General features: G+C 71.3%; 46 protein-coding genes and 5 pseudogenes. 27 read left to right on the top strand and 24 right to left on the bottom strand.

Annotation, left to right across the window (positions count from 1 at the left end; all coding sequences use genetic code 11):
• Nucleotides 1–276 (top strand): ATP-binding protein (locus ABZ261_RS27160; RefSeq protein WP_356863579.1); only part of this gene is annotated, 276 nt, incomplete at its 5' end.
• Nucleotides 277–280: 4 nt separating this feature from the next.
• Nucleotides 281–1,039: pseudogene (locus tag ABZ261_RS27155) on the top strand (hypothetical protein).
• A 487-nt stretch (nt 1,040–1,526) separates the two neighbouring features.
• Here ABZ261_RS27155 and ABZ261_RS27150 read toward each other — a convergent pair.
• The 10 genes and pseudogenes from ABZ261_RS27150 to ABZ261_RS27105 all read right to left on the bottom strand — a co-directional run bounded on the left by ABZ261_RS27150 (nt 1,527) and on the right by ABZ261_RS27105 (nt 12,986).
• Nucleotides 1,527–1,925 carry an SMI1/KNR4 family protein gene (locus ABZ261_RS27150; protein ID WP_356863577.1) on the bottom strand — a complete coding sequence of 133 codons (399 nt, stop codon included), beginning with the start codon at nt 1,923–1,925 and terminating at the stop codon, nt 1,527–1,529.
• A gap of 1,030 nt (nt 1,926–2,955) precedes the next feature.
• Nucleotides 2,956–3,429, bottom strand: coding sequence for a hypothetical protein (locus tag ABZ261_RS27145; RefSeq protein WP_356863575.1), 474 nt, complete (start codon nt 3,427–3,429; stop codon nt 2,956–2,958).
• A 279-nt stretch (nt 3,430–3,708) separates the two neighbouring features.
• Entirely contained in the window at nt 3,709–4,026 is a 318-nt protein-coding gene (locus ABZ261_RS27140) for a hypothetical protein (protein WP_356863573.1), read from the bottom strand.
• 34 nt (nt 4,027–4,060) lie between these two features.
• Complete coding sequence (locus tag ABZ261_RS27135; protein WP_356863571.1) at nt 4,061–4,480, bottom strand: contact-dependent growth inhibition system immunity protein; 420 nt, start codon at nt 4,478–4,480, stop codon at nt 4,061–4,063.
• A 523-nt stretch (nt 4,481–5,003) separates the two neighbouring features.
• A complete protein-coding gene (locus tag ABZ261_RS27130) occupies nt 5,004–5,396 on the bottom strand; it encodes a hypothetical protein (protein ID WP_356863570.1) in 393 nt (130 codons plus the stop codon).
• 106 nt (nt 5,397–5,502) lie between these two features.
• A pseudogene (locus ABZ261_RS27125) lies at nt 5,503–5,646 on the bottom strand (toxin C-terminal domain-containing protein); the annotation flags it as partial.
• Between the two features lie 195 nt (nt 5,647–5,841).
• Nucleotides 5,842–9,997: pseudogene (locus ABZ261_RS27120) on the bottom strand (putative T7SS-secreted protein); the annotation flags it as partial.
• Nucleotides 9,997–10,674, bottom strand: a complete 678-nt coding sequence (locus ABZ261_RS27115; protein ID WP_356863568.1) for a hypothetical protein — start codon at nt 10,672–10,674, stop codon at nt 9,997–9,999. The gene ABZ261_RS27115 and the pseudogene ABZ261_RS27120, both read right to left, overlap by 1 nt.
• Complete coding sequence (locus ABZ261_RS27110) at nt 10,671–11,156, bottom strand: hypothetical protein (RefSeq protein WP_356863566.1); 486 nt, start codon at nt 11,154–11,156, stop codon at nt 10,671–10,673. Before ABZ261_RS27110 ends, ABZ261_RS27115 begins: the two co-directional genes overlap by 4 nt.
• Before the next feature lie 135 nt (nt 11,157–11,291).
• Entirely contained in the window at nt 11,292–12,986 is a 1,695-nt protein-coding gene (locus ABZ261_RS27105; protein ID WP_356863585.1) for a glycoside hydrolase family 18 protein, read from the bottom strand.
• A 355-nt stretch (nt 12,987–13,341) separates the two neighbouring features.
• Between ABZ261_RS27105 and ABZ261_RS27100 the strand changes: the two genes are divergently transcribed.
• From ABZ261_RS27100 to ABZ261_RS27035, 14 genes are all read left to right on the top strand, one after another.
• Nucleotides 13,342–14,163, top strand: coding sequence for a hypothetical protein (locus tag ABZ261_RS27100; protein ID WP_356863583.1), 822 nt, complete (start codon nt 13,342–13,344; stop codon nt 14,161–14,163).
• Between the two features lie 65 nt (nt 14,164–14,228).
• On the top strand, nt 14,229–14,936 hold the full coding sequence (gene cpaB, locus ABZ261_RS27095; protein WP_356863564.1) for a Flp pilus assembly protein CpaB: 708 nt from the start codon (nt 14,229–14,231) through the stop codon (nt 14,934–14,936).
• A gap of 12 nt (nt 14,937–14,948) precedes the next feature.
• On the top strand, nt 14,949–16,184 hold the full coding sequence (locus ABZ261_RS27090; RefSeq protein WP_356863562.1) for an AAA family ATPase: 1,236 nt from the start codon (nt 14,949–14,951) through the stop codon (nt 16,182–16,184).
• An 8-nt stretch (nt 16,185–16,192) separates the two neighbouring features.
• Nucleotides 16,193–16,573: a TadE family protein gene (locus ABZ261_RS27085; protein ID WP_356863560.1), complete on the top strand. Its 381-nt coding sequence runs from the start codon at nt 16,193–16,195 to the stop codon at nt 16,571–16,573.
• A 1-nt stretch (nt 16,574) separates the two neighbouring features.
• A complete protein-coding gene (locus ABZ261_RS27080) occupies nt 16,575–16,922 on the top strand; it encodes a TadE/TadG family type IV pilus assembly protein (RefSeq protein WP_356863558.1) in 348 nt (115 codons plus the stop codon).
• 16 nt (nt 16,923–16,938) lie between these two features.
• Nucleotides 16,939–18,276, top strand: a complete 1,338-nt coding sequence (locus ABZ261_RS27075) for a CpaF family protein (RefSeq protein WP_356863556.1) — start codon at nt 16,939–16,941, stop codon at nt 18,274–18,276.
• 4 nt (nt 18,277–18,280) lie between these two features.
• Complete coding sequence (locus ABZ261_RS27070) at nt 18,281–19,225, top strand: type II secretion system F family protein (protein WP_356863554.1); 945 nt, start codon at nt 18,281–18,283, stop codon at nt 19,223–19,225.
• 13 nt (nt 19,226–19,238) lie between these two features.
• Nucleotides 19,239–20,126 carry a DUF5936 domain-containing protein gene (locus ABZ261_RS27065; RefSeq protein ID WP_356863552.1) on the top strand — a complete coding sequence of 296 codons (888 nt, stop codon included), beginning with the start codon at nt 19,239–19,241 and terminating at the stop codon, nt 20,124–20,126.
• Between the two features lie 254 nt (nt 20,127–20,380).
• Nucleotides 20,381–21,640, top strand: coding sequence for a histidine kinase (locus tag ABZ261_RS27060; protein WP_356863550.1), 1,260 nt, complete (start codon nt 20,381–20,383; stop codon nt 21,638–21,640).
• An 11-nt stretch (nt 21,641–21,651) separates the two neighbouring features.
• Nucleotides 21,652–22,416 (top strand): response regulator transcription factor, encoded by a 765-nt coding sequence (locus tag ABZ261_RS27055; protein WP_356863548.1) that lies wholly within the window; start codon nt 21,652–21,654, stop codon nt 22,414–22,416.
• A gap of 122 nt (nt 22,417–22,538) precedes the next feature.
• The gene (locus ABZ261_RS27050) at nt 22,539–22,724 is read left to right on the top strand and encodes a hypothetical protein (protein WP_356863546.1); all 186 of its coding nucleotides are present in this window, start codon (nt 22,539–22,541) and stop codon (nt 22,722–22,724) included.
• Nucleotides 22,725–22,780: 56 nt separating this feature from the next.
• Nucleotides 22,781–23,317: a pilus assembly protein TadG-related protein gene (locus ABZ261_RS27045; protein ID WP_356863544.1), complete on the top strand. Its 537-nt coding sequence runs from the start codon at nt 22,781–22,783 to the stop codon at nt 23,315–23,317.
• A gap of 32 nt (nt 23,318–23,349) precedes the next feature.
• Nucleotides 23,350–23,931 carry a hypothetical protein gene (locus ABZ261_RS27040; protein ID WP_356863542.1) on the top strand — a complete coding sequence of 194 codons (582 nt, stop codon included), beginning with the start codon at nt 23,350–23,352 and terminating at the stop codon, nt 23,929–23,931.
• 7 nt (nt 23,932–23,938) lie between these two features.
• Nucleotides 23,939–24,562, top strand: a complete 624-nt coding sequence (locus tag ABZ261_RS27035; protein WP_356863540.1) for an OmpA family protein — start codon at nt 23,939–23,941, stop codon at nt 24,560–24,562.
• 221 nt (nt 24,563–24,783) lie between these two features.
• Here the strand turns inward: ABZ261_RS27035 and ABZ261_RS27030 are convergent, their stop codons facing one another.
• Nucleotides 24,784–25,179 carry a DUF192 domain-containing protein gene (locus tag ABZ261_RS27030; protein WP_356863538.1) on the bottom strand — a complete coding sequence of 132 codons (396 nt, stop codon included), beginning with the start codon at nt 25,177–25,179 and terminating at the stop codon, nt 24,784–24,786.
• 96 nt (nt 25,180–25,275) lie between these two features.
• Between ABZ261_RS27030 and ABZ261_RS27025 the strand changes: the two genes are divergently transcribed.
• The 6 genes from ABZ261_RS27025 to ABZ261_RS27000 all read left to right on the top strand — a co-directional run bounded on the left by ABZ261_RS27025 (nt 25,276) and on the right by ABZ261_RS27000 (nt 32,656).
• The gene (locus ABZ261_RS27025; RefSeq protein WP_356863536.1) at nt 25,276–26,145 is read left to right on the top strand and encodes an LLM class flavin-dependent oxidoreductase; all 870 of its coding nucleotides are present in this window, start codon (nt 25,276–25,278) and stop codon (nt 26,143–26,145) included.
• 44 nt (nt 26,146–26,189) lie between these two features.
• Entirely contained in the window at nt 26,190–26,681 is a 492-nt protein-coding gene (locus ABZ261_RS27020) for a GNAT family protein (protein ID WP_356863535.1), read from the top strand.
• 851 nt (nt 26,682–27,532) lie between these two features.
• Complete coding sequence (locus ABZ261_RS27015; RefSeq protein ID WP_356863533.1) at nt 27,533–28,306, top strand: isoprenyl transferase; 774 nt, start codon at nt 27,533–27,535, stop codon at nt 28,304–28,306.
• 388 nt (nt 28,307–28,694) lie between these two features.
• Nucleotides 28,695–30,020 (top strand): PhoH family protein, encoded by a 1,326-nt coding sequence (locus tag ABZ261_RS27010; RefSeq protein WP_356863531.1) that lies wholly within the window; start codon nt 28,695–28,697, stop codon nt 30,018–30,020.
• Between the two features lie 418 nt (nt 30,021–30,438).
• Complete coding sequence (locus ABZ261_RS27005; RefSeq protein WP_356863529.1) at nt 30,439–31,155, top strand: transglycosylase SLT domain-containing protein; 717 nt, start codon at nt 30,439–30,441, stop codon at nt 31,153–31,155.
• 127 nt (nt 31,156–31,282) lie between these two features.
• Nucleotides 31,283–32,656, top strand: coding sequence for an AI-2E family transporter (locus ABZ261_RS27000; RefSeq protein WP_356863527.1), 1,374 nt, complete (start codon nt 31,283–31,285; stop codon nt 32,654–32,656).
• Nucleotides 32,657–32,677: 21 nt separating this feature from the next.
• Here the strand turns inward: ABZ261_RS27000 and ABZ261_RS26995 are convergent, their stop codons facing one another.
• The gene (locus tag ABZ261_RS26995; protein WP_356863525.1) at nt 32,678–33,211 is read right to left on the bottom strand and encodes an alkyl hydroperoxide reductase; all 534 of its coding nucleotides are present in this window, start codon (nt 33,209–33,211) and stop codon (nt 32,678–32,680) included.
• A 3-nt stretch (nt 33,212–33,214) separates the two neighbouring features.
• Entirely contained in the window at nt 33,215–33,769 is a 555-nt protein-coding gene (locus ABZ261_RS26990) for a peroxiredoxin (protein ID WP_356863523.1), read from the bottom strand.
• 138 nt (nt 33,770–33,907) lie between these two features.
• On the opposite strand from ABZ261_RS26990, the gene ABZ261_RS26985 reads away from it, so the two are divergent.
• Nucleotides 33,908–35,023 carry a LysR substrate-binding domain-containing protein gene (locus tag ABZ261_RS26985; RefSeq protein WP_356863581.1) on the top strand — a complete coding sequence of 372 codons (1,116 nt, stop codon included), beginning with the start codon at nt 33,908–33,910 and terminating at the stop codon, nt 35,021–35,023.
• Here ABZ261_RS26985 and ABZ261_RS26980 read toward each other — a convergent pair.
• The 5 genes from ABZ261_RS26980 to ABZ261_RS26960 form a co-directional block, all read right to left on the bottom strand.
• Entirely contained in the window at nt 34,959–37,298 is a 2,340-nt protein-coding gene (locus tag ABZ261_RS26980) for an FtsX-like permease family protein (protein WP_356863521.1), read from the bottom strand. The genes ABZ261_RS26985 and ABZ261_RS26980 overlap by 65 nt on opposite strands.
• Nucleotides 37,295–37,984 (bottom strand): ABC transporter ATP-binding protein, encoded by a 690-nt coding sequence (locus tag ABZ261_RS26975; protein WP_356863519.1) that lies wholly within the window; start codon nt 37,982–37,984, stop codon nt 37,295–37,297. The genes ABZ261_RS26980 and ABZ261_RS26975 overlap by 4 nt, the downstream gene beginning before the upstream one ends.
• Entirely contained in the window at nt 37,981–38,505 is a 525-nt protein-coding gene (locus tag ABZ261_RS26970) for a PadR family transcriptional regulator (RefSeq protein ID WP_356863517.1), read from the bottom strand. The genes ABZ261_RS26975 and ABZ261_RS26970 overlap by 4 nt, the downstream gene beginning before the upstream one ends.
• Before the next feature lie 94 nt (nt 38,506–38,599).
• Nucleotides 38,600–38,833 carry a hypothetical protein gene (locus tag ABZ261_RS26965; RefSeq protein ID WP_356863515.1) on the bottom strand — a complete coding sequence of 78 codons (234 nt, stop codon included), beginning with the start codon at nt 38,831–38,833 and terminating at the stop codon, nt 38,600–38,602.
• Entirely contained in the window at nt 38,830–39,765 is a 936-nt protein-coding gene (locus tag ABZ261_RS26960; RefSeq protein ID WP_356863513.1) for an SPFH domain-containing protein, read from the bottom strand. Before ABZ261_RS26960 ends, ABZ261_RS26965 begins: the two co-directional genes overlap by 4 nt.
• 247 nt (nt 39,766–40,012) lie before the next feature.
• Between ABZ261_RS26960 and ABZ261_RS26955 the strand changes: the two genes are divergently transcribed.
• Nucleotides 40,013–42,364, top strand: coding sequence for a transglycosylase domain-containing protein (locus tag ABZ261_RS26955; RefSeq protein ID WP_356863511.1), 2,352 nt, complete (start codon nt 40,013–40,015; stop codon nt 42,362–42,364).
• A gap of 74 nt (nt 42,365–42,438) precedes the next feature.
• On the opposite strand, the gene ABZ261_RS26950 is transcribed toward ABZ261_RS26955, so the two are convergent.
• From ABZ261_RS26950 to ABZ261_RS26935, 4 genes are all read right to left on the bottom strand, one after another.
• Nucleotides 42,439–44,526: a SpoIIE family protein phosphatase gene (locus ABZ261_RS26950; protein WP_356863509.1), complete on the bottom strand. Its 2,088-nt coding sequence runs from the start codon at nt 44,524–44,526 to the stop codon at nt 42,439–42,441.
• 301 nt (nt 44,527–44,827) lie between these two features.
• A complete protein-coding gene (locus tag ABZ261_RS26945) occupies nt 44,828–45,517 on the bottom strand; it encodes a DUF402 domain-containing protein (RefSeq protein ID WP_356863507.1) in 690 nt (229 codons plus the stop codon).
• Between the two features lie 83 nt (nt 45,518–45,600).
• Complete coding sequence (locus ABZ261_RS26940; RefSeq protein WP_356863505.1) at nt 45,601–46,998, bottom strand: class II fumarate hydratase; 1,398 nt, start codon at nt 46,996–46,998, stop codon at nt 45,601–45,603.
• Nucleotides 46,999–47,192: 194 nt separating this feature from the next.
• Complete coding sequence (locus ABZ261_RS26935) at nt 47,193–48,875, bottom strand: fumarate hydratase (RefSeq protein WP_356863503.1); 1,683 nt, start codon at nt 48,873–48,875, stop codon at nt 47,193–47,195.
• A gap of 172 nt (nt 48,876–49,047) precedes the next feature.
• Between ABZ261_RS26935 and ABZ261_RS26930 the strand changes: the two genes are divergently transcribed.
• Nucleotides 49,048–49,749 (top strand): DUF1707 domain-containing protein, encoded by a 702-nt coding sequence (locus ABZ261_RS26930; RefSeq protein ID WP_356863502.1) that lies wholly within the window; start codon nt 49,048–49,050, stop codon nt 49,747–49,749.
• A 151-nt stretch (nt 49,750–49,900) separates the two neighbouring features.
• Nucleotides 49,901–50,278, top strand: a complete 378-nt coding sequence (locus ABZ261_RS26925; RefSeq protein ID WP_356863500.1) for a WhiB family transcriptional regulator — start codon at nt 49,901–49,903, stop codon at nt 50,276–50,278.
• A gap of 1,190 nt (nt 50,279–51,468) precedes the next feature.
• On the opposite strand, the gene glpX is transcribed toward ABZ261_RS26925, so the two are convergent.
• Entirely contained in the window at nt 51,469–52,503 is a 1,035-nt protein-coding gene (glpX, locus tag ABZ261_RS26920; RefSeq protein WP_356863498.1) for a class II fructose-bisphosphatase, read from the bottom strand.
• A gap of 128 nt (nt 52,504–52,631) precedes the next feature.
• Between glpX and ABZ261_RS26915 the strand changes: the two are divergent.
• Nucleotides 52,632–53,141 (top strand): annotated as a pseudogene (locus ABZ261_RS26915) (DUF4245 domain-containing protein); the annotation flags it as partial.
• A gap of 6 nt (nt 53,142–53,147) precedes the next feature.
• On the opposite strand, the pseudogene ABZ261_RS26910 reads toward ABZ261_RS26915, so the two are convergent.
• Nucleotides 53,148–53,240: pseudogene (locus tag ABZ261_RS26910) on the bottom strand (GntR family transcriptional regulator); the annotation flags it as partial.

The following is a 53,240-nucleotide window of genomic DNA, read 5'->3' as shown; positions in this document are numbered from 1 at the left end:
CTCGCGGCGGAGCTGGTCTCCAACGCCGTACGGCACACCAAGGGGCCGGCCGCGCTGCGGGTGCGCCGGTCGGCGCAGGGGGTGGTGTGGATCGGGGCGTGGGACACCGACCCCGCGCCGCCCCCGCCGCCGACGCCGCTGGACCAGGCGAGCGAGCTGGAGGAGGGCCGGGGGCTGGGGCTGGTGACGGCCTGCGCTCGGCACTGGGGCTGGCAGCCCTCGGCCCGATTCGGGGACCGGGGCAAATACGTGTGGTGCGAACTCGCGGCCGCCTAGCTCGTTGAGGCATGAGGCGCTGCACCGGATCTTCCAGAAGGACCCGGCGTTGCTGACGCGGGCGTTACAGCGGGTGCTGCACGTGCCGTTCCCGGAGCCGCGGGAGATCGCGGCGCTGAACGTGGACCTCACCGAGATCGAACCGGTCGAACGCCGCGTGGACACGTTGTTGCGGGCGCAGACCGACGAGGGCACGTACCTGAGTCATTACGCAGAGCAGCGCCACGGCGAGATGGGCCTCCCGCCCGATCCGGCTCGGTTTCCCCGGCTGGGACTCGCTGACGGTGCGTCCGCTGGTGCTCGCCCGGACAACGTGCCGGTGATCGCGGACGAGCGGCAGGCCGAACGGGACGTACCCCTCGCGGTGCTCTCGGCGATGACACACGGGCGCGGCCCACAGGCCCCGGCCATACTGGAATCCCTGGCATCCGCCCTGCGGACCATCGACCCCGACAGCGCTGCGGTCTTCGTGCAGTTCGTCGACTCCTGCCTGACCGACCCCCAGGCGCAGCAGATGTGGAGGGACCTGATGACGGCAATCCAGTACTTCTGGCGACACCCCCTGGCCGAACAGGTGCGCGAGGAGGGGCGAATCCAGGACCGCCAGGAGATGACCCTCCGCATCCTGGAATGGCGCGGCGTCCCCGTGCCCGACAGTGTCCGCGAGCGGGTGAACGCCTGCACGGACCTCGCCCAACTGGAGCTCTGGGCCCAGCGAGCCGTACACGCAGCTGAGGCGACGGAGTTGTTCACCGGGAAGTGAGCGCTTGACCGTTAGACCGCTCGCTTCTCGGCCAGTGTCGGGCTTCCACGGGCAAGAAGCGAGCGGGCGGCCGGAAGGGCAGTGGCCCAGCTCGGTGCCGGCCCCTTGGGTCGGCCGGGGGCGTTCCGTCGGGGAGGGGGCGGTCGTGTCTCGCATGCACGCCGGGTCGGCTTGGCGGCGGCTGTAGGTGGGTGGGAGGGCACGCGCACTGTTCCATCGAGGTTCGCAGACGCCTGGACTATCTCGCCTGCGCATTCCCCCATGAAGTCCAGGCGGTGTCCGGCCGGGTGGACGTCGAGGACCGCATCACCGACGCCACGGTGGTCCCTCTCAAACCGATCGGTATCCTCGGCCTGGAAGGCCGCGTCCCCCACGACGTCCCCTCACTCTCGACCGCACTCGCCGCGGCAGCCGAACTGGCCTCCTGGCAGTACCGTCCGGGTTGCGATGACAAACCCTCCCACCGCGCCCCAGCCCGGTTTGCAAGTCAGCGATACCAGTCTTCGCCGCCGCTGGCCAGCGCGCTGCGCAGGTAGCTCTCGAGCGATGGCGCGACCCAGGTGCGGCTGTCCGTCTCGTGATCCCATACGAAGACGTCGTCGCGGGGCGGGGTGCGTACGAAGGCGAATTGATCACCTGCTCCGTTGTCACCGAAGAAGAGAAGCGCATCGAACGACATATACAAATCACGGAATTCCGCATTGTGGCGGAAGGACTGGTTCTCTTCCATGATTTTCTCGGCGCTCCAGACGACCTCGGTTCCGTAATCGGCTTCGATGCCGTCTGTCTCCGTCAGCAATTTACGAAGAGACTCGGGAAGTTGCTGCCCGAGTTGCTCCTCGGCGGCGGCGAGGACATCAGGGGCTGCGGGGTCCTGCAGTTCCACGTCAGGGAACTCTGAGGCGAGTTCTCGCCACATGGCGACATTTCTCCATTCCTGTTTGGTTATCTACTGCGAGGGTTGAACCAGCAGGCCCTACAGGCAGGCTCGTGGACGAAGGGGCTGCGCAGGGGCCGCCGAAGCCGAGAGTGTGCAGACGCGGCGACATTTCCTCAGCGGGAGTTTGCGCCCGGGCCGATGGCGAACCCGAAAGATAGGGCTGCCGAAATGCCTCTCCGTGGGGCACAAATCTGCTAATCACTGCTGGCACCGGAAGAGAAGGTGCAGCCGATCAAACGTAGAGGAGGCGGTCCTGTACGGACAGCTTCGGCGACACTTGGATCACTATCTCGCCCGAGCATTCCCTTGTGTGGGATTCGATTGAGATGTGCGTTGCTGACGCGGTTGAGGAAACTGTCAACCGGGTGGCGCCCTCGCGGTAGAGGTCCAGCAAATTATCGCCGTTGTCGCGTGTCCAGCGTGCTCTGATGGATCTGGAGAGCGTGTCATAGGAAAAGGCGAGCGAGTCCCCTTCGCTTCCCTGCCATGTAAGCAAGCGAGCGCCACTCTCGTCCACTTGCGGCCATTCGCCGACCGTGTCGAAAATCTCCTCGTCCTCGGGGACGGCGAAGTCTCTGTAAATCTTTACCTCCAGATCAGGACAGCCAGTGTGGTTCGACGTAGGGGGCCAAGGCACGGACCTCGACCAACTGGAGGTCTGGGCCCAGCAGGCTGTACACGCAACGGACGCGAGGGAGCTGTTCACCGAGAAATGAGGCGAGAGTGGGAGCGGGGGCGTCCTGCGTCAGAAGAGGCCCCCGCTTTCAGCTGCCAGGAAGTATGGGCCGCAGCGTTCCAACACGTCCAGCCACTCCGACCTGTGCCGGCCCTTCTGCATCCGAAACTCCCCACCGGCATCACCCGCCGATGTGGCACCGCGCCCGTGTTCAGTCATGCCCTGAGTCATCACATGGGATCGCGGACCGCATTGGGGGCGGCGGCCGGCCGGGCGCGATGAGATTCGCTGCCTCTCTCCTCAATCTTCGCCGCGCGGCGAGACATGCCCAGATCGTTCAGCGCTGAATTGGCCGAACGTGTTCCAAGCCGCAGTCACCGCCGTCCGGAGGTCCGTGTCCGACAGATCACCGGGCTCGGCAAGTTCCGGGTCCACCGAGTAGTCCTCCAGAAGCATGAATACCCGGCCGAAGAGGTCTGCGAGGGGCCCACGGAGCCGTTCACCGTTCGCCTGAGAGACGCGTCGTGCTTCCCACCAATCGTGTGCGAAATCCGGGGCGCTGTAGGCGCCCTGCGTGAATGCCTCCAGCAGCTCCAACTGCTGTGCTGCCGCGCTGTGGGGCTCGACTTCGGCAGGATGGGACCCCGCGTGGTGTTCTGCTGGGTGGGCGGCTGCCACGGCTGTCAGGGAAGGGTGTCGGGCCGCGAGAGCACCGGCATATCGGCCGAAGCGCGCTCGCGCCGTGCCGATGCCCTCAGCGACGGCTGCGGTCATGAAGGGGACAGTGCCCGCGACAAGCGCGTAACCAGTCTCCGGGAAGACAACGGCTCCCTCCTCGCACGGCAGGCGCACCTGCGTCGGAGAGATGCGCGCAGGCCACCTGTGAGGCTCCGACGGCACGGCAGCCAGCCGTGATGCGGCGCCAGAGGGCGGCGTCCATACGCGAACCCAGGGGGAGGGGAGCCACTGCCTTGTCGCGCAACCAGGCCGGGGCGAAGGCCGGGCCCTCGCCCAAGAGGGCAGCGACGTCTGATCGTTCCTGTCCAGAGTCCGTCACCACAAGAGTCCCTTGTCGATGATCCCCTGGAACTGTGCATCTCCCAGTTTCCAGGCCGACCAGAACCTACCATCAGAGCGGAGCATGACCATCTTCTCAGATGCGGGGTCGATGAACCCGACGGCTGGCTCCTGATTTCCGCAATTGAAGTGGTAGAGCTTGGTTCCGCCCGCGGTCATGTGCTCGCGCAGGGAAGCTTCGAACCGCTGCAGATTTGCTGCGTTGGTGTTCAGCCATGTCTGGTAGGGCGAGGCGGGCGACGGTGGAGCGGCGGCGTGAGGCGCGGCCGGCTTGGACTTTGCTGGTGCGGCCACCGGGATGGGAGGAGGGGTTGGAAAGCGCGTAGCGTCACCGTGTGTCCGGCATAGCGGCTCGGAATGCTTCCACCTCTCGCTGAATGTACGGCGAGAGGTCGGTGAGCATGCGCACCGTGTCATCAAGGTGACGTGCGAGCTGCGGCGCACTCCTCCATACCGATTCCTTTCGCGTCAACACCGCCGAGAGCAAGTCGTCGTCGTACCAGCCGGCCGCCGCTTCCTGCGGCGCTGTTTCGCGTAGGAAGTCCAGAGCGACGGGAAGGAGCCAATGGAGGCCGACATCCTGGGCGATCAGCCGACGCAGATCCTCCACGGTGAGATCTTTGATGGCTCGCCTCCTCAGCTCGTGAACGCTGCGAACCAGGGTCGTGCTTTCTTCTGGGGGGTCAGGCCATTGATCTCCGTCCAGTTCTTCGATAGATCTGTTCCTGTCAACAAACTCCGGTAGCATGAGGTCGTTCCATTCTCGACTAGCTTATCCCCTTCGTCTTCGGCGCCGCATGCTCGATACCTGTAATAGGGAAGGGGTGGGAGAGGGCTGCCGAGCGCTGTACCGAGCGATACGTTAATCCCTGTCTCCACTTATCTCGGTGCGAGGGTTTTCAGTGTTCTCCGCGCTCGCTGGAAACGAGCGCACGGAGCGGCTTGACCTCTGCGACGAGCTGCGGCGGGCAGCATGCCCTCGGTGTACACGGCCCAGATCCGCCCGCCGGCGACGCGCGGGTCGTACCCGAAGATGGCATACGTTGCGCTGGGTACCTGGCATCCGCCTTGTCCTTCTGTATCTCGAAGAACAGCCTGCTCTGCGCGAGCGTTCCGAAGTACGCCGCCCAGTCCTCACTCAGCTTGGCCTCGAACAGCGCCTGCTCGATCTCTGACGGTGGCGTCCATGTGGAGGGCGGTGGAGGAGGGAAACCGCCAGGCGGCGGACCGAATGACATAAGACTCCTTACCCTTCCATATAAATCGAGCTATCACGGGCTATGATGATGGCTCCCTCTTTCAGGCCGCCGATGTCCTTGCCCGGCGGTCGGCATCTCGCCGAACCTCCTAATCGCGCTGATGGTTGTCTGCCATTCGGATATCACGTGCCCCTCTTCGTCGACTGTGGATCGAGGTTCCACAAAACGCCAAGGCTCAGCGGGGTTGAAATCTTCTGCGAGTTCTTCGAGGAAAATGATCGAGTTCTGAATGTGGACAATCTCCCCGGCCCTGTAGAGGGGCCAGCAGAAGATGAAGTTGCTTTTCGCTGGGTCCGTGATGGATGAAATGAGACACGATGTAGCATCGTCTCCACGTTCAAGAACCCTCAGGGATCTGTTCCAGCTTGTCTGATATTGCCCCACGTCCCAATAAGTCAGATCCATCGGGAATCTCTCTTCGAAGTCCCCTACAGTGATACACCCAATGGCGCCCTCGCTCGCTGCGGCTCCGGGCGCAGACGGTACGGACAGCACTCGGATGGAGAAAGCGTCATTTCTTGATGTAGTTGAGGTTTGAGTCATAGGTGCCAATCCTCTGCCCTCTTTTATTGAACATCTTCCAGCCGTCGGAAACGTTATGTCCGTCTGCGTCCGGCGTTATGTAGTTCTTCCTGTTGAAGAATACTTCTTGCCCGTGGGAGTGGAAAGGAGCCTTGTGGGGAGGGATCCTCTTAGTGTATCCGAATTCAGCAGCCCTGTCTGCGGGGGTCGCGGCATAGAGATCCTGGTTCGCGCCACGTCGATCTTTGACCATATCCGGGTGATACGGGTCCCCCTCCAGGGCTGGAGATGACGTGTAGCCCTCAGGAAGAATTTCCTTTCTTTTGCAAGGAGTCAGTCCGAGTGGGTCGGCCCAGGCATGGGGATTGTGAACGTACGTGACGGGGTTCGCGGCAGGGGTGAGACCAAGTGGGTCGGGCGTGGAGTAGCGGGCTGTTTGGGGGTCGTAGTGGCGGAAGTAGTTGTAGTGGAGGCCGGTTTCCGGGTCGTAGTACTGGCCCGGGAAGCGTAGGGGCGTGTAGGTGGTGCTGTTCGCCGACCACGCCGTCGTGCCCCACAGGGTGCTGCGGGTGCGCCAGGCGATGTCGCCCTGTTCGTCCAGCAGTTCGCTCGGTGTGCCGACCAGGTCGGTGACGATGGCGAAGAAGCGGGAGTCGATCTCCTGCTGTGGGGCGTCGGCCGCGGTGATGCGTTCCGTCTGGGCGAGGGGGCGCAGGCCCTGGTGGTCCCAGGTGAGGGTGACCGGGTGGGGGAGGTCGGCCGAGACGGTCGTTTGTTCGCAGAGGGTGGTGCCGTCCCAGGTGAATTCGACCCGCTCCACGACCGTTTCGCCGTCGTCCGCGAGGCGGAGTTTCGCTGTGCGGCGGCCCAGGGGGTCGTAGGTGTAGCGCCAGCGGGTGCCGTCGGGGGTGACCACCGAGGTCAGGCGGTCTTCCGCGTCCCATTCGTAGCGCCAGGTGTCCGGCTTGCGGGACAGGCGGGTCTTCTGGCGGAGGGTGATGCGGCCGAGGGCGTCGTGTTCGTAGCGGACGTTGCCGGCTCGGGTGATGCGGGTGCCCGTGTAGGTGCGGGGCCCGGTCGCCTCCGCGCCCGGGTGGGTCGTGGGCCAGGTTGCCTGGGTTTGGTTGCCTGCCTCGTCGTAGGCGTACTGTTCCGCCCAGCCGGCCGCGTGGACCGCCGTCACCCTGCCTGTCGCGTCCAGGTCGAAGCGGCGGGTGCCGGAGAGGTGGTCGTCTATGCCGACCAGGTTGCCGTCGGCGCGGTAGGTGTAGGTCCGGTGCTGGACCCTGCGTCCTTGTGCGCCGGTCACCGACTGGGTCGTGAGGCGGCCCAGCGCGTCGAAGGTGTGCTCCAGCGTGACCGCTGCGCCGATGGAGCGGGTCAGTTCCCTGCCTGCCGCGTCGTACGTGAAGTCGATCGCCCGGCCCGATGCCGTCATGCCGGTGCGGCGGCCTGCCGCGTCGTAGGACCAGGTGGAGACGGCGCCCGTGGGTGTCGTGCGGCCGGTGCGGCGGCCCAGGGCGTCGTAGGTGTACGTCACCGTGCGGCCGTCGACCGTTTCCGAGTGCAGGCGGCCGTAGCGGTCGCGCAGCAGGGTCAGCGTCGTGCCGTCGGGGCCCGTGGCCCGGGCCAGTTGGTCCGTGAAGTCGTACGCGTACGTCGTGACCTGGCCTGCTGCGTCCTTGCGCAGCACCTGGCCCAGTTCGTTGCGCTGGAAGGACACCGCCTCGCCGAGTGCGTTTCTGCGGGAGATCAGGCGGCCCGCCGCGTCGTACTCGTAGGTCAGTGTGCGGTCGTCGAAGTCCTTCTCCGACAGCAGGCGGCCGGCCGCGTCGTACTCGTACTCCCACGTCAGGCCCTGCGGGTTGGTGACCTTGGTCAGGCGCAGTTCCGTGTCGTGCTCGAACTCGTAGCGGATGCCGTCCGGGCCGGTGCGAGCCGTGAGCAGGTCGAAGTGGGTGTACTCGAAGTGGGAGACCCCTTCGAGGGGGTCGGTGTGGCTCGTGCAGTTGCCCTCGCCGTCGTACGTCCACGATTCCGTGCTGCCGTCGGGGGCCGTGCGGCGGGTCAGATGGCCCTCGATCGACCACTCCAGGCGTGTCGTGGCGCCGGTGGGGTCCGTGATGGTGGTCGGGCGGCCGAGGGCGTCTCGTTCGTAGCGGGTCACCGCACCCAGTGGGTCCGTGACCTCCAGCGGTAGGCCCGCACGGTCCGAGACCACCCTCGTCGTGCGGCCCAGCGGGTCCGCCACCGTCGTCAGGTGGCCGGCTTCGTCGTACCCGTACCGGGTCGTCCGGCCGGCCTGGTCCGTCACCGATGTGCGGTTGCCCCTCTCGTCGTAGGTCTGGCGGATCACCGTTCCGTCCGGGTTCACCACCTTCACCGGCAGGCCCAGGTCGTTGTACTCCGCCCGTGCCTCGCGGCCGTCCGGGCGGACCACCCGCGTGAGGTTGCCCGCATCGTCGTACTCGAACGTCGTCGTGTGGCCCAGGGGGTCCGTCGTGGACAGCAGGCGGTTGTAGCGGTCGCGGACGTAGCGCGTGGTCGCACCCACGGCGTTCGTCTCGGCGATGACCTGGCAGCGGTGGTTGATCAGGTAGTGGGTGGTGTTGCCGTGCGAATCGGTGATCGTCGTGGTGTGCTCGCCGGTCTCGGGATCCGCCGAGCCGTAGGCGAAGGTGGAGGCCAGGTGGCCGGCGGCACCGGACTGGCGGGTGCAGCGGTCCTCGTCGTCGTAGACGTAGGTGAAGTGGCTGTCGTTGCTGTCGGTCCAGGAGGTGATGCGGCCTCGGTCGTCGTAACCGAAGACGGTGGGGCGGCCGCAGGAGTTGACGACCTCGCTCAGGTGGCCGTCGGTGTAGCCGTAGCGGATCAGTTCCTGGTCGGTGCCGTCCACTGCCGCGCCCGCCAGGTGCAGCGCGGTGACCCGGCCGGCTGCGGTCGACACGAGCAGGCGGTAGCCGCCGCTGTGGACGACGGCCGAGGGCACTCCCGCCTCGTCGTACTCGAACGCGATCCAGTCGCCGTTGCGGTCGTCCACCTGTTCCAGCACCGCCAGGTGTTCCGAGCGGTCCGAGAAGTGCCGTACCTGGCCCGACTCCGGGTCGGTGAGGGTGTAGCCGTCGTCCACGCGGTCCAGGGGCCAGCGGGGGCCGCGGGTGGGCAGGGTCGGCACGCCGGGGGCCGGGTGCGGGTAGGCGAGCGTCAGGCCGTCCTCGCCTACGAAGACGACGCCCTGCGCGTCGATCTCCAGGCGTTGGTCGAGCGTGGAGGACCAGGACGGGCCGAACCAACCGCCGAGCCGGTACGACGACTCGAACTGTCGCTTGACGACAAGGGGCAGGGTGCCGGGGAGCGAGACGTCGGTCTGCGGCAGCACCATCCGGCCGGTCGCGACATCGACAGGGTCCTTCTCACAGACCTTGTCGGCCGGCCGTCGGGAGACGTCGTCCGCACTCTCCTCGACCGCGTTCCGGGCGCCCTTGCGTGCTCCCTGCTCCGCGGCCTCCTCCACGCCCTTCTTCAGTCCGAGCCGGAGTCCGCCCCGTGCCAGTCCCGCGCCTTTGGTGCCGAGCGCCTCGGGAGCCATGCGGCCGAAGAACTCGGACGGGTCCTTGCGGAACTCCTTCCACATGGTCTTCGCGGTGCGTTCGGGGTGGGCGGCGGTGGAGACCAGGCCGGAGAGCGTCATGCTGACGTTCTGCAGGTAGGCGGCCGGGTGGGTGAGGTTGTAGGGGTCCAACGGGTCCAGGCCGCGGACGAAGTTGACCAGACCGGCGGTGCCCTTGGCCACGCCGCCCGCGAAGTGCGTCAGTTCGATGCCGGTGGACAGCGCGCCGTCTTTGAGGTCGCCCTTGAGGCGGTCCAGGGGCGGGGGTTCGGCGGGGGCGTGGGCCAGCGCGGCCTTGACCTTGCCCTGAGCCTCGGAGGCGGCGGTGTTGCGCTGCTTGCGGGCCTCGGCGAGCTTGTGGTGGGCGGCCTGGATGGTCTCCTTGCCCGGGTCGTGGAACTCACCCGGATCCGGGCCGGGGTCCTCACCGGCCTTCGCCTTCGCGTTGTAGGTCTCGACCTTGTCCTTGTACGCGGCGTACGCGTCCTCGGACGCCTTCATGCCCTTCTTGTAGAGCTCTACGGCTTCCTTGGCCTGCCCCTGCGCCCACTTCACGGTGTCGGCGTACGACTCCAAAGCCCCGGCCGCGGTCTTGCAGGCCTCGGCCGCCTGGGCCCACTTGGCCGGGTGGACGCCGAACTTCTCGCGGAAGGCGTCACCGCCCTCGCCCTTCCAGCCGGACCCCGAGGTCGGAGGCGATGCCGTCACCCCAGTCCTCGACCACGTCGGCCCACTTGTGCAGGCCGACAGCGTCCAGCTTGTCGCCGACCTTGTCCGTGGCCCAGTCGACGCCCTCACCGAGCTTCTTCTTGCCCTTGTCGTAGAGGTCCTCGGCACCGCCCAGCAGGGTGTTGGTCACATCCCCCATGCCCATCAGCGCTCACCGCCCTGCTGCCCGGCGGCCTGCTGTTCGGCAGCCTGGGCACGGGCCTCGGGGGAGGGGCCGAAGGTGTCGTCCAGCATCCGGTCGTACTCCTTGTCCGACATCCCCAGCGCGCTGTGCAGGTCCTGCGGGGTCATCCCCGGCACCGGCCCGATGGTGTGCGAGGTCATCACATCGCGCCCGGCGTCCTTCCAGCCCTGCTTGCTGTTGGCCGAGGCCTGCTCGAAGGACTCCTTGCTGTAGTCGACATCACCGCCGTACGCACCGGACTCGGCGATCTCGCCCCAGCCCATCTTCTCCACCTCCTCCTCGGAGGCGTACGGGTTGCCGACGGCCGCGTTCTCCACGACCTTGACCGTGCCCGCGACGTACTTGTCGGTCTCGTAGTACGTGCCCGCCGCCAAGCCCGTCTTCTCGGCGAAGCCGTTGCCCTCGTCGATCAGCGCACGCACCCCCCACTCCCAGCGCTCGCAGAACGACGTGAACTCACTCATCAGACCCTCATGACCCAGCTCCAAGCCGGACAGCGCGATCTCGGAGAAGCCGCGCCCGGCCCCGGACGTGCCGAAACCGCCCAGCTCCTTCAACTCCCCCAGCGCGTCCGTCAGCCCCTTGGCGATCAACGCCAGTCCGTGGGCCGCCAGATCCCTACCGCCGCCTCCGGTCACTTCGCATCCCCCGTTCCGCCGTCCACGTCCACCGCCACCTCGTCCGGCACGACCCCGCGCACCGGAGGGAAGACCATCCCGTCCTCCCCGTCAGCGCAGTCCAGCGCCACCCCGCACGGCACCCCCACCGCCGGCACCATCGCGTCCAGCAGGCGCGCCCCCAGCCACCGCTGGTACGCCCACTCCCGGCCGCCCTCACCCCGCGCGACCGCGAAACGCGCAAGGGCCGACTCGTCCGAGAAGGCATAGATCCAGCGGACGCCACCGAAGTCGGCCGTCAGAGGCGCGTCGTCCTCGTCCACCGGCACCAGCACCGGCGTGCGCCGGAACTCGCCCAGCAGGACAGCGAACTCACGCCGCCGGTGGTCGTTGTCGTCCGCGGTCTCCTGTTGGTGCTCCGGTGTCGAGACGTCCGCGTAGGCGTACAGCCGTGACCTGCGGACATCACCCGTCGAGGTGGCGTCGCCCCCGTGTTCAGCCATGTCCGAGATCATCACACCGGTCCGTCGCCAGGGGCAAAAGGGCTGGCGGCGGACCGCTCGGCTTCGGCCGCCGCACACACCGCAGCGCCCGGACCGAAGCGGCCCGGGCGCTGGACGGCAACACGTCAGGTCAGGTCACGGCAGGGCGTGCACGTGCGGTCCCACCGCGTTCGACCAGGCGTTGCCCGACGCCGCGTCCCAGTTCGTGGACCACGTCATCGCGCCCCGCAGGTCCGGGTAGGTGCGGGACGGCTTGAACGTGCCGCAGCCGGTGCCCCTGGCCAGGCAGTCCAGGGCATTGTTCACCACCGTCGGGGAGACGTAGCCGCCGCCGGCCGCGCGGGTGGAGGCCGGGAGGCCGAGGCCCACCTGGGAGGGGGAGAGGCCGCCTTCCAGCTGGATGCAGGCCAGGGCGGTGAGGAAGTCGACCGTGCCCTGGCTGTAGACCTTGCCGTCGCAGCCCAGCATGGAACCGCTGTTGTAGTACTGCATGTTGACGACGGTGAGGATGTCCTTGATGTTCAGCGCGGTCTGGAAGTAGCCGTTCGACGTCGACTGCATGTCGATCGTCTGCGGGGCCATCGTGATGATCAGGGACCGGCCCGCCTTCGCGGACAGCGACCGCAGCGCCTGCGTCATGTACGTCGCGTTCAGGCCGTTCTCCAGGTCGATGTCGACGCCGTCGAAGCCGTACGTCTGCATCAGGCCGTACACGGAGTTCGCGAAGTTCGCGGCCGAGGTGGCGTCGTTGACCGCCACCGTGCCGTTCTGGCCGCCGACCGAGACGATGACCTTCTTGCCGGCCGCCTGCTTGGCCTTGATGTCCGCCTTGAACTGGTCGACCGTGTAGCCGCCGAGGCCGGCCGAGTCCAGGGTGAAGGACACCGCACCCGGTGTCGAGGTCGCGTCCGCGAAGGCCACCGCGATGATGTCGTAGGACGACGGGACATCCGACAGTTTCTGGACCGTGGCGCCGTTGTCGAAGTTCTGCCAGTAGCCGGTGACCGCGTGCCTGGGGAGCGCCCCGCCGCCGTCGCCGCCCGTGCCGGAGGTCTTCGCCGTCACCGCCGCCGACTTGGGCGATTCGCCCGCCGCGTTGGCGGCCGTGACCTGGAAGGTGTAGGAGGTCGACGCCGACAGGCCGGTCACCGTGGCGGAGGTGCCGGTCACCGCGGTGATCCTGGTGCCGTCGCGGTAGACGTGGTAGCCGGTCGCGCCGGACACCGCGGACCAGGACAGGGAGACGGAGGAGGACGTCGTGGCGGTGACCGTCAGGCCGTTCGGGGCGGCCGGGACCGTCGGGGCGGGGTCGCCGCCTCCGCCGCCGTCGGGGCCCTGGACGGAGACGTCGTCGGCGTAGTAGGCCGCCTGGCCGTACCAGCCGTGGGTGTAGACCGTGACGGACGTCGTGGAGGCGCCCGTGGTGAAGGTGGTGGACAGCTGCTTCCACGAGGGGGAGTCGGGGGTCCACGTGGAGACGTCCGTGGTGCCGGTGCCGGTCACGCCCAGGTAGGCGTAGCCGCCCTGCACCCATGCGCTCAGCGTGTACGTCGAGTGGGGCCGGACCGCCACGGACTGGCTGCACCTGGCGTTGTCCTGGCCGGCCGGGACCGCCTTGAGGGCGGAGGAGCCGCCGTGCACCGGGGAGGAGACCGTGGTGCCGCTGCCCGCCGTGCAGGTCCAGTCGGCCAGGCCCGACTCGAATCCGGCGTTGCGGACGTTGTTGACGTCCGCCGCGGAGGCGGGTGCGGCGGTGAGGCCCGCGAGCGAGAGGGCCAGGGCGGTGGCGGCGGACCATGCCGCGAGCCGCCGTCTGCGGGGTCTGGGTATGCCGGGTGCGCGGTCCACTGCAGCCTCCGTGGGGGAGTTGGCGGGGGAAGGGGAGAGGACGGTGGCCACCGCTCGGGCTCCAAGGTGGTCCAGACCAATTGGGGGTGTCAAGAGGTCCGGACCGGATCTCTGTGCGGTCGGCCGGGCAACTCGTCTGGGTTTGGCGGAACTTGCTCCGGGGGACTTCCACACCGGCTTCCCGAACGCTGTTCTCCGGCCATACGGCCGTGGATACAGTGCTCAGGTAGTCACGCAACGAAGTCGCCCCGGCGCGCCGCGGTCACACCGGCGGGACGGCGGGGAGAAGAGCGGGGAGCTGCGCGTGCCAACTGCCATCGCCGTGACCAGTGCCGACATGGCGCTGCCGGCGCAGGACGAACGGACCATGCCCGCCGTCGTGCTCGGCGACATCGACCGCAAGCCGCTGGACCACGCCCTCACCGACCTGAACATCCTGACCGAGCAGTACGGCCATGTGGTCGTCGTCTGCTCACAGGCCACCCCGGAGCCGGTCGTGCGGCGGCTGCACACCCTGCGCTCATTGCTGGAGAGCGACCGCATCGCCCTGTTCCGGCCTGGGCTGCCGCCGCTTGGCATCGCCGTCCTGGCCCGGCAGCTGCGCCAGCTCGCCTCCTGCGAACTGAGCCCCGGCGTGCTCGCCTCGGCCGGACGGCTGCTCACCCACTACATCCACGCCGGGGCCGTCCTGGGCTCCGTCGCCCGGCTGGACCGGGTGCCGGTCGGGCTCAAGGCGCACGCCAGGTCGTGGGTGCCCGGCAGCCAGTTCGCGGTCGTCGCCCACCCCGAGCCCCAGCTCGTCAAGGTCGCCCCCGACGCCACCCTCAAGGGGCCCGAGTTCGGCACGTGGCTGCTGCTCGCCAAGGGCCAGCTGCAGAGCGAGTGGGCCGCCGGACTCGGCACGCGGTGGAAGGCGCACGGGGTGCGCGAGACGGCGCTGCCCGCCGAGTCCCCGCTGTGGTGGGGGACCGGCCGCCTGGTCGAGTTCTGCAGCTACCTCGCCGACCTGTCCGTCCTCTACCAACTGGTCGCCTCCGTGCGGCGGACCTCCTGCCACTGGTGCGGCATGGACGTCATCGGCGACCGCTGCGTCTTCTGCTCCGCCACCGCGCCGCCCCACGAGCCGCCCCGCGCACCGGAGCAGCGCACGCCCGCCTGACCGGCCCCGGCCCGACCCTCGCATCCCGCCCGCTCGACCGATCCCCCGATGAGGTTGCACGGTTCATGAACTCCCGTCAGCGCCGCGGCGTGATACTGCTGATCCTGTCGGTCCTGTGCGCTCTCGGCGCGTTCGCCGGCGTGCTCTCCGTCGTCCACGACGTGCAGACCAAGGTCGGGCCCGAGGTCACCGCCTACCGGGTCAGGTCCGAGGTGAAGCCGTACACCGCGCTGGACACCGGCCAGTTCGAGAAGATCCGGATGCCCGAGCGGTGGCTGTCCGCCAACGCCGTCACCGACCTCGGGCAGATCCGCGGCAAGATCGCCGTGACCACCCTGCGCCCCGGCTCCCTCCTCCAGACCGACATGATCGTGGACCGGCCCGCCCTCCGGCCCGGCCAGCAGGAGGTCGCCATCATGATCGACGCGGCGACCGGCGTCGCCGGCAAGATCACCCCCGGGTCGCGCGTCAACGTCTATGCCACCTTCGAGGGGGAGAAGGAGGGCGACCCCGACCAGTCGAAGATCATCGTCACCGACGCGCGGGTCATCGACGTCGGCCGCATCACCGCCCTGGAGCCGGACCGCGACCGCGACGAGCAGCGGCCCACCGAGGCCGTCCCCATCACCTTCGCGCTGTCCGCCCTCGACGCCCAGCGCATCACCTACGCCGAGTCCTTCGCCCGGCGCGTCCGGCTCGCGCTCGTGGCCCCCGGCGGCGGGACCGGCGTCCCCGACAAGGACCGCACCTACGAACTCGCGACGGACAAGTGAGAGGCGGCCCGCATGCCCACCAGGATCCTCCCGGCCGGTGCGGACCCGGACGCCGTCCGCTCCCTCACCACCCTGCTCAGCCAGCTCCCCGACGCCGAACCCCAGCCCCCGGCAGGCGACTCCACCCAGCTGGTCGACACCCTCGCCCGCCTCGCCGCCGAGTCGGTCGACGAACTGCCGGAAGTGGTCGTCGTCCACGAACGCATCGGACCCGTGCCGGCCCTGGAGCTGATCCGCGAGGTCGCCCTGCGCTTCCCGGCCGTCGGTGTCGTCCTCGTCAGCACCGACGCGAGCCCCGGCCTGTTCGCCGCCGCCATGGACGCCGGCGCCCGCGGCCTGGTCGCGCTGCCGCCGTCCTACGAGGAACTCGCCAACCGCGTGCAGGCCGTCGCCCAGTGGTCGACCGGGGTGCGGCGCCACCTCGGCCACGGGGCCGAATCGTACGGCGGAGCCGGCGGCACGGTCGTCACCGTCAGCGGCGCCAAGGGCGGCACCGGCGCCACCCTGACCGCCGTCCAGCTCGCCCTCGCCGCCCAGGCCTCCGGCCGGGCCACCGCCCTGGTCGACCTCGACCTGCAGACCGGCGACATCGCCTCCTACCTCGACATCCAGTTCCGGCGGTCCGTGGCCGACCTCGCCGCCATCGCCGACATCTCCCCGCGAGTCCTCGCCGACGCCGTCTTCCGCCACGACACCGGCCTCGCCCTGCTCCTCGCGCCCGGCGAGGGCGAGCGCGGCGAGGAGGTCACCGACCGCGCCGCCCGCCAGATCGTCAGCGCCCTGCGCTCCCGCTACGAGGTCGTCGTCATCGACTGCGGCGCCCAGCTCGGCGGGGCCGGCGCGGCGGCCGTCGAGACCGCCGACACGGCACTGCTGGTCACCACCCCGGACGTCATCGCCGTACGCGCCGCCAAACGGACCGTGCGGATGTGGGACCGGCTGCAGATCCGCAAGGCGGAGGAGACCACCGTCGTCGTCAACCGGCACACCCGCGGCACGGAGATCCAGCCCGCGCTCGTGCAGCGCATCACCGGCACGGCGCTGGCGCGCACGACCGTCCCCGCCAACTTCCGGGAGCTGCAGGCGGTCGTGGACGCCGGCCGGGTCCACGAACTGGACGGCAGGAGCACGGTCAGGCAGGCGCTGTGGGGGCTCGCCGCGGAACTGGGCCTGGTGAAGGCGGCGGAGCAGCCCTCCCACCGCGCGGGCGCGCGGGGCGCCGTGGGCTTACGGCGGCGAAAGGAGTGAACCCGGCGATGAGAAGACCGGACGCGGACCGGGGACAGGTCAGCATCGAGTTCCTCGGGATGACGCCGCTGATCGTCCTGACGCTGGTGCTGATGTGGCAGGCCGTCCTCGTGGGGTACGCCTTCACCCTCGCGGGGAATGCTGCGGACGAGGGTGTGCGAGCGGGCACGGCGGCGCCCCCGGGGGAGCGGTTCGGGGCGTGCGAACAGGCGGCACTGCGCCACCTGTCCGGGGCGTGGCGAGGGGGAGCCAGCGTGGACCACTGCGGCGGCAGCGGTTATGTGACGGCCGACGTGGCCGTCAAGGTCCCCGTCCTCTTCCCCGGCTCCATCGGCTTCCCCGTCACCGTGCACGGCCACGCCGGAGCCGTCGAGGAGGTGAAGCGCTGAGATGCCGTACCGACGTCCACGGCGCGACGCGGGCCAGGTCGCCGTCGAGTACCTCGGGTTCATCCCGGTCCTCCTGCTCGCCGGACTGGCCGGCCTCCAGATCGGCGCCGTCGCCTACGCCGCCGAGCAGGCCGGTACGGCGGCCCGCGCGGGAGCACGGGCCGCGTCGCTGCACCACAGCGCCCAGCAGGCCTGCGCGCAGGCGGTCGGCGGCGGGCTGGACGTGCAGTGCGGGCCCACCGGAGGCGGCGCCGGCTCGGTGACCGTCACCGCGACCGTCGACATCCCGGCCATCGTCTGGGACCTCGGCTCCGCCACCAAGTCCGCCACCATGCCGCTGGACCACTGAGAGGAGTCGCCCACCCATGAGTCTGCGGGCACGCATCAGCACTCCCGAGGAGCACGGCAGCCGGGGCGAGGACGGGCACCTGGTCGCCTCCTACCGGGCCAAGCTGCTGGAGGAGATCGACCTCGCGGAGATGAGTTCGCTCGCGGCGGCGGAGCGCCGGGCCCGCCTCGAACGGGTGCTCGGGCACATCATCAGCCGCGAGGGCCCGGTGCTGTCGACCGCCGAGCGCTCCCAGCTGATCCGCCGGGTCGTGGACGAGGCGCTCGGCCTCGGCATCCTGGAGCCGCTGCTGGAGGACGCCTCGATCACGGAGATCATGGTCAACGGACCGGACGCCATCTTCGTGGAACGCGGCGGCCGGGTCGAGCGGTTACCGCTCCGCTTCGTCTCCGGCGACCAGCTGATGCAGACCATCGAACGGATCGTGTCCACGGTCAACCGCCGCGTCGACGAGTCGAACCCGATGGTGGACGCCCGCCTGCCCTCCGGCGAACGCGTCAACGTCATCATCCCGCCGCTGTCCCTGACCGGCCCCATCCTCACCATCCGCCGCTTCCCGCGCTCCTACACCCTCCAGGAGCTGATCGGCTTCGGCTCGCTCGACGAGCACATGGTGTACCTGCTGGCCGGACTGGTGCAGGCGAAGTTCAACGTCATCGTCTCCGGCGCCACCGGCACCGGGAAGACGACCCTCCTCAACGCCCTCTCCGGGCTGATCCCGCCGCACGAGCGCATCATCACCATCGAGGACTCCGCCGAGCTCCAGCTCCAGCAGGCCCACGTGGTCCGCCTGGAGTCCAGACCGCCGAACGTGGAGGGCAAGGGGCAGATCACCATCCGCGACCTGGTCCGCAACTCGCTGCGCATGCGCCCCGACCGGATCGTCGTCGGCGAGGTCCGCGGCGGCGAGTCCCTGGACATGCTCCAGGCCATGTCCACGGGCCACGACGGCTCGCTGGCCACCGTGCACGCCAACAGCGCCGAGGACGCCCTCACCCGGCTGCAGACCCTGGCCTCCATGTCCGACGTCGAGGTGCCCTTCGCCGCCCTCCACGACCAGATCAACAGCGCCGTCGACGTCATCGTCCAGCTCACCCGGTTCGCCGACGGCGCCCGCCGCATCACCGAGATCGCCCTGCTCGACAGCCACGGCGGGGAGCCGTACCGGCTGGCGACCGTCGCCCGCTTCGACGCCCGGCCCATGACGGCCGACGGCCGCGTCCACGGCAGCTTCCGGTACTTCCCCCTGCCCCGCCGCACCGCCGACCGCCTCTACCTGGCGGGCCAGCCCCTCCCCCAGGCCTTCGGCGTCGCCCGCTCCGCGGACCAGCTCGCCACCCGAGAGGCCAGGTAGGACCATGGAACTGCACACCCTCGTCCAGCTCACCACCGGCGTGTCCCTGCTGACCTGCGTCCTGGCGGTGGCCGGCGTCCACAGCTACGCCTCGGGCCGGGCCCGGCGCGCCGCCCTCGTGGACCGCCTCGCGCACACCGGGTCGCCCCCGGCCGCCGGCCGCCGGCGCCGCTTCCGCGACCTGGACCGCCGGCTGCGCGGCACCCGCCTCGGACGCCGGCTGGAACTGCGTCTCGCCGCGACCGGCCTGGACGTCACCCCGGGCGAGTTCTTCGTCTACCTGCTCGCCGCGGTCGCCGCGCTCTGGCTGATCGGACAGGCCGCGCTGGCCCCCTTCTTCGGCCCCCTCGCCGGCCTGCTCGGCGTCGGGGGAGCGGTGCAGTTCCTGAACTGGCAGCGCCAGAAACGCATCGAACGCTTCATCAACCAACTCCCCGAGCTGGCCCGCATCCTCGCCAACGCCACCCAGGCCGGACTCGCCCTGCGCACCGCGATCGGCATGGCCGCGGAGGAGCTGGAGGCCCCGGCGGGCGAGGAACTGGCCAAGGTCGCCGACCAGCTGGCCGTCGGACACTCCCTGGAGGACGCCCTCGGCGAACTCGCCGACCGCCTGCCCTCCCGCGAACTCGTCGTCCTCGTCACGACACTGGTGCTCTCCAACCGGGCGGGCGGCCAGGTGGTCTCCGCGCTGCGCAACCTCACCGAGACCCTGGAGGAACGCAAGGAGACCCGCCGCGAGATCCGCACCCAGCTCTCCCAGGTGACCATGACGTCGTACGCCGTCCCCGTCCTCGGCATCGGCGCGCTGTTCCTGATGAACGGCGTCAAGGACGGCGCCCTGGACCGCATGACCGGCTCACCGGTCGGCCAGGCCTGCGTGCTCGTCGCGTTCGCCCTGTACGCCGTCGGATTCGTGCTCATCCGCCGTATGAGCCGCATCGACGTGTGAGGAAGGGGACACCGTGGCACTGCTGCTCGCCCTGCTGACGGGCCTCGGCGTCTGGGGCGCCTTCACCGGCCTGCGCATCTACCGCGCGGAAGCCAGGCTCCCCGCCGACCTCGCCGTCGCCCTGGAGGTCGGCGCCACCCGCACCGGCGCGGTCGGCTCGGTCGTCGACCGCATGGGCATGCGCTACGCCCCCGCCGTGCTGCGCCTGATGGGCCCCCGCCTGGTCGCCAGATACCGCCGCAGGATCGACCTCGCGGGCAACCCCGGCGGCCTGACGATCGACCGCTACGCGGCCCGCCGCGCGGTGTACGGCGCCCTGGGCGGCGTGGGCTGCCTGGTGTTCCTGCTGCGCGGCCAGTGGTTCGTGGCCCTCCTGCTGCTGCTCTTCGGCGCCTTCTGGACGGAGGTCGGCATCTGGTCGGCGATCCGGGTCCGCAAGGACGTCATCGAACGCACGCTGCCGGACTTCCTGGACGTGCTCGCGGTCGTGGTCAGCGCCGGGCTCGGCTTCCGCCAGGCCCTGGACCGGGTGGCCTCCCGCTACGAGGGCCCCTGGGCCGACGAACTGCGCATCACCCTGCGTCAGATGGACCTCGGCGTGAGCCGCCGCGAGGCCTTCGCGGAACTGCGGCGGAGGAACGACTCCGAGCAGGTGGCGATGTTCGTGACGGCCCTCCAGCAGGGCGAGGAACTCGGCGCCCCCATCGTGGACACCCTCGTCTCCCTGGCCAAGGACATGCGGCGCACCGACGCCCAGAACGCCCGCCGCAAGGCCGCGCGGGCGGTGCCCAAGGCCACGCTGATGATCACGACCTTCATGGTCCCGGCGACGATGCTCCTGCTGGGCGCCGGCCTGCTGCTGGGCTCCGGGGTGGACTTCGGCTCGCTCACCGGGGAGTGAGGACGGCCGTGACGGTGACGGGACTGACGGGACGCGGCAGGCGCGCCGGGGCGACGGCCACCGGCGCGCGCCTGAGGACGGCGGCCGCCAGGCTCGCACGCCGACCGGGGGAGGCCGGACGCGGGACACCGGCCTGGCGCGGGGCCGGGGCCGGGGCGGCGGAAGGCACAGCGGCCGGGGCCGGGGCCGGGTCCGAGGGCGGCGGGTCGCGGGCGGCCGGGGGCGAGGGTGAGCCCGCACCGGACCCGGCGGGGGTGCTCGCGGCCGAGCCGTCCGAGAAGCTCCAGGTCCGGGCCCTGCAGGCGCTGTGCCGGCAGGTCTTCGGCTTCCGCCTCGCGATGATCCTCGTATCGGCCCCCGCCGCCCTCCTCAACGCCGCCCCCGGCCTGGGCGTCCGCCTGGTCGGCGCGGCCGTGGTCGTCACCTTCATGGTGTCCTACGTCCTCTTCCGCGACTGGGAACGCTTCGGCCCCCTCCTCCTGCGCCACCCCAGCCTCCTGGCCGCCGACACCCTCTTCGGCTCGTTCCTCCTCGTCTCGGCGGGCCCCGACACCACCCTCGCCTACGTCAGCGTGTGCACCCCGCTCCTGGCCGGCCTCGTCTACGGCTGGCGCGGCGCGGCCTGCTTCGCCTCCCTGCAGTCCCTGATCCTGCTGCTGGTCCACGCCACCCTGAAGGCCGGCCGGCACGCGCCCGTCGCCGAGGCCCTGCTCCTGCCCGGCCTGTGCGTCGTCGCCGGCGCCATGGGCTCGACCCTGCGCAACCTGATGCTCCGCTTCGGCGCGGCCACCCAGGCCCTGACGGCGGTGCAGGCCCGCCTCGCGGCGGCGGAGGCGGTGAGCGCGGAACGCGCCCGGCTGGCCCGCGAGATGCACGACTCCGTGGCCAAGACCCTGTACGGCGTCGCCCTCGCCGCGGACGGCCTCGCGGCCACGGCGTCGGCCGCGGCGCCCGACCCCGCCCGCATCCGGGAACAGGCGGAACTGGTGTCCCGCTCGGCGCGCAGGGCGGCGGCGGAGTCCCGGGAACTGCTGACCGACCTGCGCCGGGACCACCCGCAGCCGGCGCACCAGCCCTCCGTCTGGCGGGAACTCGCCGACCGCGCACGCGACTTCACCGCCCGCACGGGCCTCCCCGTGACCTGCCCCCGGCCGCAGGACGGCGCCGCCCTCCCGTCCCTGCCCGCGCCGCTGGCCCGGCATGTGCTCGCCATCGTCACGGAGGCGCTGGAGAACGCCCACCGCCACGCCCGCGCGACTCATGTGGACGTACGCGCCCGGGTCCACGACGGTGTGCTGCGCCTCACCGTCCACGACGACGGCACCGGCCTGCCGCCCGGCACCACGCTGGAACGGCTCCGCGACAGCGGCCACTTCGGTCTGCTCGGCATGGTCGAACGAGCGGCACAGGCGGGCGCCCGCATCCGCGTCGGCCGCGGCGCCCACGAGCGGGGCACGGAGGTACGCCTCGACCTGCCCCTGCCGCCGCCCGGCCCACCGCCCCAGGAACCCTGAGAGGAGGCACCATGCGGTCCCCGCACAGTGACCCCCGGCCGGACTTCCCGGCCCCCGCCCCGGCCCCGCCGCCGTTGCGGCTGCTGGTCGCCGACGACAACCCCGTGGTCCGGGCGGGGCTGACGGCCCTGCTCTCGGGCCGCCCGGACACCACGGTGGTGGCGGAGGCGGCGGACGGCCGCGAGGCGTACGAGGCGGCGCTGCGGCACCGGCCGGACGTGATCCTCCTCGACGTCCGCATGCCCGGAGTCGACGGAATCTCGGCGTTGCCCCACCTGGTGCGGCTGGCGCCCGTCATGATGCTCACCTACAGCCACGAGACGGAGACCGTGCGGGAGGCGCTGCGGCTGGGGGCGGGGGGATATCTGGTGCACGGCGAGTTCACGGCGGAGCAGTTGACGCGGGCGGTGCGCGACGTACGGGAGGGGCGGCCGCATGTCACGCCGGGGGCGGCCAAGGCGTTACTGGCCTCACTGAAAGGCGATGCACCTGCACACTCCTTACGCCAAACGCCGTACACCGTCGATACTTTCTCCCTCAACCCTCTTTCGCAAGTGCAACGCCGTGTGGGACAGTCTTCCCGATCGCGGTACCGGCTGAGCACGAGGGAGGCGGAGATCATGGACCTCATCGCGTCCGGCATGACCAACCAGCAGATCGCCGCCGCGTGCTTCATCACCGAGAAGACGGTCAAGAACCACATCAACCGCATCTTCGCCAAGCTCCACACCACCACCCGATCCCAGGCCACGGCCAAATGGCTGGGGGTGTCCTGACATGACCCCCCGCAACCTCCCCACCCCGCCCTGGGCCCGAACTTGGGCCCAGGGACCCTCTGCTGCGCGGTCGTCCGGGCCTTACGTTCGCGCTAACCAAGGGCAACCCGGAGGGGAGCACCATGAGCGACCGGATGCTGAAGTTGATGGTGGCGATGCAGCGTCGCACCGACGACCGGGGGCAGACCGCCGTCGAGTACCTCGGGATCATCGCCGTGGTGGTGGCGATCGTGCTCGCCATCACGGGTACCAATATCGGTCAGACAATTCTGAACAAGATCCAGGAAAAGATCAACGAGATCACCTGAGGCGTCTGCGTGCACCTGCTGATGCGGGGCAGGCCTTCCCCATCTACATCACGGTGGTGGCAGGCCTGCTCTTTCTTGCCCTCGCCTACTTGGCAGTCGGTCAGGCTTCGGTGAACCGGAGTGGCGCACAAACCGCCGCCGACGCGGCAGCGTTGGCGGCAGCGCAGGAAGCGCGGGACCAGCTGACGGGCTTGTGGCTGGACGAGCTGCGGGACCCCGCGAAATGGGGGGACATTCTGGGCGGGAAGGCCCCCATAGATGATCCGTGCTGGCGAGCTGGACAGCTTGCCGCGCAGAACGACGCACGCCTGGACGGCTGCGTCCCGCTTCCACCGCTCAGGTACAAAACAGAAGTGACGACCAATAAGTCCGTCGGTGACTCCGTCGTGCCTGCGACGGAAGACATTCACTCGACAGCCTCTGCAGTCGCCGAGATTCAACCCCTCTGTACGTTTCCACCCCTGGGCGAGGACTCCGGGAGCGAGACGCTGCCCGAACTCACCTGCGACGGCAAACCGTGGAAGCTGGACCCGGAAGACGCAGCGGGGCTGCCCAAGCCCGAGGATCTCTTCGACGTCCACCTGGCCGACTGACAAGCGAACGACGACGAGAAGGAAGCGGAGCAATGAGCGTTAGGTTCACTGCGAGGACCCGCCAGGGGATGGTCGCACTGACCCTCGTGGTCGGCTTCGCGGTCAGCGCCGCCGGCTGTGGTGGGGGCGAAGACAAGGACAGCAAACCCCGTGCGTCGACGTCGGCGACCAAGGGCGGTGGGTCGGATCCGAGTACGCAAGAAGGCCAGTCCGCAGCCGTGATGGCTGAGCTGAAGGGGACTGGGGGGTTACTGCTTCAGATCACTTCCATGCAGCGGGACTCGGGCGGTTTCATCACAGTGAACGGCACCCTGAAGAACGACGGGGCCAAGTCCGTCGTCGTTCCGGCGCAGACCAGTGGCGACGAAACGGAGATCCTCAAGCACGGGCCCTCCCTGGGCGGCGCCACACTGATCGACCCGAAAGGGAAGAAACGCTACTACGTGCTCCGCGACACAGAAGGACGCCCCCTCACCACCACGGGCCTCGGCACGCTGCAGGCTGGGCAGTCGCTGCCGGTCTTCATCCAGTTCCCCTCCCCGCCGGCCGGCACCAGCGAGGTGACCCTCCAGTTGCCCACATTCTCCAGTGCCGGCGTCGAGATCTCCGGGTGAGGGCGTCGTGATCACCACTCCCCGTCTTGCCCTCGCCGGCGTCGCGCTCGCGCTGGTCGTGGGTCTGCCCGGCGCGACGGCGGTCGCCGACGACACCGGTCCCAGCGAACCCCCCGGTACCGAACCCACCGCCACCGCCCCGGTGAAGGTCGACCCCACCGACCCGGATCTGAAGCTCCCGGAGGGGGCCACGCTGGCCGAGGCGAAGGTGCTGGACGTCAAGTCGGTCGTGGAGGACCAGAGCGGCGACGAGCGGCGGGAGGACACCAACGCGGACGTGACCGTCGCCCTGCAGGCGGAGGTGCTGTTCGGCAAGGACAGCGCGAGGCTCGGCACGGAGGCGAAGGCCCGCATCGCCGCCATCGCGGAGGAGATCGACAAGCAGCACGCGACCCGCGTCCGCGTGTTCGGCTTCACCGACGACCTCGGCTCCTCCGCCCACGGCGACACCCTCTCCAAGCAGCGCGCCAACGCCGTGCAGGCGGTCCTCGACCAGGACCTGAACGACCCGTCGGTCACCTTCGACGTCCGCGGCTACGGCGAGCAGTACCCCATCGCCGACAACTCCACCGAGGCCGGCCGGAAGAAGAACCGCCGGGTGGAGGTGTCCTTCCCGCGCACCCAGGGGTGAGCCGCCGAACCGGTCACCCCACCTCGTACCCCACCTCGTACCCGAACCGGATCCGAGGGGCGCCGTCCGCCTCGATCTCCAGGCCGCCGGCCCCTCGGATCCCGGTCGGCGCCCCGTCCCGCCGCCCGGCACGATGACGAAGAAGCCGGCTGGCGGCTCGCATGCCCGGCTGCCGTGCCGTCCCACCGAGGACGCCACGAAGGACCCCCTCCGGCCCGGCCTCAGGGCGCCGGCGGCACGTCCACCTCCACCCGCGCCCCCACCCGCAGCCCCCACCCCGCCATCGCCCCCGCCTCCGCCTCCAGGACGTGCCGTGCCCGCAGCCGGGGCCGTCCCAGGCGGCCGGGGGGCATGGTGCGGACGGCGAGGACGGTCAGGCGGCGGTCCAGGTAGGCGACGTCGATCGGGATGCGCATCCCGAACGTGTGCACCCCGCTCGCCGGCGACAGCAGCATCGCCCCGTCGAGCGCGTCCCGGCCGAGCAGTCCCCTGGTCCGCGCCCGGTAGGACGTCGAGATCTCCAGGGGGACGGGGGCGCCGAGCACCTCCCCGGACTCCCCCCGCACGAGGAGCCGTCCCCGTCCGTCACGCCACCGTCCGCGTCGTTCCCGGCCCATGGTCCCCCCTGGTCTCCTGGTGCGGCGGCAGGGCCGCGACGCCCCGCCCGCGCACATGCGTTGTCCTTCCCCGTTCTCCCCGCTAGGAAGGGGTCCATGACTTCACTCGGCGTCGTGTTCCGTCCCCAGCTTCCGCCCGAGCGGCTGCGGGCCGTCGCCCGCGCCGCGGACGACGCGGGGCTGGAGGAGCTGTGGCTGTGGGAGGACTGCTTCCTGGAGGGCGGGGTGTCCACGGCCGCCGCCGCGCTCGCGTGGACGCGGCGGCTGCGGGTCGGCGTCGGCCTGCTGCCGGTGCCGCTCAGGAACGTGGCCGTCACCGCCATGGAGGCCGCTTCGCTGGAGCGCATGTTCCCCGGCCGGGCCGTGCTGACGGTGGGCCACGGGGTGCAGGACTGGATGGAACAGGTGGGCGCCCGGGTCGCCTCGCCGCTCGCTCTGCTCGGCGAGCATCTCGACGCCCTGCGCGCCCTGCTGCGCGGGGAGCGGCTCACGGTGGACGGGCGGTACGTACGGCTCGACGGCGTCGCCCTCGACTGGCCGCCGCCAAACCCGGTCGACGTGCTCGCCGGCGCCACCGGACCCCGTACGCTCCGGCTGTCCGGGGAGAAGGCCGACGGCACGCTGCTGACCGCCGCCACCCCGGCGGACGGCGTGCGGCGGGCCCGGGAGCTGGCCGAGGAGGGGCGGCGGGCGGCCGGGCGCGGCGGACACCACCGGATCGTCGTCCACCTGCTCGCCGCCACGGGGCCGGACGCCGGGGCCCGGCTGCGCGCCGAACGCGCCGCCGAGGGGTGGGAGTCGGCGGACGTGGGGATCGCCGGGGACGCGGCGGCCGTGGCCGAGGCCGTGCGGGGGCTGGCGGAGGCGGGCGCGGACACCGTCGTGCTGCAGCCGACCGCGGACGAGCCGGACCCGGAGGGCTTCGTGCGCTTCGCCGCCGAGGAGGTCCGGCCGCTGGTGGGGTGAGCGGAGCGGGGGCGTTGTCAGTGGTGGCTGTCACACTGCACCGCATGACCGACGAACACGGCGCCGTGCGCCTGCGGGATGTCACGGACGACGACCTGGAGAGCCTTTTCGCCTTCGAGCACGACCCGGAGGCCGTCCGGCGTTCGAGGTTCGCGCCCCGGCCGCGGGAGGCGTTCTTCCGGCACTGGCGGGAGCGGGTGCTGGGCGATCCGGACTGCCTGGTGCGGACGGTCGCCGTGGGCGGGGAGGTCGCCGGGAGCGTCGTGTCGTGGACCCAGGGCGGGCGGCGCTTCGTCGGCTACTGGCTCGGGCGGCCGTTCTGGGGCCGCGGGGTGGGCACCCGGGCGCTCGGCCTGTTCCTGGAGCTGGATCGCGTCCGCCCGCTGTTCGCCGACCCCTTCGCCGGCAACACCGCCTCCGTCCGGCTGCTGGAGCGGCACGGCTTCGAGCGGGTCGGCACGGTCCGGCACGGGGAGGACGAGCACGTGCTCCTCGCCCTCGGACAGGCCCCGGAAACCGCGGAAACCGCCGCGTGACGCTGTGACGTGCGACGGCCCCGATCCGGCGGAGGGGCCGTTCGCCGCGCACAGCGCCCGGCCTCTGTTCGGCATCCCGTCGACCCGCGACGAGCCGGTGCACAAGCCGGTGCACAAGCCGGAGCGCGGGTCGGAGGTCCGGCGGAAGCGGCAATCCGGGTGAAAGCGGATCGTCGTTCACCTGGAGTTCTCCCAAGGTTTCCACATCGTTATCGAGGTCGGTTCCCCTCCGTCTCACCCGTCACTTAAGTTCAGACCAAGGTAATTCGCGCCAGCAAAGCTGTGCGGGCGGGGCCGCGCAGTGGAGGGGACTGCGCGGCCCCGTGAAACCGCGTGATCTTCATTCGGACGCAGAGCGGAATCGTCAAATCACCGTTCGCTGGTCGCGTCGCCCGTCGGGGGGACGCCGGGGCGACTCGCCGACGCGCCCCGAGATGGCGCAATTCTTGTGAATTCCATCGCATCGCGCCGGATTCGCCTGGGATTCCGTTGTGAATCAGCCAGGAGACACCGCTGAATCCAGCATTCCGCGACCACCGCGCCGTTGTCGATCGATTCCGGAGAGTAGTTGTGGCGCGCCGAAGCACCCACCCGCCCTTACAAAGGGTTATGGTGGAAACCCCCCCTCGGGCCGGTCCGTCTCCCCCCCACGGACCGGCCCGTTTTTCTGTCCCCGTCCCGGAACCCCCCGGCCGGGTCCCGGCGTCCCACCGCAGGGACGGGAACCGCGGTCCGCGGCGGCGGAGCGCACGGGCCCGCACCCGAACCCCGGACCGGGACCAAGTCCGCGGCAGCGGTAGGCTCAACGGCTCCGGCATCCACTACCCCGCGCCCAACCCCCGGAGGGTCACGTGAACCTGCGCGACAAGCTGCGCGGCCTGCTCGTCAGGCTCTACGCACGCCGGGTGGAAGGCCACCTGGACCACGCTCAGGTGCCCAAGCACATCGGCGTGATCATGGACGGCAACCGCCGCTGGGCGAAGGCGAGCGGCTCCAGCACCGTGCACGGCCACCGGGCCGGAGCCGAGAAGATCGAGGAGTTCCTCGGCTGGTGCACCGAGACCGACGTCGAGGTCGTCACCCTGTGGCTGCTGTCCACGGACAACTTCGACCGGCCGCAGGAGGAGCTCGTCCCGCTCCTCGGCATCATCGAGGACGTCGTCCGCACCCTCGCCGCCGACGGCCGCTGGCGCGTCCACCACGTCGGCACGATGGACCTGCTGCCGGCCGGCATGCAGCGCACCCTGAAGGAGGCCGAGGAGGCCACCGCCCACATCGACGGGATACTCGTCAACGTGGCCATCGGATACGGCGGCCGCCAGGAGATCGCCGACGCCGTCCGCTCCATGGTGCACGACGCCCGCGACAAGGGCATGTCGATGGAGGAGCTCGCCGAGTCCGTCACCGTCGACCTGATCGGCCGCCACCTGTACACCGGCGACCAGCCCGATCCGGACCTGGTGATCCGCACCAGCGGCGAACAGCGGCTGTCCGGATTCATGCTCTGGCAGACGGCGCACTCCGAGTACTACTTCTGCGAGGTCTTCTGGCCGGCCTTCCGGAAGGTGGACTTCCTGCGCGCCCTGCGCGACTACGCCGCACGTCACCGCCGCTACGGCGGCTGACCAGCCGTATCGCCCCGTCGCCGCCGGTGACGGGGCGTCGTCGTATACCCCGATCCGGGGGAACGTAACGAGAGGTTCACCGGCGCGCCGTTGGCCGCAATTGCATGGCGGCGCGCGTTCGAGGGCATAAGGCAGACAGGTCGACACCCGAACCACGGGTGTCGGATCTCAGCGGGCGGCAGGGCCGTCCGCCCGGGAGGCCCTTTGCACCAGCCCGATCGTGCGGCCGCCGCACGGACGACGAGGCGGAGGGCCGGTTCTCGGCCCGTGCAGGGCGGCCGACGACCGGCCCGGATCTCCCCGCCCTGCCGGGCAGGGACGTCCCGCCCTCCCGGCCCGGCTTCCACTCCGTCGCTCCCCGACCTCTTCCGAGGGGGTACGTCCTTCCGTGGTGACCAGCACAAAGCGCCACAAGCCAGACCGGCGCACCTATGTCCTCGACACCAGCGTCCTGCTGTCCGACCCGAACGCCCTGACCCGCTTCGACGAGCACGAGGTCGTGCTCCCCATCGTGGTGGTCACGGAGCTGGAGGCCAAGCGGCACCATCCCGAACTCGGCTACTTCGCCCGCCAGGCGCTGCGCCTGCTGGACGACTACCGGGTGAAGTACGGTCGCCTCGACGCCCCCATCCCGACCGGGGAACTCGGCGGAACGGTGCGTGTCGAGCTCAACCACTCGGACCCCGGCGTGCTGCCCACCGGCTACCGCCTGGGGGACAACGACTCCCGCATCCTCGCGGTGGCCCGCAACCTGCAGGCCGAGGGGTTCGACGTCACCGTCGTGTCGAAGGACCTGCCGCTGAGGATCAAGGCGTCCTCCGTCGGGCTCCTCGCCGAGGAGTACCGGGCCGAACTGGCCATCACGGAGAACTCCGGCTGGACCGGCATGGCCGAACTCACCCTTCCGGCCGAACAGGTGGACGTCCTCTTCGAGGAGGGGCGCCTGCACGTCCCGGAGGCCGCCGAACTGCCCGTGCACACCGGCCTGACCATCCAGTCCGAGCGCGGCAAGGCGCTCGGCCGGGTCACCGCCGACGGTGACGTCCGCCTGGTGCGCGGCGACCGGGAGGCGTTCGGCGTCAAGGGACGCAGCGCCGAGCAGCGGATCGCGCTCGACCTGCTGCTCGACCCGGACGTCGGCATCGTCTCGATGGGCGGCCGGGCCGGCACCGGCAAGTCGGCGCTGGCGCTGTGCGCGGGACTGGAGGCGGTGCTGGAGCGCCGTCAGCACCAGAAGGTGATGGTCTTCCGTCCGCTGTACGCGGTCGGCGGGCAGGAGCTGGGCTATCTGCCGGGCACCGAGGCGGAGAAGATGAGCCCGTGGGCGCAGGCAGTCTTCGACACCCTGTCCGCGGTCACCAGCCGCGAGGTCATCGAGGAGGTCACCGCGCGCGGGATGCTGGAGGTGCTCCCGCTCACCCACATCCGCGGGCGCTCGCTGCACGACGCCTTCGTGATCGTGGACGAGGCGCAGTCGCTGGAGCGGAACGTCCTGCTGACCGTTCTGTCCCGGATCGGGGCCAACTCCCGGGTGGTGCTCACCCATGACGTGGCGCAGCGGGACAATCTGCGCGTCGGCCGCTACGACGGCGTGGTCGCCGTCGTGGAGAAGCTCAAGGGCCACCCCCTCTTCGCCCATGTCACGCTCACGCGGTCCGAGAGGTCCCAGATCGCGGCCCTCGTGACCGAGATGCTGGAGGAAGGCCACATCTGACCCTGGGTCACCTCCGACCCTGGAGGACGCGCAGTTGGCGCCGTCCGGCAAAGGCACAAGAGCCTAGCCGGGCGGTGCCTTCGTGTGTGGCCGTTTTCCTGAAATCCCCAGGGCCAAACGGGATGTGAGCTTTCACACTCACCACAGAATTGCCACGCGGCGTCCGGTTACGGCAGAGTCTCACTCCTGTCAGGCCCCGCATACGACACAGCTGTACCCCCAGCGGTACGACAGCACCGGAACACCACCAATTCCATAGCGTCCGTCGTATGCCGCCCGAGCACCACGCGGCGCTCCCCGTGAGGGAGTTGCCCACCGGGCCCGTGCCTCCCGTGACCCCGCAGTTGGGAGGCCAGTGTCAGGGGCACGATTGCGTCCGCCAGGGTCACCGAAGCGGGCGATGCTGGAAGGAAACCGTGTGAGCCGGATTTCGGTCCGGGGATTCGCAGTGGCCTCGGCCACCGCGGTCACCGCTGTCGGAAGCGTCGTCGGCGTTGCCTCGGGCAGCACCGCGCAGACCAACGACGCCGAGGCGACGGCAGCCGACACCACGCTCCTCGCGGAGATACCCGCGGGTCAGCAGGCGCAGGTCCAGACCGCGTCCCTGACGCAGCAGGCCGACGCCCAGGCCATCGCCGCGGACGCGAGCGCCAAGAAGGACGCCGAGGCGGCGGCCCGCAAGGCCGCGGCCGAGACCGCGATCGCGAAGAAGCAAGCCGCCGAGAAGGCGGCCAAGGCGGCGAAGGCGGCCGAGGAAGCCGCCAAGGAGCACGTCGAGGCGAAGGCGGCGGCCAGCCGTGACGACGTCCGCGACACCTCCAGCTTCCCCACCCAGAGCAGCTACACGGTCGCGCAGATCCAGGCGATGGCGCGTCAGATGGTGGCCGGCGGCCAGTTCCAGTGCTTCAGCAACATCGTGGACCACGAGTCCAGCTGGAACTACCAGGCGGTCAACGCCTCCTCCGGCGCCTACGGTCTCTTCCAGGCCCTGCCCGCCGGCAAGTACGCCTCCGCCGGCGCCGACTGGCGGACCAACCCGGCGACCCAGATCAAGTGGGGCCTCAACTACATGAACGAGCGCTACGGCAGTCCCTGCCAGGCCTGGTCGTTCTGGCAGGCCAACCACTGGTACTAGGCCGTCGGCCCCGCGCAGCCCCTCCCCCTCCCCGGGTGAGGGGCTTTCGCCCTGTACGGTCGTATGCGAACGACTCCAGGGGGGAGTGGTGGCGAGCACCCGGGGACGCGGGGGAAGAGGACGGATCATGTCGCGAGTGCCAGGGTGGCTCGGCCGGCTGGGAGCCGGCCTCACCCAGATGAGCGAGCGCCTGAACGAGCGCCGGGCCGAGGCCGAGCAGGACGACACCGAGCCCGCGGTGCCGGAGCCGGACGGCGTGCCCGCCGCCGGCTCGGTGCCGTCCGCGCGCCGTCCCGCGGCGCCCCCCGGTCCCCGCCCCGACCCGGCCGAGGCCGTGCCCTGGGGGGTGCGGGTCGCCGCCGAGGCCGGCTGGCGGCTGCTGGTGCTGGCCGGCACCGTGTGGGTGCTGATGCGGGTCATCAGCGCCGTCCAGCTGGTCGTCCTGGCCTTCGTCATCGCCCTGCTGGTCACCGCGCTGCTCCAGCCGACGGTCGCCCGTCTCACCCGCCGCGGGGTGCCGCACGGCCCGGCCACCGCGCTCACCGCCATCAGCGGCTTCGTGGTCATCGGCCTGATGGGCTGGTTCGTGACCTGGCAGGTCATGGAGAACATCGACACGCTCTCCAGCCAGATCCAGAACGGCATCGACGACCTGCGCAACTGGCTGCTGAAGAGCCCGTTCCACGTCACCGACAAGCAGATCAACCAGATCGCGAAGAGCCTCCGCGAGGCGATCGGTGCCAACACCGACCAGATCACCTCCGCGGGCCTGGAGGGCGTCCAGGTCATCGTGGAGGCCCTCACCGGCATCCTGCTGGTGTTCTTCTCGACGCTGTTCCTGCTCTACGACGGCAGGCGCATCTGGGAGTGGTTCCTGCGGCTGGTGCCCGCCGCCGCACGTCCGGGCGTGGCCGGCGCCGGCCCGCGGGCCTGGCGCACCCTGACCGCCTACGTCCGCGGCACGGTCCTGGTCGCCCTCATCGACGCCGTCTTCATCGGCATCGGCATCTACTTCCTGGACGTGCCGATGGCCGTCCCGCTCGCCGTCTTCATCTTCCTGTTCTCGTTCATCCCCCTGGTGGGCGCGGTCGCCTCCGGCGCGCTCGCGGTGATCGTGGCACTGGTCACCCAGGGCGTCTTCACGGCGGTCATGACGCTCGTGGTCGTCCTGGCGGTCCAGCAGATCGAGGGGCACGTCCTGCAGCCGTTCATCCTCGGCCGCGCGGTCCGTGTCCACCCGCTGGCCGTCGTCCTGACCGTGGCGGCCGGCGGCATGGTGGCCGGGATCGGCGGCGCGGTGGTGGCCGTGCCGCTGGTGGCGGTGACCAACACGGTGGTGGGCTACCTCCGGCGGTACGCGCAGGAGCAGCAGCCGGCGGGCGACGGCCGGCTCCCGGACCGTCCGGAGGCCGCGGACGAGGCCGTCCCCGAGGGAGGAACCGGGGGCGCGGCTCTCGACGACGTCCCGGTGAACGCCGAGAACCCCGCCCACCAGAAGTGAGCGGGGTCCCCGGACGGCGGACTACTCGGCCAGCACGGCCTCGGCGTCCAGGGTGACGCCGACCGCCTGCACCACAGAGGCGATCTTGAACGCCTCCTGGATGGTCTCGCGCTCCACGCCGGCCTTGCGCAGCACCTGCTCGTGCGAGTCCAGGCACATGCCGCAGCCGTTGATCGCGGAGACCGCGAAGGACCACAGCTCGAAGTCGACCTTGTCGACGCCCGGGTTGCCGATGACGTTCATCCGCAGGCCCGCGCGCAGGCTGCCGTACTCGTGGTCGGACAGCAGGTGCCGGGTGCGGTAGAAGACGTTGTTCATCGCCATCACGGCGGCGGCCGCCTTGGCGGCCTGGTACGCCTCGGGCGACAGGTTCGCCTTCGCCTCCGGCTCCAGCTCACGCAGCACGATCGGGGAGCGGGAGGCGATGGCGGTCGCCAGCACCGTGCCCCACAGCTGCTGCGCCGACAGCTCCGAATTGCCGATGACCGAGCCGAGGTTGAGCTTCAGGTCCTTGGCGTAGTCCGGTACGCGGGACTTCAGGGAGTCGAGCGACACGGGTCACTCACCAGCCAGCAGCGCGACCGGGTCGAGGGTCTGCTCGCCCTTGGTCCAGTTGCACGGGCACAGCTCGTCGGTCTGCAGGGCGTCCAGGACCCGCAGGACCTCCTTGGGGTTGCGGCCCACGGAACCGGCGGTGACCATCGTGAACTGGATCTCGTGGTTCGGGTCGACGATGAAGACCGCGCGCTGCGCGTAGCCGTCCTCGCCCTCGATGCCGAGGTCGCGCATCAGCTCGTGCTTGGGGTCCGCCATCATCGGGAACGGCAGGTCGGTCAGGTCCGGGTGGTCCTTGCGCCAGGCGTGGTGGACGAACTCGGAGTCACCGGAGAAGCCGAGGATCTGGGCGTCGCGGTCGGCGAACTCGTCGTTCAGCTTCCCGAACGCGGCGATCTCGGTCGGGCACACGAAGGTGAAGTCCTTGGGCCAGGCGAAGACCACGAGCCACTTGCCCTCGTAGGACTTGTGGTTGATCTGCTCGAACTCCTTGCCCTTCTCCAGCGAGACGCAGGCGGTCAGATCGAACTCGGGGAACTTGTCACCGACAGTGAGCACACGCTCTCCTTGCAGCGAAGAAACGTCCCTGATGGGGCGTTTCCCTTGGGTTGGACGTTGTCGATGTTGGCACAGGGTGCATTGATTCGGGAAATAGCTACACTCGGTCGTGTTGATCGGAGGTAGCTATCAGTGACGATGGGTAACGGCAAGCGGAGGCAGCCCAGTCTGGCGCAGCTGCGGGCCTTCGCCGCCGTGGCGGAGCACCTGCACTTCCGGGACGCGGCGGCGGCCATAGGCATGAGCCAGCCCGCCCTGTCCGGCGCGGTCTCGGCCCTGGAGGAGAACCTCGGGGTGACCCTCCTCGAGCGTACGACGCGCAAGGTGCTGCTCTCGCCCGCGGGCGAGCGGCTGGCCGTGCGGGCCAAGGCGGTGCTGGACGCGGTGGGGGCGCTGCTGGAGGAGGCCGAGGCGGTCCGGGCGCCGTTCACCGGGGCGCTGCGGCTCGGGGTCATCCCGACGGTCGCGCCGTACCTGCTGCCCGCCGTGCTGCGGCTGGTGCACGAGCGGTACCCGCACCTCGACCTGCAGGTGCACGAGGAGCAGACCGCAAGCCTGATCGACGGCCTGACCTCCGGACGGCTCGACCTGCTGCTGCTCGCCGTCCCGCTCGGTGTGCCCGGCGTCGTCGAACTGCCCCTGTTCGACGAGGACTTCGTGCTCGTCACCCCGCTCGACCATCGGCTCGGCGGCCGCGAGGGCATCCCGCGGGAGGCCCTCAGGGAACTGAACCTGCTCCTGCTGGACGAGGGCCACTGCCTGCGCGACCAGGCGCTGGACATCTGTCGGGAGGCGGGCCGCGAGGACGCGCCGGTCACCACCACCGCCGCCGGCCTGTCGACGCTGGTCCAGCTGGTGGCCGGCGGCCTCGGCTGCACCCTGCTCCCGCGCACCGCGCTGAAGCTGGAGACCGCCCGCAGCAGCCAGTTGCTGACCGGCTACTTCGCCGAGCCCGCCCCGAGCCGCCGGGTCGCCTTCGCCATGCGGGCCGGCGCCGCCCGGGCCGCCGAGTACGAGGAACTGGCCGCGGCCTTGCGCCAGGCGCTGCGCACGCTGCCGGTGCGCGTGCTCGAAGGCGCCGGGCAGCGCGACGGAGAGGGCGGCGGAGAGGGCGGCGGGGAGGGCGGCGCGACGGCGTCCGCCCGCGCGCGCACCGGCCCTCCCGGCCCCTCGGCGGCTTCCCCGCGGCCTACTCGGTGTGCAGCCCTTCCGGCCGCATCAGCCGCAGCAGAGGAGGCAGGCTCAGCAGCGTGACCGTGAGGACCACCGCGGCGCCGGCCCCGGTCATCGCCAGCACGCTCGCCCAGTCGACGGCCACCGGCGTGTCCGTCATCCGCAGCAGCACCGTGCCGAGGGCCAGGCCCACCGCCGCGGCCAGCAGCAGGCCGAGGGCGATCGGCACCGCCGTCTGCCACAGCACCGACAGGCCCAGTGTGCGGCGCCGGGTGCCGAAGGCGACCAGCGAGGACAGCAGCCTGCGCCGCTCGCGCAACTGCTCCAGCTGGGACACCAGCAGGCTCGCCCCGATCAGCGCCAGCACGCAGACCGCGCCGATGAACAGGCCGGTGCGCAGGGAGGCGTACCGGCCGGACCGCTCGGTGGCCGCCCAGGTCCAGGTGTAGGCGAGCGGGTCCACCCGGGCGGCGGTGGTGCGCACGTACTCCTCGGCGTCCGGCACCGACTCGTCCAGGCGCAGGTACGCCCGGCCGCGCAGCGTGGGGGCGGCCCCGGCGGGCAGGGCGGCCGGGGTGGCGAGCAGGCCGCTGGGGTCGCTCTGCAGCGCGTCCCGGCGCACGGTGACCCGCGCCACCGTGGCCGGCAGCGTCCAGGCGACCTCCCGGCCGCGCAGGTCGCCCGTCGTGGGGTCGATCCACAGCCGCGTGCCCGGCCGCATCAGGGGCCGGAGCTCGTCCTGGTACCCGGCGTCGCCGTGCGGGTCGTGCACGGCGAACACGTCGCCGTCGCGGCAGGAGGGCAGGTCGGCGACCTCCCGGAGCGCGGCGCAGTCGCCGACGGTGACGCCGGCCAGGTGCTCGGGGTCCCGGCGCTCGCCGGCGACCTGTCCGCTGGACAGCGTCACCGCCGTCCGCACGCCCTCGGTCCGGGCGAAGGCGGCGCGTGCGGCGGCCGGCCGGCCCCGGTCGGAAAGCATGACCTCCATGCGGGCCCGGGCGGGGTCCTTCCCGGTCTCCCGGGTGTACTGGCCCTGCACGCCCGCGAACAGCATCTGCAGCGCGATCGCCCCGGCCACGGCCACCGCGATGCCGTTGACCGTGCGGGCCGCCGTCCCGCTGCTCATCTGCAGGCGCCGCACGGCCAGTTGCCAGGAGACCGAGCCTCCGCCGAGCCGGCCGACGACCGCTTCCACGAGCCACGGGAGCAGCGCGGTCACGCCGACGAGCAGCAGCAGCACCCCGCCGACGACCAGGAACGCGTTGAAGTCGCCGTGGGTGCGGCCGTTCCCGAGCATCGGGTACAGCATCGCCAGGCCCACGAGGGGCGGCAGCAGGCGCCACCACAGGCGCCGCCGGGCCTGCCCGGCCGTGCGCACCACGCCGAGCGGCTCGACCGCCACCCCGCGCATCGCGAGCAGCGTCACCAGCACGGCGGACGCCGGAACCGCCACCGCGACCAGCGCGACCAGCGCCGGTGAGGGATCCAGATAGGCCGGGAAGAAGCTTTCCCCCAGCACCTCGACGTCTCCCGCAGCCTGGCGTCCCATCAGGAAGAACCCCGTACCGACGGCCAGCCCGAGCAGCGATCCGGCCAGCGCCTCGCCGGCCGCGATCCGGCGGGTCGTGCGGCTGTCGGCGCCCACCAGCCGCAGCGCGGCCAGCCGGCGGTCGCGGCGCTCGCCGCCGAACCGCACGGCCGCGGCGATGAACACGGCGACCGGCATCAGCAGCACCACGAAGACGACCAGCGTCATCATCATGAGCACCGGGTCGGTCTCCTCCGGGACCGGATCGGGGTCGCCGAACGCGCTGATCCGGTCCACCCGGGTGCCGCCCGAGTGCGGCTTGAGGCCCTCGGCGCCCGCGTAGTAGGCGAGTTCGCGCGAGCCGATCAGCCCGCTCTCGCCGATGGTCCCGGTGACCCGGTACGGGATCCGCTCGCGCAGCAGCTCCCCCCCGTCCGAGGCGAGCAGCCTCTTCAGCGCGGGGGAGACGACCATCTCGCCCTTCGCCGGGAGGCGGCCGACGCCGGGGGGCAGCGGCGCCTTCGCGCCCTCCGGCTCCAGCAGCCGGCCGCGGACGCTCCTGCCGTGCCACTCGGTGTCGGTGACCGCGACCAGCACGGTGTTCTCGGCCTCGGCGACCGTGTAGGCGGCCGAGTAGTCATGACGGGCTTCCTCCACCCGGTGCCGGGCGGCCAGGATGCTGGGCAGCGCCGTCGTGAGCAGCAGCAGGGACACGCCCAGGCCGACGCCGACGGCCGTCAGCAGCGTCCGGACCCAGCCCTCGCGCCCGCCGGTGAAGGCGAACCGGACGCCCATGCCCAGGTCCCGGCCCCACCGCCGCACGTTCATATCGCCCGCTCCATGTCCCGGGACCTGCCGTCGCGCACGACGATCTCCCGGTCCGACCACGCGGCCACCCGGGCCTCGTGCGTGACCAGCACGACGGCCGCGTTGGTCGAGCGGGCGGCGTCGGTCAGCAGTTCCATCACCCGTTCGCCGTTGAGGGAGTCGAGCGCGCCGGTGGGCTCGTCGGCGAACAGCACCCGCGGCCCGGTCACCAGCGCCCGCGCCACCGCCACCCGCTGGCCCTGGCCGCCGGAGACCTCGCCGGGCCGCTTGTCGCGCAGGTCGTCCACCTCCAGGCGTTCCATCCAGGTGAGCGCGGCTCGCTCGGCCGCCTTGCGGGAGCGGCCGTTCAGGCGCAGCGGGAGCGCCACGTTCTCCACGCAGGTCAGCTCGGGCACGAGCTGGCCGAACTGGAAGACGAAGCCGAACTCGCTGCGGCGCAGCGCGCTGCGCGCGGCGTCGCTCAGGCCGGCCAGTTCGCGGCCGTCGTAGGTGACGGAGCCGGAGTCGGGCGGCACGATCCCGGCGAGGCAGTGCAGCAGCGTCGACTTGCCGGACCCGGAGGGGCCCATCACGGCGACGACCTCGCCGGGGTGGATGGAGAAGGCGGCGCCGTCGAGGGCGACCGTGGGGCCGTAGGACTTGCGCAGGTTCTCGGCGGCGAGCAGGGAGCCCGGGGGAGGAGTCATCGGGCCACCGCCGCACGGAGCTTGTCGAGGCGCGCCGCGGTCAGTTCCAGCCAGCGCAGGTCGGCCTCCAGGTGGAACAGGGCGTGGTCGCAGATCAGCTGGTCGGCGAGGTCGCCCTTGCGCTTGCGGTCGGTCAGGATCCGCATGCTGCGCAGGTGCTCGGCGCGCTGGGCGTCGAGGACGGTGGAGGCGTCGCGGTGGGTGAGGAGGGCGAGGACGACCTTGGTGTACAGGGTCGACTGGAGGTACTCCTCCGGCTTCTCGGGGGTGGCGAGCCAGCGCTCGACGTCGGTGACGCCGGCGTCGGTGATGGCGTACCGCTTGCGCTCGGGCCCGCCGCCCGCCTCGATCCCGTCGACCTCCACGAGGCCGTGCTTCAGCAGCCGGGACATCGTGGAGTAGACCTGGCCGTAGTGCAGCGGCCGGTCGTGACCGAACTTCTCGTCGAAGGCCCGCTTGAGGTCGTAGCCGTGGCGCGGGCCGGACTCAAGGAGCCCCAGGAGGGTGTGACCGATGGACATGCACCGCACTCTACACACGGTGTATACGCCGTGTGTATAGGCGGCGCGGGCCGGGGCCGCCCGGGGGTGCGGCGGTGCAGGTGGGAGACGGTTGTCACGGTTCCGACACGGGCGGCCGGCCGCGCCGGGGCAGCGGGCCCGTGTCCTTCGGCAGCCGGCCCGCCTCCGCGAGCGCCTTGCGCAGCAGGAACTCGATCTGCGCGTTGGCCGAGCGCAGCTCGTCCCCGGCCCACCGCGCCAACGCCTCGTACACCGACGGGTCCAGCCGCAGCAGCACCTGCTTGCGCTGCTGCGGCCGGCGCTTCGGGGTTCCCGAGGGATCCGTCACTGGTAGAGCGTCCCGGTGTTGAGGACCGGCTGCGGGGCCCGGTCACCGCACAGGACCACCATCAGGTTCGACACCATCGCCGCCTTCCGTTCCTCGTCCAGCTCCACCATGTCCGCCTCCGCGATCCTGGCCAGCGCCGCCTCGACCATCCCCACGGCGCCGTCGACGATCTGCCGCCGGGCCGCGACGACCGCGCCGGCCTGCTGCCGCTGGAGCATCGCCGAGGCGATCTCGGGAGCGTACGCGAGGTGGGTGAAGCGCGACTCGATGATCTGCACGCCGGCCGCCTCCACCCGCGCCTGCAGTTCGACGGCCAGCTTCTCGGTGATCTCCTCGGCGTTGCCGCGCAGGGAGAGGCCGTCCTCGTCATGGGCGTCGTACGGGTACTCGATGGCGATGTGCCGCACGGCCGTCTCGGTCTGCGTGGCGACGAACTCGGTGAAGTCGTCCACCTCGAAGGTGGCCTGCGCGGTGTCCCGCACCTTCCACACCACGACCGCCGCCAGCTCGATCGGGTTGCCGTAGGCGTCGTTGACCTTCAGCACGGCGGTCTCGTGGTTGCGCACCCGGGTGGAGATCCGGGTCCGCGAGGTGAAGGGGTTCACCCAGCGCAGGCCGTCCTGCCGGATCGTGCCGCGGTAGCGGCCGAAGAGCTGGACGACGCGGGCCTCGCCCGGCGCGACCGTGTTCAGGCCGCGCATAGCGATCAGGGACGCCAGGAGGACGGCGATCCCGGCGACTATGAGCCCGCCCTCGGCGCCGGGGGAGGAGGCCGCCCCCGAGGCGGCGAACAGGGCGGCCGCGGCGCCGAGCCCGACCAGCCCCAGCAGCAGGGCGAGCCCGCCGCCGATGCTGTGGGCGGGGAACTCCCGCACCCGCGGGGCGGGCATCTCGGGGACGTCGGCGGTGGCGGCCGGCTCGGGCGTGGACATGGGGGACCCCCGGTTCTCGTGTCGCTCGGCCCGGTGCGGGCCGAGCCTCGGTGTGTTCTAGCTCTGTTCTAGCTAAGTGATAGCACTTTAGCTCGCCAGGCAACCCTGGGCCAGCGTCTGCCGTCGGTTCCCTTGGGGCGGGTGCTGATTCTCACGTCCGTAAAAGAGCGGATCGGACGTCCTTTGTCATATAGAGGGGTGTTAGCTTTCGGAGCTGACCCCACGACGGAAGCGAGTTCACAGACTCATGGGACGAGCGGAAGAGAGACGAGCGCGGCAGCGCGGTGGCCACCGCGCGGCGCCCCGGCGCCGCCGCTCCACCCCCGCCGCCGCGACCACGGCCGCGGCCGGCGCCGGGCGCACCGCCACGGCCGCCGGCAGACCGGCCGGAGGCCTCATACGCCGGATGTTCACCTGGAAGAGGGTCCTCGGGACCTTCTTCGGGACGTGCCTGCTGGCCATCGCGGCCTTCATCGGCCTCTACCTGTACGTCGACATACCCCCGGGCAACGCCGCCGCCCAGCGGCAGAGCAACGTCTACAAGTACAGTGACGGAACGATCCTGGCCCGCAGCGGCGAGGTCAACCGGGAGATCGTCGACCTGGCCAAGGTGCCCCGCAAGGTCCAGCTGACCTTCGTCGCCGCCGAGAACAAGAGCTTCTACCACGACGTCGGCGTCGACTTCCGGGGCACCGCCCGCGGCCTGATCAACACCGTGGCCGGGCGGGGCAAGCAGGGCGGTTCCACGATCACCCAGCAGTACGTCAAGAACTACTACCTCAACCAGGACCAGACCGTCACGCGCAAGCTGAAGGAACTGGTCATCGCGCTGAAGGTGGACCGCGAGAAGTCCAAGGACGACATCCTCGCCGGCTACATCAACACCAGCTACTACGGCCGCAACGCCTACGGCATCCAGGCCGCCGCCCAGGCCTACTTCCACGTCGACGCCGAGGACCTCAAGGTCGAGCAGGGCGCCTACCTCGCCGCGCTCCTCCAGGCGCCGAGCCAGTACGACTGGGCGGTCGCGACCCCCACCGGCAAGCGGCTGGTCACCCAGCGCTGGAACTACGTCCTGGACAACATGGTCGAGGAGGGCTGGCTGTCCAAGTCCCGGCGCGAGGCCATGCACTTCCCCCAGATCAAGGAACCCAGGGGCGCCCCGGGCCTCGGCGGGCAGAAGGGCTACCTGGTCGAACTCGCCAACCAGCAGCTCGAACAGCAGCTCATGGAACAGCAGGGCCTGACCCGGTCCCAGGCGGAGAACGCGGTCGTCGAGAAGGGCTGGACCATCACCCTCAACATCGACCGGAAGAAGCAGGCCACGCTGGAGAAGGCCGTCAAGACCCAGTTGACCGCCAGACTCGATCCCAGGAAACGCAAGGTCGACGGCGCCGTCCAGGCCGGCGCCGTCTCCGTCGACCCCGCGACCGGCCGGATCGTCGCGCTGTACGGCGGCCGGGACTACTACGCGCACTACTTCGACAACGCCACCCGCCGGGACTACCAGCCCGCCTCGACGTTCAAGCCCGTCATCCTCGCCGCCGCCCTGGAGGAGGACGCCACCACGCAGGACGGCAAGCCGATCACCGCCGACACCCTCTACGACGGCACCAGCCGCCGCCCGGTGCTGGACCACGGCGCCGAGGTCGGCTTCGCCCCGCCGAACGAGGACGACGTCAGCTACGACGACATCACCGTCCAGCAGGCCATGAACAAGTCCGTCAACTCCGTCTTCGCGCAGATGGGCGTCGACGTGGGCATGGACAAGGTCATGAGCACGGCCGGCAAGCTCGGCATGGACACCAAGGGCATGCAGGCGGTGCCCGCCCAGACCCTCGGCTCCATGGGCGCCAGCCCCCTGGAGATGGCCGGGATCTACGCCACCTTCGCCAACCACGGCCACAAGGTGACCCCGACGATCGTCAAGTCGGCGGAGCAGAAGGGCCGCAGCACCACGATGCCCAGCCCGGTCGGCGGACCGGTCATCAGCCGCACCACCGCCGACACGGTCACCTCCGTCCTCACCGGCGTGGTCGACGACGGCACCGCCCGGCGGTCCGTGGCGGACAACCCGCTGCGCGACGGCCAGCAGGTCGCCGGCAAGACCGGCACCTCCGACGAGGACAAGTCGGCCTGGTTCACCGGCTACACCCCCGACCTGGTCACCTCCGTCGGACTGTTCGGCGAGGACCCGAAGACCAAGGCCCATGTGTCCCTGACCGGCGCCACCGGCCTGATCCCGCCCCCCGGCCGCATCAACGGCGGCGGCTACCCGGCGCAGATCTGGGCCGCCTACACCTTCGGCGTGACGGACAGGGCGGCGTTCCACCTGCAGACCCGGCAGGGCGCGGCCGTCGCGCCGACCGAGACGCCGACCCGCACCCCCACCCCGTCGCGGACCCCGTCGCGGACGCCGAGCAGCGCGCCGCCGACCTCGCCGTCGCCGTCGCGGACACCGTCCGGCACCCCGTCGCGGACACCGTCCCGGACGCCCTCGCAGACCCCGTCCCAGACCCCGACCACCGCACCGCCGACCACCCCCGGCGGCACGGACGAACCGCTCGACCCCAAGCCCGGCCTCGGCCTCGGCCGGTAACGGCACACACGCGGGGGCGCCCGGATGCTCCGGGCGCCCCCGCTTGTGTGCCACAGTCGGGACTCAGGCCGGGCTCAGCCCCGGTTCAGCTCGAACCACACCACCTTGCCGGTGCTCAGCCGGGTCGCGCCCCAGCGCCGGGCCAGCCTGTTGACCAGGTACAGGCCCCGCCCGCCCTCGTCCGTGGCCCGGGCCTGCCGCAGACGCGGCAGCTGCGGCACGTCGTCGCCCACCTCGCAGCGCAGCACGTCCGTACGCAGCAGCCGCAGGGTCACCGGCCGGGACGCGTACCGCACGGCGTTCGTGACCACCTCGCTGACCAGCAGCTCCACCGAGTCCGTCAGCTCCTCCAGGTCCCAGCGGGAGAGCGCGCGCCGGGCCAGCCGGCGGGCCTGGCCGGGAGCGGAGTCCTCCGGCTCCAGCGTCCAGTACGCGACGTCGCTCGGGGCGATCCCGTCGAAACGCGCCGCCAGCAGCGCGATGTCGTCGTCCCGGTCGCCCGGGCCGAGCATGTCCAGCACCTCGTCGCACAGCGCTTCCAGCGGCGGCGGATGGTCCGGGCCGGTCAGCTGGGCGGTCGCGGCCAGCTTCTCCCGCAGCTGCTCGATGCCGGTCCACACGTCCCGCAGCCGCGACTCCACCAGACCGTCGGTGTACAGCAGCAGCGTCCCGCCCGCCGGCGCGTCCAGCTCGACCGCCTCGAAGTCCACCCCGCCCACGCCGATCGGCGCGCCCGGCGGCACCCGCAGCACCTCGGCCCGACCGCCCAGGTGCAGCAGCACGGGCGGCGGATGACCGGCGTTGGCGATCGTGATGCGGTGCGTGACCGGGTCGTAGACCGCGTACAGACAGGTCGCCATGCGGTCCGTGCCCAGCCGCTGCGCCTGCTCGTCCAGGTGGTGCAGGACCTCCTGCGGCGGCAGGTCCAGCCCGGCCAGGGTCTGGGCCGTCGTCCGGAGCTGGCCCATGATCGCAGCCGACGTCATCGAATGACCCATGACGTCCCCGACGACCAGCGCGACCCGGCTGCCGGGCAGCGGGATCGCGTCGTACCAGTCGCCGCCCACCCGCGCGGTCTCCGCCGCCGGCAGGTACCGCGAGGCCAGCCGGACACCGGTCGGCCGTGGCAGCGTCTCGGGCAGCATGGTGCGCTGCAGCTCGTCGGCGATGTACGCCTCACGGCCGTACAGCACCGCCTTGTCGATGCCGAGCGCGCTGTGCGTGGCCAGCTGCGCGGCCACCAGCAGATCGTCCGCCTCGAACGCCGGCCGGTCCGGGCGGCGCAGGAACAGGGCCGCGCCGATCACCCGGCGCCGGCCCCGCAACGGCGCCAGGATCGCGTGCTGCCCGCCCGGCACGACCGCCTCGCCGCCCTCGCCGAGCAGCTCCGGCAGCGCCGCCCGGGCCGCGGGCGCGTCCGCGAACACCGGCCGCACCCCGCGCAGCACCTCGTTCAGCGCCCCGCCGGGCCGCACCTCGCACAGCTCCGTGGTCAGCGACGACAGCTCCGCCAGCGCGGTCGGCTCCGGCTCCGGATCGAACACGGACGGCAGCAGCGCCCCGTCGGGCCCCCGCTCCTGCGGTATCCGGTCGGTACGGCGCAGCCGCAGCACCACCGGGCCCACGGGCCGCTCGTCGCCGACCGGCAGCGGGTCGCGCAGATACACCAGGATCGCGTCCGAGAACGTCGGCACGGTGGCCCGGCACAGGCCCATCACGATCTCGTCCAGGTCGAGACCGCGGGCGATCCTCCGGGTGGCCGCGCCGACGAACCGCAGCCGGTCCCCGTCACGCCGCATGGGCATCGGCCGCCCCGGCGGCAGTCCCCGCCCGGTACGGCGCTCCTGGCCGCCCGTGACCCGCTCCTGCCCGGCATCGGGCTGCGCCGGGATGGACTCCGGCGCGGGACGCGGGCGGTGGGCGCCGGGCTCGGCGGCGGCGGGCTGGGCATGCTCAGGGCCGTTGACTGGGGGCTCCTTCCCCTCGCCGTCCTTTCCCCTGCCACAGGGCGTGGCCGTGCCGGCGGGCGTCCCGTCCGCCCGCGCCTGCACCGGTAAGGCCGGGGCGCCCGGCGGCTTCGGGGCATGCACGAGCGCCCCGCGGGCCTCCGCGGGGTCGACGCCCGGCTGGGGGCGTTCGAAGGAGGTGGGCTGCTCCGTCACGCGTGTCGCATCCATCCGTCCGGGGCCAGGGGAAGTCGGTCCCGCCGCAATCCCGATACCCGCAATACGTGCCCCGGGAACGGGATTCCCGCGCGGTCGGCGGCCGAGCCCGCGCCGACGGCCGGAACCGCGCGGCCGGCGGCGGTGCCACAGGTCCTCGTGGTGGTGCCGTGCCTCTCGCTCACGTCCTGCCGCCCCTCGGTGACGATCGGTCATGCCCGGCGCATGCTCCGGGAGTTGCACTTTCGCGCCCTTGCGGAGGACGATCCTACGTTTCTTGCCCGGGGGCGCATCAAGGGTCTCATGAGGACACGTGCGCGGGCGTACGGTCCCAGTCCTCGGGGAGTGAAGGCACCGCCCAGGACGGGTCGGGGCGCCAGTGCTGCCAGCCGTCCGAGAACGGCGGCCCCCAGGCGCGGATCACCTCCACCGCGTCCCGGCCGGCCGCCCGCACCCGCCCGGCCGTCTCCGCGTCCATCAGCCCGTCCCGCTGGGCCTGCGCGAACTCGTCCTCGTCCCGCCAGTGCCAGCTGCGGTCCGGGTGCACGGAGATGTCCAGGAAATGGTCCACGGAGTCCACCCCGCCCGCCCAGCGGGCCAGCGGCGACTCCAGGTTGACGTACCAGTTCTTGAACCGCCAGCCCGGTTCCCAGAACAGCCACACCGACCAGGGCCGGCCGGGCTGGGCGAGCTTCAGCACGCCCGTGCCGAACCAGCGGTCCCGCTGGACCGAGCGCGGCTTGGTGTAACGGGACTCCAGCGGCTCCAGGTGCACGGGCGTGCCGTCGGCCAGGACCGGCTTCACGCACTCGGTGCCGGGGGCCAGCCACACGGCGAGCAGCTCCGCGTCGTCGCGCACGACGGTGACCGGGCGGGCGATGTGCACACTGTCGCCCGCGTTCTCCCGGTAACGCCACAGGACCTGCGTGCCCGGCGCCCAGTACGCCGCAGGTCCCGCCGCCGCTCGTCCCACCGCTCCGTCGTCCGCCATGGACAGATATTAGGTGCACCGCCCACCGGACGCTGCGGTGCGCGTCACGGTCCCACCGCGCCGGCCGGAAAGACACGCCCCGTTCACGGCCGCGTCATCCGCAGGACGTCCAGTGCCTCGTCGAGCTGCTCCTGGGTGAGGTCGCCGCGCTCCACGTACCCGCCCTCCAGGACGACCTCGCGGATCGTCTTCCGCTCCGCCAGGGACCTCTTGGCGACCTTCGCGGCCTCCTCGTAGCCGAGGTACTTGTTCAGCGGGGTCACCACGGACGGCGACGACTCGGCGTACTCGCGGGCGCGTTCCCGGTCCGCGGTGATGCCGTCGACGGTCCGGTCGGCCAGCAGCCGCGAGACATTGGCGAGCAGCCGTACCGACTCCAGGACGTTCTTGGCGATGACCGGCAGCATCACGTTCAGCTCGAAGTTCCCCGCGGCGCCGGCCGTGGCGATGGTGGCGTCGTTGCCGATGACCTGCGCGGCCACCATCAGCACCGCCTCCGGTACCACCGGGTTGACCTTCCCCGGCATGATCGAGGAACCCGGCTGCAGGTCGGGCAGCCGGATCTCGGCGAGACCGGTGCGCGGCCCCGACGCCATCCAGCGCAGATCATTGGCGATCTTCGTCAGACCGACCGCGATGGTCCTGAGCTGTCCGCTGGTCTCCACGACCCCGTCACGGGCGCCCTGCGCCTCGAAGTGGTCCCGCGCCTCGGTCAGCGGCAGCCCGGTGACCCGCGCGACCTCCGCGATGACCGCGGCGGAGAACCCGGGCGGGGTGTTGATGCCGGTGCCGACCGCCGTGCCGCCCAGCGGCAGCTCGGCCAGCCGGGGCAGCGAGGCGCGCAGCCGCTCGACGCCGTACCGCACCTGCGCCGCGTACCCGCCGAACTCCTGCCCGAGCGTCACCGGCGTCGCGTCCATCAGATGCGTCCGCCCGGACTTCACCACGTCCGCGAACTCGGCCGACTTGCGCTCCAGGGAGGCGGCGAGGTGCTCCAGCGCGGGGATCAGGTCATGGGTGACCGCGGCCGTCGCCGCGATGTGCAGGGAGGACGGGAAGACGTCGTTGGACGACTGCGAGGCGTTGACGTGGTCGTTGGGATGCACGTCCCGGCCCAGCCGCTCGCTCGCCAGGGTCGCGATGACCTCGTTGGCGTTCATGTTGGACGAGGTCCCCGAGCCCGTCTGGAACACGTCCACCGGGAAGTGCTCGTCCCACCTGCCCTCGGCGACCTCGCCGGCCGCCTCCCGGATCGCCTCCGCGACCTCCGCGTCGAGCACGCCCAGCTCGGCGTTCACCTTCGCCGCCGCCGCCTTGATCCGGGCCAGCGCCTCGATGTGCGCCCGCTCGAGGCGCTGCCCGGAGACCGGGAAGTTCTCCACGGCGCGCTGCGTCTGCGCCCGCCACTTGGCGTGGGCCGGGACCCGGACCTCCCCCATCGAGTCGTGCTCGATCCGGTACTGCGGCTCTTCGCTCGTCATCGTCGTACCTCCGGGAAGCAGGAGCGCTCGGTCACCTCACCCCTATTCCCCCTGCGCCCGCCCTCCGTCCCCACGGGCGGCATCCGCCGGAAGCCGGACGCCGGGGGCCGCGGCGAAGCCCCCGGCGCGGCGCCGGGGGCCCTGGACGCCGTGCCGGGACGGGGTCAGCCGAGGCCGGGACAGCCGAGGCCGGGTCAGCCGAGGCCGGGCCCGCGCACCGGGATCGACGTGAAGGTCGGCTGGGGAGCGGGATCCTGGAAGAAGTCGTTGCCCTTGTCGTCGACCACGATGAACGCCGGGAAGTCCTCGACCTCGATCTTCCAGACGGCCTCCATGCCCAGCTCCTCGTACTCCAGGACCTCCACCTTCTTGATGCAGTCCTGGGCGAGTCGGGCGGCCGGGCCGCCGATGGAGCCGAGGTAGAAGCCGCCGTGCGCGGCGCACGCGTCGGTGACCTGCTTGCTGCGGTTGCCCTTGGCGAGCATCACCTTCGAGCCGCCCGCGGCCTGGAACTGCTCCACGTAGGAGTCCATGCGCCCGGCCGTGGTGGGGCCGAAGGAACCGGAGGCGTAGCCCTCGGGGGTCTTCGCCGGCCCGGCGTAGTACACCGGGTGGTCCTTCAGGTACTGCGGCATCTCCTCGCCCGCGTCCAGCCGCTCCTTGATCTTGGCGTGCGCGATGTCGCGGGCCACGACCAGCGGGCCGGTCAGGGACAGCCGGGTCTTGACCGGGTACTTGGTCAGCTCGGCGAGGATCGCGTCCATCGGCTGGTTGAGGTCGATCCTGACGACGTCGCCGGCCTCGTCGAGCTGCTCGTCCGTGGTGTCCGGCAGGAAGCGCGCCGGGTCGGTCTCCAGCTGCTCCAGGAAGACGCCCTCGGGGGTGATCTTCGCCAGCGCCTGGCGGTCGGCCGAGCAGGAGACGGCGATGGCGACCGGGCAGGAGGCGCCGTGCCGCGGCAGGCGGATCACGCGCACGTCGTGGCAGAAGTACTTGCCGCCGAACTGCGCGCCGATGCCGATCTTCTGGGTGAGCTCGAAGACCTTCTCCTCCAGTTCCTTGTCCCGGAAGCCGTGGCCGAGCGGCGAACCCTCGGTCGGCATGCCGTCCAGGTAGTGCGCGGAGGCGTACTTCGCGGTCTTCAGCGCGAACTCGGCGCTCGTGCCGCCGACGACGATCGCCAGGTGGTACGGCGGGCAGGCGGCCGTGCCGAGCGAGCGGATCTTCTCCTCCAGGAACTTCATCATGGAGGACTCGTTCAGGACGGCCTTCGTCTCCTGGTAGAGGAAGGACTTGTTGGCCGAGCCGCCGCCCTTGGCCATGAACAGGAACTTGTAGGCGCCGCCGTCGGTCGCGTACAGCTCGATCTGGGCCGGCAGGTTGGTGCCGGTGTTCTTCTCCTCCCACATGGTGAGCGGAGCCATCTGCGAGTAGCGCAGGTTGAGCTTGGTGTACGCGTCGAAGATGCCGTGCGAGAGGTGCTTCTCGTCCTCGCCCTCGGTCAGGACGTTCTGGCCGCGCTTGCCCATGACGATGGCGGTGCCGGTGTCCTGGCACATGGGGAGCACCCCGGCCGCCGCGATGTTCGCGTTCTTCAGCAGGTCCAGCGCGACGAACTTGTCGTTGGCGGACGCCTCGGGGTCGTCGATGATGCGGCGCAGCTGCGCCAGGTGGGCCGGGCGCAGGTAGTGCTGGATGTCGTGGACGGCCTCCTCGGCCAGCTTGCGCAGCGCCTCCGGCTCCACCTTGAGGAACGTCCGCCCGTCGGGCCCCTCGACCGTGGACACGCCCTCGGCGGTCACCAGGCGGTACGGGGTGGTGTCCTCGCCCTGGGGCAGCAGATCGGTGTACGCGAACGCGGGGGAACTACTCGGCATCTCAGCCCATTCCTCACTCTGACGGACGGCGCCCGCCGACGCCGGCGGGCGCAACCAGCGTAGAACCTGCCGCCGGCGGCGATCCTGTGAGGTCCCGCTCAGTCCGGCCCGAACCGCCCGGAGCCGTCCACACCCCTAGTCGCGATCTATCGCGTTTCGGTACGCTGCCGTCGTGGACCTTCAGAAGCAGGCTCAGCCCGCGGCGGCAGCCCCGCAGATCGCCGAGCTGCGTGCCTCGGACGCCGACCGTGACCGCATCGCCGACATCCTCCGCGAGGCCCTCGCCGAGGGCCGGCTCACCGCCGAGGAGCACGCCGAGCGCGTGGAGGGCGTGCTCCACGCCAAGACGGTGGGTGAGCTGGACGTCTTCATCCGGGACCTGCCGGCCGCCCACCAGCGCCCCGCCGCTCCCGCCTACACCCCGGTCCCGCCCCGCCCCGCCCCGGGCGCGGTCCCGGTGGAGGCGGACGCCCGTGTGGTGGCGGTGTTCAGCAGCGCCCTGCGCAGGGGCCGCTGGCGCGCGGGCCGCCGGCTGCACGCGTACGCGGTCTTCGGCAGCGTCGAGATCGACCTCAGCGAGGCGATCTTCGAGTACCAGCAGGTGGTGATCAAGGCGGTCTCCGTCTTCGGCGACGTGCGGATCCGCGTCCCGGAGAACATCTCGCTGCGCGGCACCGGAGGCGGTGTGCTCGGCAACTTCGAGGTGAGCCCGCTGGACTCGGTCGACTCCGACGCCCCGGTGGTCTACGTGGACGGCTGGGCCGTGCTCGGCAACGTCGAGGCGCGGCCCCGGCGGGGCAAGAGCGTGGCGGACATCCTGGAGCGCGTCCACGACAAGGTCGACCGGAAGCTGCGCAAGCACCTCGGGCACTGACGGCGGGAGCGGGCGGGGTCCGCGCCGGGGCGGGGGGCGTGAACGAGCCGACGCGCGCCGACGGACGGGAACGCTGTGCATAGGCGCGCGCACAGCGGGTAGGGCTTGCTGCGTCGTCTCTCGCTCGCGATGCCGTCGTCAGGAGTAGACCGTGCTGCAACCGCCGCATTCGTCCCTGCAGGTCGCTGCCGTACCGGCCCAGCGGGTGCCGGCGCGGGACAGGGACCAGGAGGCGCCCTGGCACACCGAGGCGGTGTGCCGGCGCGACGAGGCCGGCCTGTTCTTCGCCCCGTCGAAGGAGCCGACCGCCGCCCGGCTCTCCCGCGAGGAGGCGGCCAAGCGCGTCTGCGCCCGCTGCCCGGTCATGGTCGAGTGCCGCGAGCACGCCCTCCTCCAGCCCGAGCCCTACGGCGTCTGGGGCGGCCTCACGGCGGCCGAACGCCGGGTGGTGCTGGCCCGGCGGCGGCGCCGCGAGATGGAACTGAAGAAGGCCGCGCGGGCGACGGCGGCCAACCGCATAGCGGGCTGACCGCCACCGGCCGGCGCCCCCTCCGCCGGGGGGCGCCGTACGCCCGCGGGCCCCGCGAAGCCGCCTGCCCGCGCCCGCGCGGCTGCGCGCGGGCGGACGGCGGGCCCCATGCCGCGCGTCGGCCGCGCGTCGGCCGCGCGCGGGGCTGGCGTTGCGAGGGCCGGACGGCGCGTGCCGCGCGGGTCTTGTTCAGGCTCTGTTCGGGGGCACGGCCGGCGCGGGCACCCGCGGCCTCCCGGCCGCTGCACGCGGACGCGACTGCGGGGCGGCGTGCCGGTCATGCTTCGCGCGGTGCGGTGGTGTGGGCGCAGGCGCTGGCGCCAAGTTTTGGGGAGGGTTGCGGGCTCCCGTGACCGCCTGCGCTGCGTGCGTGGTGGTGGGGCGATGGGCCGTGCCGTGGCCGCGTGGGGCTGCTGTGCGCGGACCCTGGAGCCGCTCCGGACCGCTGCACGCTGACGCGGCTGCGGGGCGGCGTGCCGGTCATGCTTCGCGCGGTGCGGGGCTGTGGAGCGGCGTGCCGGTCATGCTTCGCGCGGTGCGGGGGTGCCGGGCGCATGTGTGCGGCGCAGCCGTTGGCGGGGAGGTGTGCGCCGGGTTGCGGGCTGCCGTGGCCGTCTGCGCTGCGTGCGTGGTGGTGCGATGGGCGGTGCCGTGGCCGCGCGGGCTGCTGTGCGCGGACCCTGGAGCCGGACGCGGTTGCGGGGCGGCGTGCCGGTCAAGCTTCGCGCGCTGCGGTGGTGTGCGGCGCAGGCGCTGGCGCGGAGTTTTCGGGCCGGGCTGCGGGCGGCCGCGGCCGCCCGCGCTGCGTGTGCGCGGCGCGTCGGCGTCCAGGCGGGAGTCGGTCTCGTCGAGGACCGCGGCCTTCGGCTTGACCACTCACCGGGCCGGTCCGGCCCGCCACCGTGGTGATGGGGCGATGGGCCGTGCCGTGGCCGCGTGGGCTGCTGGGCGCGGACCCCGGAGCCGCCCCGGCCGCTGCACGCGGCGAGGCCTGGGGGCGGCGTTCCGGTCATGCTTCGCGTGCTGCGGGGGTGTGATACCCGGCCCCGGCCGGCGCGACGGGGCCGGGGATGTCCGCGCCGGCGTGGGGCGCTCCGGCGGCCGCCGCCGCACCGCGGCGGGGCGGCGGTGCGCGGTGCGGGCGGGTCCGGCGTCGCCCCGTTGCCGGCCGTGCGGGTCCCGGGCGGGTGTCACTTGGCTCGGTCGAAGTCGATCGCGCTGTAGGCCCGGAGCTTGCTCAGGCGGTGCTCGGAGTAGATCCTGCGGACGGTGCCCGACTTCGACCGCATCACGATGGACTCGGTCAGCGCGGTCTCGGAGCGGTAGCGCACGCCGCGTAGCAGCTCGCCGTCGGTGATGCCGGTGGCGACGAAGAACACGTTCTCCCCGGAGACCAGGTCGTCGGTGGTGAGCACGCGGTCCAGGTCGTGCCCGGCGTCGATCGCCCGCTGCCGCTCCTCGTCGTCCTTGGGCCAGAGCTTGCCCTGGATGGTCCCGCCCAGGCACTTCACGGCGCAGGCCGAGATGATGCCCTCGGGGGTGCCGCCGACGCCCAGCAGCAGGTCGACGCCGGTCCCCTCGCGCAGCGCGTACACCGAGCCGGCGACGTCGCCGTCGGAGATCAGCTTGATCCGCGCGCCGGCCTCCCGGACCTGCCGGATCAGACCCTCGTGCCGCGGCCGGTCCAGGATGACGACGGTGACGTCCTCCGGCGTGGACCGCTTGGCCTTGGCGATGCGGCGGATGTTCACCTCCACGGGCGCGTCGATGTCGACGAAGTCCGCCGCTTCGGGGCCGGTGACCAGCTTGTCCATGTAGAACACGGCGGACGGGTCGAACATGGCGCCGCGTTCGGCGGCGGCGAGGACGGCGATGGCGTTCGGCATGCCCTTGGCCGTCAGCGTGGTGCCGTCGATGGGGTCGACGGCGATGTCGACCTCGGGGCCGGTGCCGTCGCCCACCTGCTCCCCGTTGAAGAGCATCGGCGCCTCGTCCTTCTCGCCCTCGCCGATGACGACCACGCCGTTCATCGACACGGTGGAGACGAGGGTCCGCATGGCGCGCACCGCGGCGCCGTCGGCGCCGTTCTTGTCGCCGCGCCCGACCCAGCGGCCCGCGGCCATCGCGGCGGCCTCGGTCACCCGGACGAGTTCCAGGGCGAGGTTGCGGTCGGGGGCCTCGGAGGGGACGTCCAGCTCGGACGGCAGGTGGTGTTGCTCGGTCATCGGAGCGCACCTTTCTGATACGACGACGGCCGGATGAGGGTCTTGGTCCCCGACTCTATCGTCAGGTCGACAGAATGAGCAGGGGGCCCCACGGATGAGCGCTTGGGGCACCTGCGACGATAGAAGGCGTGGCAGGTTCGAACGGCAAGCAGAAGACGGCCCGGGACATGATCCTTTCCCTGGCCCTGATCGGTATCGCGGCGGCGGTCGTCTACTTCTTCACCATCCCGCACGACGATCACGCTCCCGAGGTCAAGCGGGTCGACTACCGGGTCGAGCTGCTCACGGCCCGGCGGGCGGCGAGCTACCCGGTCGCTGCGCCCGAGGGCCTGCCGAGTACCTGGAAGGCGACCTCCGTACGCTTCCGGGGCGAGGAGTCCGACCGCTGGCACATCGGCTTCCACACCCCCGACGGCCAGTACGTGCAGCTCGAGCAGTCCACGAAGGAGCGCGGCGACTTCATCGACGAGGCCAGCCAGGGCGGGTCGGTGACGAAGCGGGCCGAGGAGATCGGCGGCCGCACCTGGCTCCGCTGCACCGGCGGCCGGTACGACGCGCTGGTGCTGAAGGACGCCCCCGCCGGCTCCACGACGGTGGTGGCGGGCACCGGCTCCTTCAAGGAGCTGACGACGATGGCGGCGGTTCTCTTCCTTGACCTCCAGGCTGTCGACCGTGGGGTGACTGCCGGCGGCGTCGGCCTCCACGATGAAGGCGGACTTGCCCTGCTCACGGTGCCG

It is taken from the genome of Streptomyces sp. NPDC006193 (assembly GCF_040613915.1).
In the GTDB taxonomy this organism is placed as follows: domain Bacteria; phylum Actinomycetota; class Actinomycetes; order Streptomycetales; family Streptomycetaceae; genus Streptomyces.
This window is presented reverse-complemented; position numbering and strand designations above follow the sequence as displayed.

Excerpts from the sequence above, each read along its gene's own strand:
- ABZ261_RS27135 (WP_356863571.1), bottom strand. The coding sequence starts at position 4,480 with ATGCTACCGGAGTTTGTTGACAGGAACAGATCTATCGAAGAACTGGAC.
- ABZ261_RS26955 (WP_356863511.1), top strand. The coding sequence starts at position 40,013 with ATGGGACGAGCGGAAGAGAGACGAGCGCGGCAGCGCGGTGGCCACCGC.
- ABZ261_RS26945 (WP_356863507.1), bottom strand. The coding sequence starts at position 45,517 with ATGGCGGACGACGGAGCGGTGGGACGAGCGGCGGCGGGACCTGCGGCG.
- ABZ261_RS26960 (WP_356863513.1), bottom strand. The coding sequence starts at position 39,765 with ATGTCCACGCCCGAGCCGGCCGCCACCGCCGACGTCCCCGAGATGCCC.
- ABZ261_RS27110 (WP_356863566.1), bottom strand. The coding sequence starts at position 11,156 with ATGGCTGAACACGGGGGCGACGCCACCTCGACGGGTGATGTCCGCAGG.
- ABZ261_RS26935 (WP_356863503.1), bottom strand. The coding sequence starts at position 48,875 with ATGCCGAGTAGTTCCCCCGCGTTCGCGTACACCGATCTGCTGCCCCAG.
- ABZ261_RS26980 (WP_356863521.1), bottom strand. The coding sequence starts at position 37,298 with ATGAACGTGCGGCGGTGGGGCCGGGACCTGGGCATGGGCGTCCGGTTC.
- ABZ261_RS27100 (WP_356863583.1), top strand. The coding sequence starts at position 13,342 with ATGGCGCTGCCGGCGCAGGACGAACGGACCATGCCCGCCGTCGTGCTC.
- ABZ261_RS27050 (WP_356863546.1), top strand. The coding sequence starts at position 22,539 with ATGAGCGACCGGATGCTGAAGTTGATGGTGGCGATGCAGCGTCGCACC.
- ABZ261_RS27130 (WP_356863570.1), bottom strand. The coding sequence starts at position 5,396 with ATGGATCTGACTTATTGGGACGTGGGGCAATATCAGACAAGCTGGAAC.
- ABZ261_RS26940 (WP_356863505.1), bottom strand. The coding sequence starts at position 46,998 with ATGACGAGCGAAGAGCCGCAGTACCGGATCGAGCACGACTCGATGGGG.
- ABZ261_RS27070 (WP_356863554.1), top strand. The coding sequence starts at position 18,281 with ATGGAACTGCACACCCTCGTCCAGCTCACCACCGGCGTGTCCCTGCTG.
- ABZ261_RS27000 (WP_356863527.1), top strand. The coding sequence starts at position 31,283 with ATGTCGCGAGTGCCAGGGTGGCTCGGCCGGCTGGGAGCCGGCCTCACC.
- glpX (WP_356863498.1), bottom strand. The coding sequence starts at position 52,503 with ATGACCGAGCAACACCACCTGCCGTCCGAGCTGGACGTCCCCTCCGAG.
- ABZ261_RS26975 (WP_356863519.1), bottom strand. The coding sequence starts at position 37,984 with ATGACTCCTCCCCCGGGCTCCCTGCTCGCCGCCGAGAACCTGCGCAAG.
- ABZ261_RS27085 (WP_356863560.1), top strand. The coding sequence starts at position 16,193 with ATGAGAAGACCGGACGCGGACCGGGGACAGGTCAGCATCGAGTTCCTC.
- ABZ261_RS26970 (WP_356863517.1), bottom strand. The coding sequence starts at position 38,505 with ATGTCCATCGGTCACACCCTCCTGGGGCTCCTTGAGTCCGGCCCGCGC.
- ABZ261_RS27090 (WP_356863562.1), top strand. The coding sequence starts at position 14,949 with ATGCCCACCAGGATCCTCCCGGCCGGTGCGGACCCGGACGCCGTCCGC.
- ABZ261_RS27145 (WP_356863575.1), bottom strand. The coding sequence starts at position 3,429 with ATGACCGCAGCCGTCGCTGAGGGCATCGGCACGGCGCGAGCGCGCTTC.
- ABZ261_RS27030 (WP_356863538.1), bottom strand. The coding sequence starts at position 25,179 with ATGGGCCGGGAACGACGCGGACGGTGGCGTGACGGACGGGGACGGCTC.
- ABZ261_RS26985 (WP_356863581.1), top strand. The coding sequence starts at position 33,908 with ATGGGTAACGGCAAGCGGAGGCAGCCCAGTCTGGCGCAGCTGCGGGCC.
- cpaB (WP_356863564.1), top strand. The coding sequence starts at position 14,229 with ATGAACTCCCGTCAGCGCCGCGGCGTGATACTGCTGATCCTGTCGGTC.
- ABZ261_RS27025 (WP_356863536.1), top strand. The coding sequence starts at position 25,276 with ATGACTTCACTCGGCGTCGTGTTCCGTCCCCAGCTTCCGCCCGAGCGG.
- ABZ261_RS27075 (WP_356863556.1), top strand. The coding sequence starts at position 16,939 with ATGAGTCTGCGGGCACGCATCAGCACTCCCGAGGAGCACGGCAGCCGG.
- ABZ261_RS27040 (WP_356863542.1), top strand. The coding sequence starts at position 23,350 with ATGAGCGTTAGGTTCACTGCGAGGACCCGCCAGGGGATGGTCGCACTG.
- ABZ261_RS27055 (WP_356863548.1), top strand. The coding sequence starts at position 21,652 with ATGCGGTCCCCGCACAGTGACCCCCGGCCGGACTTCCCGGCCCCCGCC.
- ABZ261_RS27080 (WP_356863558.1), top strand. The coding sequence starts at position 16,575 with ATGCCGTACCGACGTCCACGGCGCGACGCGGGCCAGGTCGCCGTCGAG.
- ABZ261_RS27020 (WP_356863535.1), top strand. The coding sequence starts at position 26,190 with ATGACCGACGAACACGGCGCCGTGCGCCTGCGGGATGTCACGGACGAC.